Origin of the sequence: Halobaculum rubrum (genome assembly GCF_019880225.1) — an archaeon.
Classification (GTDB): Archaea; Halobacteriota; Halobacteria; order Halobacteriales; family Haloferacaceae; genus Halobaculum; species Halobaculum rubrum.
Window position 1 is genome coordinate 2,569,604 of sequence record NZ_CP082284.1, and the last position, 57,671, is coordinate 2,627,274.

Below are 57,671 nucleotides of genomic sequence, written 5' to 3' on the forward strand. Positions count from 1 at the left end.
CGACGCCGTCCACGCCGCCGGCACGTCCCTCGAGGAACGCCTCGCAACTCGCGCAGTGCATGCCGTCGACCCGGAGATACGCCGTCTCGGCGTCGTCCGGGACAGTCGCGTCGGCGCTCCCGGGCGCACTCTCGTCCGTCCCGCGAACCGCGTCCCGGGCGTCGTCTGCGTCCACGCCGGCGGGGTCCTCGAGCGTCCGCGCGACTTCGAGACAGCCCCGGCAGCAGAAGCTGCCATCCACACCGGCGTCAGTTACGGGCGGGTTCGGGAGTGACAGTCCGCACAGTGTGCAAGCGTCGGGTTCCCCGGAGTCGTCGCTGCCGACGCTGCTAGCGTCGCTGCGAGCGTCGGCGGCGTCGCTCACGGGGACGGCACCTCGGCGTAGTGCGGGAGGTGGACCATCGGAACGGGTACACCGAGCAATCCGAGACCGTGCAGCAGGGGGAGCAACCCGAGCAGTAGGAACGCACCCCCGAGCACGCGGTGGACGCGGCCGCGAACCGACGGCGGGACGGCGCTGAGAACCGTGGCGTACCCCACCATCGCGGGGGCGGTGCCGACGCCGAGGGCGCCGAGCGCGAGCGCGCCCACCGTCGGCGACCCTCGCGCGAACGCATAGAGGTACGCGGGGTACAGCAGCGGGCACGGAAGGAGCGCGTGCAGAGACCCGAGGATCGCGATCTTGGGACCGTCGGCCCACTCCTCGGCACGGCTGCCGGCTACCCGTGCGATCCGTCCGAAGGCAGTCGAGACCCCGGGGATCGGAATCCGGCCGGGGTCCAACGGTCGGCCGCGAACGTAGCCGATCCCGACGACGATGACGACGAGTCCGGCGGCGACGCCGGCGACGCCGCGAACCAGATCGGCACCGGCGAACAGGCTCCCGCCGGCGATCGCGGCGCCGCCGAGCGCGCCGAGAACGGCGCCCACGAGCGCGTACGTCCCGACGCGACCGAGGGTGAGCAGCCCCTGCTGGCGAACGTCGTGCAACGTCACCCGTCCGGACTCGCCGCCGGCGTCTCCGGCGTACGAGGTGACGAGCGGCCCGCACATCCCCAGGCAGTGGGCGCCGCCCAACAGGCCGACGAGAAAGAACGCCCCGAGTTCGACCGCGCCCCCGAGCACAGCGGTCATCTCATCGTCTCACCGAGGGTCGGCGTCCGCGCGTTCGACTGCGCCCTCGTGTGGACCGAAAACTGTGTACAGTGTCCATGCGACGAGGAGAACGCACACGGACGACGCGAGCGCGACGTACAGCCCGCCGTGCACGAGCATCGCGTACGCCCAGACGGGAGCGAGCGCGATCAGCGAGATCGCGACCAGCGTTCGTGGAGTCATATCCGTATACGCCGGTACGCTATCGGAAATATATTCGGGCTAGCCGATTCCCAGCGGCTGGGAAGTAGTTGGCTTTATTAATGACCGGTAGCCTTACCGGCTCGTTATGGTACAGAAGCGAGATGGTTTCGCCGGCCCGACGCGCCGGCGGGTACTGGCCGCCGGCGCCGCGGCAGCCGGCGGGGCGCTGCTCGGCGGCGCAGCGCCCGCGGCGGCTCAGTCGGGCCCCGACTTCGACGGGTGGTTCGACGACGTCCCCAACTACGACGGGGTCGTCGACCGGACGGGCCAGTCGGAGGTCACCGTGGAGGTCGGCGTCGAGAACGGCGACGGACCCTACGGCTTCGGCCCGGCAGCCGTTCGCGTGGACCCGGGAACGACGGTCGTGTGGGAATGGAACGGCCAGGGCGGCTCACACAACGTGATCGCCGAGAACGACCCGTATAGCTACGAGTCCGAGCTGGTCGCCGAAGCCGGTCACACGTTCAGCCACACCTTCGAGGAGGAGGGAATCTCGAAGTACTTCTGTCAGCCGCACCGCGCGCTCGGCATGAAGGGTGCGGTCGTCGTCGGCGGAAGCGGCGGTGGTGGAAGCGGCGGCGGAGGCGGATCGGTGTCCGAGCCCGATTTCGACGGCTGGTTCGACGACGTTTCGAACTACTCGAGCACCGTCGACGAGCGTGGCCAGTCGGAGGTCACCGTGGAGGTCGGCGTCGAGAACGGCGACGGACCCTACGGCTTCGGTCCGGCGTCCGTCCGCGTTGACCCGGGAACGACTGTCACGTGGGAATGGAACGGTCAGGGCGGCTCACACAACGTGATCGCCGAGAACGACCCGTACAGCTACGAGTCCGAGTTGGTCGCCGAGGCCGGCCACACGTTCAGCCACACATTCGAACAGGAGGGCGTCTCGAAGTACTTCTGCCAGCCGCACCGCGCGCTCGGCATGAAGGGTGCGGTCGTCGTCGGCGACGTCAGCGGCGGCGGCGGTAGTGGCGGCGGCGGTGGCGAGAGCGGCGATGGATCGGCCGAGGGTTCCGGCGGATCGCCGTTCGTTCCAACCGATTTCAACGGATGGTTCGCGCTCCTGTTCGGCGGCACCATCGCGATGGCCGTCGCCGGCGTGCTCGGCAACGAGGCGTTGGTCGCCTATCGAGACCACGCGAGCGCGGAGGAGGCCTACGTTCGAGACAGACCGGTCGAAGCGGTCGAGGAAGAGGCGGAGGTCGAACTCGGCGAGGAGTACAACCCGCTCGGGACGGCCGCGCTCGTCGTGGGGTACTTCGTGTTGATCTCGGCGCTGTGGGTCTTCATGTATTTCGTCGAGTACCTCGGCGGTCCGACCATTACTGGGTGAATCTATGCACGTACACCGATTCGAGAAACTCTGGTTCGGCGCATCGCTCGTCCTGATCGTCGCGTTCATCGGGACCATCGTCTACGGCGCGATCGGCCCCGGCGTCGCGATGGTCGGCGACGACGGCGGGACGATAGACGCCGCCACCGTGGCCGACGGGGACTTCGGGCAGACGGACAACTTCCGTTCGCCCGGCGTCTACGAGTCGAGCGACGGCGATGGCGTCGACGTGTACATCGTCGCTCGACAGTACCTGTTCAATCCCGGAACCGCACAACCGATAGAGGTGCCCAGAGGGGAGGAAGTTACCTTCCACGTCACCTCAGCGGACGTAACACACGGGTTCAACCTCGCTGGCACGAACGTCAACACGATGGTCATCCCCGGCCAAGTCGCGCGGTTCGACGTCATGTTCGACGAGACCGGGGAGTACGGGATCGTCTGTCACGAGTACTGCGGGAGCGGACACCACACGATGGCGGGTCAGCTGCACGTCGTGCCGCAGTCGCAGTTCGATACGACCGCGGGAGGTGACAACTGATGGCGACCGGACACCCGGACGACACGAGTACGCTCAGCGAGGACGACTACGTCGAGACCGAGGACGGAACCAGACACCGTAGCGCGTTCGTCGATCGATACCCCGAGGCCGCACGGATCGTGCGTATCTGTCTCGGCATCTCGTTCGCCGCGTTCGGCGTCGGCGCGCTGTTCGGACTGATCCAGGCGCTCCACCGGACGAACGTCCTCCGGGTCATTCCCTCGTCCGACTACTACACGCTCCTGACGGGCCACGGCGTCCTCCTGGCGTTGGTGTTTACAACGTTCGGCATCGCCGGCCTGTTCCAATGGGCCAGTACGCGGAGCCTCGGTATCGAACCGACGAGTTCCAAGCTGACGGCGACGTGGCTCGGGATGATGACGGTCGGCACGCTGCTTGCCGCCGGGACGATCCTCGCGGGCTTGTTCGACTGGATCCCGGCCAGCGCCGACGTGCTGTTCACGTTCTACGCGCCGCTGAAAGCGCACCCGCTGTTCTACGTGGGCGCGGCGCTGCTCATCGTCGGCTCGTGGTTCGCCGGCGCGAGCTACTTCCTGCAGTACCGCGAGTGGCGGTCGGAGAACCCCGACGCGCGCATCCCGCTGCAGTCGTTCATGGTGATGACGACGATGCTGATGTGGTACATCTCGACGCTCGGGGTGGCCGTGGAGGTCGTCGTCTTCCTCATCCCGTGGTCGCTCGGCCTCATTCAGCAGGTCGACCCGCTGCTCACGCGGACGCTGTTCTGGTACTTCGGACACCCGGTCGTGTACTTCTGGCTGCTGCCGGCGTACGTTATCTGGTACACCGTGTTGCCCAAGCTGTCGGGCGGTCGCCTGTTCAGCGACCCGCTCGCTCGTGTGGTGTTCGTGCTGTTCCTCATCCTCTCGACGCCGGTCGGGTTCCACCACCAGTACACCGACCCCGGGATCGCCTCGGGGTACAAGTTCGTCGCGATGACGAACACGTTCTTCCTGCTGTTGCCGTCGCTGTTGACGCTGTTCACGGTCGTCGCCAGTATGGAGCACGGCGCCCGCCAACGCGGCGGCTCGGGCTATCTCGGCTGGTTGAAGGCGCTGCCGTGGGAGAAGCCGGCGTTCGCCGGGATCGCCCTCTCGGGAATCATGTTCGCCGCCGGCGGCTTCTCGGGCATGATCAACGCCGGGATGAACATCAACTACCTCATCCACAACACGCTGTGGGTGCCCGGCCACTTCCATCTCACCGTCGGGACCGCGTTCGCGCTCACGCTGATGGCGGTCTCCTACTGGCTGGTACCACAGGTGACCGGGAAGCGACTCCAGTTGTACGGGGTCGCCTCGCTGCAGCCGTACGTGTGGTTCGTGGGGATGGTGCTGATGTCGAACGCGATGCACCGCGCCGGCCTCGCGGGCATCCCCCGTCGGACGGCCGAGCCGCAGTACGACCAGTTCAGCTTCCAGGCGGTCGCGGGCAGCGTGGGCGAGATGCGCATCCAGATCGCCATCGGCGGCACGCTGCTGTTCATCGGGGCCGCGATGTTCCTCGCGGTCATGCTGGCGACGTGGACGATGGGGAAGTCCAACAGCCAGCTCCGGGTGAACGGGTACCTCCCCGAGCCGATGTCGGGGGCGACGGACTCGCCCCGGGTGCTCGACAATCTGAAGCTGTGGGCCGCCATCGCGATCGTGCTCGTCGCGCTCGCGTACGGCCTCCCGCTGTTCGACATGGTCGCCGACGGCGTGCTCAGTCCGGGGAGCGTCCCGGTGCCGGCGTAGCGCCTCGGCGATCGAACCGCGCGGTTCTCACGCGGGTCTCCCGATTCGATGACTCCCGACGACTCAGACACGGACGACGTGACCGCACCGCCCGACTCGGCCGCGGCCGACTCGTCGCGCTCCGACGAGGATCTCGACCGCCGCCGGCTGATCCGGTGGATAGCCGTGCTCGCGTTCGCAGTCCCCGTGATCGTCGAACTGCTCACCTTCGGGGGACTGATCGAAAACACGCTCTTCCCCGGCGGCGACGGTGATACCGGCGGAACGGCGACTGACGGCACCGAAACGGCGACGGCGACGCCCGGCGAAGACGCCGTCGGCGTCGGCGACGAACTCCTCCCGGACGAACCGACGGTCGAGACTGTCGAGGTCTCGGAGGTCAGAGGCGAGTCGGCCAGCTCACGGACCTACGTGCTCCGCGTGGCCGTCGAGAACACGACCGAGAACTCCGTCGAACTCCGCCTCACGGGTGTCACCCTCCGCGACGGGGCGTCCCTCGAGAGCGTCTCGACGACGGGAGCGATCCCGGCCGGCGGGGCCGGCGAAGTGACCGGTGCCTGGGGACTCCCGACCGACTCGATGCCCGTCGCCGTCGACGTCGTGTTGCTGCGAGACGGCGACGAGTCGACGTCGCGATCGGTCCCGCTGAAGCGGCCACCCATCCGTGGCTGAACGGCCGAGCCCCGCAGCGGTTCGTCCCACGTACGGGACTGAACCATCGATATTTAACTGCGTAGGGGCCGTACCGTGTATAATGTCACGCCTCTATAGAGATTTCAGCCGCTTTCCTATACCGGCGTATCCGGGGGTCGTCTGGTGAGCGGGCCCAACTCCGACGACGTTCGGGCCACCGAGGCCGTCGACGTTCCCGTCGATGGAACGGTTCACTTCGACGCCTCGATCCGGTTCCGTGATCTCGATGCAGGCGCGGCGGCGGTTCTCGGACTCGATCCGGCCCAGGTCGACGACGAGGACATCCTCGCTCGGCTGTCGCGTTCGCCGGCCAGAACGCGGGAAGCCCTCCGGTCCGTTGTGGAGACGGGGCGACCGACGTCGATCGAGTGGGAAGTCAGCGTCACCGGCCCGGGAGGGTGGGCGTGGGCAGTCCCCGCTACGGAGGGCGTTTCGGTACTTCTCGTCGTCGACGATCGGGAACCGAGCGACGAGACAGTCGACCCCGAAACTGAGGAGGACGGCGTCGCGTCGGCGATGGGGTCGTCCTCGGAGGCGGCAAACCGGCTCCTCGCGCACACGGAGGCGTTGGCGCGCACCGGCGGTTGGGAGTACGACATCGAGTCCGAGACGCTCACGTGGACCGCGGGAACCAAACGGATCCACGGCGTCGCCCCCGACTTCGATCCGACCATCGAGCAGGCGCTGTCCTTCTATCACCCGGACGACCGCGAGAGGGTCCGCGAGTCGGTGATGCGGGCCGTCGATGCCGGCGAGTCGTACGAGACGGTGGCTCGAATCTTCACCCCCGACGGGAAACGGTGCTGGGTTCGGACCATCGGTGAACCGGTCGAGCGTGACGGCGAGGTTACCGCGGTTCGCGGCGCGATCCAGGATATCACCGAAACCCGCGAACAGGAGCAGCAGATCGAGTTGCTTCGGCGGGCGATCGATGCCGCACCCCTCGGCGTGACGCTCGCGGACATGCGTCGCGACGAGGAACCGCTCGTGTACGTGAACGACGCGTTCGAGGACCTCACGGGGTACTGCGAGGCCGAGTCGATCGGTCGGAACTGTCGCTTCCTCCAGGGTGACGAGACGGATCCCGAAACGGTCGCGAAGCTCCGGGCGGCCATCGAGGCCGAAGAGTCGGCGACGGTGACGATCCGCAACTACCGCGCCGATGGGACACCCTTCTGGAATCGGCTGACGATCGCCCCCGTCGCCGACTCGGGGGGGACGGTGACCCACTACGTCGGCTTCCAGACGGACGTGACCGAGCGGCGGGACGTGGAGTCCAAACTCCGCGAGTTCGAGCGCGCCGTCGAGCACTCCGGACATGCCATCTACATCACCGACCTCGACGGGACGATCACCTACGTCAATCAAAGCTTCGTGGACCTTACCGGGTACGGGTACGACGAGGCGGTCGGCGAGACGCCGCGGATACTCAACTCCGGTCGGATGGACGACGACTACTTCGAGCACCTGTGGAATACGATCCTCGACGGCGAGACGTTCGAGGAACGTGTCATCGACAAGGACAGCGACGGGCACATCTATCGCGCCCACCAGACGATCGCACCGCTCACTGACGAGCGCGGGACGGTGACGGGCTTCGTCGCCGTTCAGACGGATATCACCGACCGTATCGAGCGTTCCCAGCAGATCGCCGTGTTGGATCGCGTCCTCCGACACAACCTCAGAAACGACATGAACATCGTCCTCGGCCACGCGGAGAAACTCAGCCAACGGCTCGAGGGCGACCTCGCAGGTTCGGCGGAGACGATCGCGTCGACCGGACGCGGTCTCCTCGAGCTGGCCGACAAAGAGCGGATGGTCGTCGAACACCTCTCGATGAACGACGAGACCGATCGCCACGAGGTGCGACCGATGGTGAGATCGCTGGTCGACGAGCTCTCGGAGCGGTATCCGACCGCGGAGTTCACCACCGACTGCCCGACCGATCTCGCGGTGAACGCGACGTCGCAGCTCCCGGAGGCTATCGAGGAGTTCATCGAGAACGCCGTCGAGCACGCCGACGATCCGTCCCCCTCCGTCGAGATCACGGCCGCACCTGTCGTCGATAGCGAGAGTTCGGCCGCCACCGCCGTCGCACCCGGTTCAACCGACGACGCCGACACGGTCCGTATTTCCATCGCCGACCGCGGGCCGGGGATCCCGGCATCGGTACGGGATCTCGTGTCCAGTGATTACGTCCCGGACTCGTTGACACACACCGACGGGATCGGACTGTGGCTTGCGAGTTGGATCGTCACGCAATCGGGCGGGTCGATCGACTTCGAGGACCGCGAGGCGGGCGGAACGGTCGTGCACGTCACGCTCCCGTCGGCGACCGTGCCCGAGTGATCTGGTATGCCCGGGGCGATCGGATCGTGGAACCCGAACCTGAACCCGTCCCGTTCGACTCGGACAGCCGTCACCCACGGAACCCGCCGTTGATGAGGCGGGTCGGATCGCCGTCGTCCGTCGCGTCCCCCCGAACGTGTGAGTGTCCGGCTACCGCAACCGACGGTGTACCCCGTCGAATCGCACCGGCCAGTGCGAGCCATCCCGGCCGGAGCCCGTCGATTCGCCGAGTCTCCGACGGGTGAGGGACATCGAGATCGGTCCCGAACGGCGAAGCGTGTGAAACCGGCGGGACCGTCAGATCGACCGACAGGAGATCGGGTGAAGACCGACAGGAGATCGGGTGAAGACCGACAAGAGACTCTCGCCTGGAACACGGCGCGGCGAAGAGGACTCCGTGACGACCCACGGAGGGACCGCCCGAACCGCCGCCATAGTTATTTGTGAACACACACCAACAGCGGAGTTGTCATGTCCGAGTCGCCGCCGAACATCCGGCCACCCACTCCCGAAGAGATCCGCGACCTCGCCGAACAGCACCACATGTCGCTTTCCGACGACGAGGTCGCCGATTTCGCGGCGATCATCGAGGGTATGCTGGAGGGATACGAGCGAATCGACCAACTGTCGGCCCCGACGCCGGAGGTACAGTACCACACACGTGACCCGGGGTACGAACCCGGCCCGGAGGAGGACCCGCTCAACGCGTTCGTCCGGAAGTGTGCGGTACAGGGCGCCGACGACGGTCCACTGGCCGGCTACGAGGTCGGGCTCAAGGACAGCGTCTCGCTTGCGGGCGTCGAGATGACGCTCGGCTCGAAGCTGTTCGAGGGGTACGTCCCCTCCACGGACGCGACGATCGTCACGCGATTGCTCGATGCGGGGGCGACGATCACGGGGAAGCTCAACATGGAGGACATGGCGTTGTCGGGGAGCGGCGAGCTCTCGGCGACCGGACCAGTCCTCAACCCCCGCGATGACGACTACATCGCCGGCGGCTCCTCGAGCGGAAGTGCGGCTGCTGTCGCGACCGGCGACGTCGACGTGGCCATCGGTGGCGACCAGGGCGGGTCGATCCGGATCCCGGCCGCCTGGAGCGGAATCGTCGGTCACAAGCCCACCCACAGCCTCGTTCCCTACACCGGCGTCGCCGGACTCGGCCGATCGTTCGACCACGTCGGCCCGATGGGATCGACCGTCGAGGAGTGCGCCCTCCTGCTCGACGTACTCGCGGGGGCCGACGGGCTCGATCCGCGACAGGGCGCGGTCCCGACACAACACTACAGCGAGGCACTGGGAGGTGAGCCAGGAGAGATCACCGTCGGTGTGCTCGATGAGGGCTTCGGCCACGAGCAGAGCGAACCCGGCGTCGATGAGACCGTCCGCGACGCGCTCGACGAGTTCGAGGCGGCCGGCGCCGAGGTGACCGAGGTGTCCGTCCCGATGCATCTCGACGGCCTCCCGATCTGGAACGCGATCGGCCTCGAAGAGATCACGGCGACGGTCAACGCCGAATGTGTCGGCCACTACGGGACGGGCTTCTACGACATGCAGTTCGCCGACGCGTTCGGCCGTGCTCGGCGCGCCCAGGCGGACGACTACCTCGCGACGATGAAGCTCACGTTGATCGCCGGACAGTACCTCTCGAACGAGTATCGTGGCCACTACCACGCGAAGGGGCAGAACCTCGCCCGGAAGCTCACCAACGCCTACGACGAGGCGCTCGCGGACGTGGACGTGCTCGCGATGCCGACGACGCCCCAGACCGCACACGAGGTCGACCGTGACATCTCGAGGGTGGAGGCGATCGACCGGGCACTGAACATGCTTCCGAACACGGCGCCGTTCGACAACACCGGTCACCCGGCTATCAGCGTCCCGGCCGGACAGTCCGACGGCCTCCCGGTCGGCGTCATGTTCGTGGGAGACACGTTCGACGACGCGACCGCGCTGGCGAGCGCCCACGCGTTCGAACAGCACGTCGAGGTGACGATCTGATCGGAGCCGGTCGCCGACGACGCCGCAACCGGGCCCGGGGGTCGTGCTCTATCGACCGATGTTACGCGCGCTTCGTCTCGACGTACTCGCGGGCGGCTTCCCGGATGACGTCCTCGGGGCCCTCGACGCACTCGCGTCGGAGGTCGGGATACTGACCGTCGAGCTCGCGGGCGACGTAGCCGTCGATCTCCGCGACTTCGGCGACGGCCATTCCTTCGAGGTGTTCGGAGAGAAGGCTGGCGACGGCGCGACTGACCGCGCAGCTCCGGCTCTCGAAGGCGATCTCCTCGATGCGGTCGTCGGTGATGGTGACGTGGAACTCGCCGTCGTCACCGCAGGTGGTCTCCTCGGATGATTTCACGAACGTCGGGTCGCCGATGTCGCCCCGATTTCGGGGGTTGTGGTAGTGTTCGCTGACGAGGTCGTGGTAGCGCTCGGAGGCGAGATAGTCGCCGAGGTCGTCGCGGGCGGTGTCCACGACCTCGAGGAGACGATCGATGTCCGCGCGGGTGTTGTAGACGTAGACGGAGGCGCGGGCGGAGCCGGGGATGTCGAGTCGGTCGTGGAGGGGCTGGGTGCAGTGGTCGCCGGCGCGGATGGCGATGCCGCGGTCGTTGAGGAGGCTGGAGAGGTCGTGGCCGTGGACGCCGTCGACGTTGAACGAGACGAGTCCCGTGCGTTCCTCGCCGACGCCGGGGCCGTACGTCCGGACGAAGTCCCGCTCGGCGAGTTCACGGAGGAGGTACTGGGCGAGCTCGTTCTCGTGGGCGCGGACGTTCTCCATGCCGAGATCCTCGAGGTACTCGACGGCGGCGCCGAGCGCGATACCCTCCGCGATGGGCGGGGTGCCGGCCTCGAACTTCCACGGGAGTTCGTTCCACGTGGAGTCGGTCAGGGTGACGTTCCGGATCATCTCCCCCCCGAACAGGAACGGGTCGAAGTCCTCGAGGATAGCGCGTTTCCCGTACAGCCCGCCGATTCCCGTGGGACCGGCGAGTTTGTGGCCGCTGAACGCGAAGAAGTCCGCGTCCATCGCCCCGACGTCGACGGGCCGGGTGGGTGCGGACTGGGCGCCGTCGACGACCGCGTACGCGTCGTGGTCGTGGGCGAGGTCGACGAGATCCTCGATGGGATTGATCGTGCCGAGGACGTTCGAGACGTGCGGCGCACACACCACCGCGGTGTCGTCGGTGACGAGGTCGCGGGCGGCGTCCATGTCGAGGTGCCCGTCCGGCGTGACGGGGATGTGGCGGACGGTCGCGCCCGCCCGCTTCGCGATCTGCTGCCAAGTGACCAGCGAGGCGTGGTGGTCCATCTCCGTGGTGACGATCTCGTCGCCGTCGTCGAGGCGCTGGCTGAGTCCGTACGCGACGAGGTTGATGCTCTCGGTGGTGTTCTTCGTGAAGACGATCTCCTCGCGGCCGTCCGCGCCGAGGAAGTCGGCGACGCGATCGTGGGCCTGCTCGTACGCGATCGAGGCCTCGTGACTGAGTTCGTGGATCCCGCGGTGGATGTTCGCGTTGTAGCCCGCGTAGAACTCCTCGAAGACGTCGTACACCTGCCTGGGCGTGTGCGTAGTGGCGGCGTTATCCAGATACGTAAGCGGGTGGCCGTTCACGCGCCGGTCGAGAACGGGGAAGTCCTCGCGTACCGCCGCGGCATCGAAAGTCATGTTACGACCAAGATAGCAGTTCCACATAAACAAAACGGATATGATACTCGTACTCGACAACGCGGTCGACGGCGGCTACATGGCCGACGAGATCGTGCACTTCCTGCCGGACGCCACCGCCTACAACTACCCGAACGAGGACGGCGACCCGAGCCGTGCGGACGTGGACGGCGTCGTTATCGGCGGGAGCGAGGTCGGCGTGTACGACGAACCTGACCAGCCATGGATCACCCAGCAAAAGCGGTTCGCGCGCCGTCTCGTCGAGGACGGCGTCCCGACGCTGGGCATCTGTTTCGGCCACCAGATCCTGAACGCCGCGCTCGGCGGGGAAGTCGTCGACAGCGGGACCACACGCCTTCAGCTCCGTGACGCCGAGTTCGACGCCGACGAGCCACTGTTCGACGGTGTCGAACCGACCGTGCCCGTCCTCCACTCCGACGTGGTGACGGAACTCGGCGCGGGGATGGAGATCGTCGGGCGCGCGGACTACTACGAGCACTTCGCCACCCGACACCGCGACAGCCCAGTGTGGTCCGTCCAGTACCACCCCGAGTTCACGCCCCGGATCGTCGACGAGTACGACGGCTGGGAGGAGACCCACCGCTCGTTCGAGGACTCCACCGCCACCCGTACGCTCGCGAACTTCGCGGACCTCGTGGAGTCGCACGCGAGCGACTGAGTTCGGACTCCGAACTGGGTCACGGTTCTGCGCGCGCGGCGATATCAAAAACGAGGGTCCGGTTCGGTTCGTCGTCCGGGCGTCAGTGATCGGCCGGTCAGACGATCATCAGTCTGATCGCTTGAACGTCTCGCGTCGGGCTTCGAACTCCTCGTCCGTGAGACCGCCACGGGCGTACGCCGAACGGAGCTCTTCCATCGCGGGATCGTGAGCCGCCTGCGTTTCGCGCGTCCGCCGGACGACGAGGTACCCGCCGCCGATGAGTACGAGGAGGAAGCCGAACGGGACGAGCATCCCGACGAACGGCCGCCAGCCACCAGTACCGCCGTACTGCCCCATCAGTCCTCCGTATCCCATCATCCCACCGAATCCCAGTCCCATCGTGACCAACGGCAGGACGATGATCGCCCCGAGGACGAGGAGGACGATAGTCGTGATGTCGGATCGGTTCGATGACGACATCGCTACTCAGTTCTCCGAGGAGGGTTCGAGTTCGTCGGCGACACTGTCGAGGACGCGCTCGAACCGTTCGTGGACCTCGTTCGCGATCGAATCGAGCGCCTCGTTGTCGGCGATACCGACCAGCTGTTGCGGGTCGACCGCACTCACCATGACCTCTCCGTCATCGGTCTCGTAGACGATGACGTTACACGGGAGGAGTGCGCCGAGTTCGATCTCCTCGTTCAGTCCCTCGTATGCCAGCGGGGGATTGCATGCGCCGAGAATTCGGTACCGGCGGAACTCTTCGCCGAGTTTCTCATCGAGCGTCGCCTGAATGTCGATGTCACAGAGGACGCCGAACCCTTCGTCCTCGAGCGCGGCGATCGTCGCGTCGACGACGTCGTCGAACTCGCCGATGACCGAAGTCTGTATTGTGTATTCCATGAAATATCATACTCCGCCCATCGGGTTAACGCTTGGGTGCCGCAACGGCGGGCGTTGGGAGTGATGTATCGGCTGGAACAGTAACTGTTCCAGTCATCCGGTGCGCTCGAGCCGTTCTCGCCGTCGATCGAATTCGTCGTCCGAGAGCTCACCGCGGGCGTAGCGCTCGCGGAGAACCGACAGCGACTGCTCTTCGTTCCCACCGGTTCCTCGGTTGAGGAGCGCATAGACGAGGTAGAGCGGAACGGCGATGAGGAGCCCCATCCAGAGGAGTCCCCAGAGCCCCATCGCTCCGCCGAAGAGGCCCCAGCCGCCGCCCATCATGCCCCCGCCGTAGCTCCCACTACCGTGGGCAGCAGCCGTTCCAGTCGCCGCGACCAGCAGCGGGACGGCGAGGATCGCGAGTCGACGAGCAGTGCGTCCGATGTGAGTGGTGAGTTGCGTCATTGTCTTGCGTTGGTGAATCGCGGTGTTCAGTTGGATCGATCGAAACGGTCAGGGCTGTCAGCAGTGTCCCTGTCCGTACATCCCGCCGTTGTGGCTGTCGTCGGCACCGTCGTGGTATTCCCCGTCAGCCATGCCCCGGGCCATCTCGTCGACGGTCACACCCATGTGCGACTCCATCCACTCGACGCTACCAGGACCCATGTGCTCGATCATCTGTGCCTCCATCCAAGTGGCCCGTTCATCGGCGGGGGCATTGTTCGCGGGCGCGTCGTCCGCGGTCGTGTCGTTGCCGTGTGCGCTGACCACGGGCGCGGCGAACGCGAGTCCGACGATCGCGAGGGCCACGAGCAGCCAGCGGCCGGGTTTGAGGTCGGTCATTGTCTTTCTCCTCGGTTACCCGTATGACCGCTCGGGAGTTATTACGATGGATGTGAACTCGCACAGGAGAACGTTCGAGAACGTGTATAGACCGCTCTAACCGTTTTTCAGGAACAGGATCGTTCATCCGGCTCGAATTCGCCGGATCGGTCTCGATCCCTCTCTCGGGGCGGGGTCACGACCACAGGAACGGGCGTGTGTACGATCCGAAACCGGGGCTTCAATCGGGTCACTGGACGTATTTCACGACACGCGCCGTCCCTGCATCGAGATGGTACAGGTTGTGACGGTGGAACCACGTTTTGCACGGGGTGGACTCGTGGAAACGGTCCACTAGTTCGCCTGTTTCCGCTGTAGGTCGTCGCTCGGATAGATGCGATACGTCCGCCCTTGGCGCTCGCGGTACAGGAGGCCACGCTTCTCGAGAGCGCTCACCGTCTGACTGACCTTGCTCTTCGAGAAGTCCGAGCGATCCCTGAGTTCGATCTGAGTGATGCCGGGCGAGGAGACGACCGGTTCGAGGATCCGGCGCTCGTCGTCCGGCAGGAGGTCCAATACGCGAGAGCGTGGCTGGACCCCCGGATCGAGATCCGCCGCTGATCGGGGAGCCTCGTCCGGCGATTCGGCACTCACAGGGTCGGTTTGATCCGCAACGTCGGTTCGTGAGCGGTCGGGGGCGTCCGTGCCACCGAGTTCGTCACGAATCGCGAGATACCCCCCACCGATGACAGCCGAGGCGAGGAGGGTTACGAGAACGTACCAGAGGGGATTCGTTCCGTGAACCGCGCCCATCGACGTATCCATCATCGATCCCATCCGCTCGAAGGCCCGCTGTTGCTGGTATGCCTGCCAACTGAGCACACCGCCGACGATGAGGACGGCGGCGACCACGCCACCGGCGACTGTATCGGCTCGCCGTCGGTTCATCTCCCCCACCTCGATCCGCCGATACACTTGCTCATGGAGGAGCGTTTGCGAGACATCGGTGTACCAGTTTTGGTTGGCCAACGCAATACATGGGGCTCCCTTGCCGCGAAACACGATATCGGGATGCGGCGGTCAATGATGCTCATGGTCCTGGGACTCTCCCGTCCCTGAGAGCTGTGGGTCCCGATGTGCAAATTCGGAGGGACGGGTCTCGAACGACCGCTTGCATCGATCCGAACAGAAGTAGTACGTCTCGCCCTCGTGCGTGAGACTCGGCCCGCTATCGTCGGTCCGCATCCCACAGACGGGGTCACGGTACTGCCCGGGGGCACCGAGACCACGGCGATACACGTAGAGAAGGAAGCCGGAGAGCGCGAAGGCGATGAGGTTGAGGTAGAACGTATAGTTGAGTTCGAAGTACGTCTGTTCGGTCGCTGTCTCACCACCGGCTAGGTCCGGGACGATGTCGAGCGCGTCGAACAGTAGCTCCATCAGGAAGCCGGTGAACGCCATCGTCACGAAGAAGACGCCGAGGATGTACAGCATGACCTTCCAGCCGTAGTACTTCCGGTAGACGTTCAAGACGGGAACCGTGATGAGGTCGGCGTAGACGAACGCGATGACGCCCGCGAAGCTGATGCCGCCACCCCAGAGCGCGACGGCGAACGGGACGTTTCCCATACTGCCGACGAAACTGAGAACGGCGATAATGACGCCCATAATCGCGTTTTCGGCGGTGACGAGCAGGCCGTCGCCCTGAACGAACAGGGAGTTCCAGACCCACTGCGGGACGAAGACGATGACGAACCCGGAGATGAGAAAGCCCGCGATGACGTCCGTCCAGATCATCGACCACTCCTTGCGATACTGGTTCCCGATCTTGTACCAGCCACCCCATGACAGCAGTTCCTCGCGCCACCCGCCACGACTCGACGTCTCCTGTAGGTACGTCTCCATACACCCCTCCGAGCAGAATGTCAGTGTTTCACCGCCGTCAGTCGTGAGTGTGTACTCGTCGTTGCCCTCCATTCCACAGGTGGGGTCCACAGAGACACCCGATTCGCGGTCGCGCTCGTTGAGCGTCTCCCGGACCTCGTCGAACAGGGTCTCGGGGAGCGTCAGGTGAACGATGACCGCCATGACGGCGATGAGGACGAGACCGCCCAACAGCTCGGCGACGAGGAACTCCCACCCCAGGAGGACGAGGATCATCAGACCGAGTTCGACGATGAGGTTCGTCGAGGCGAACATGAACGCGAGGAAGTTCACCGCGTGCGCACCCTTCTTGAACAGTCCTTTTCCGATGGCGACGGCTCCGAAACTACAGCCACTGCTCGCCGCTCCGAACGCGGTCGCCGTGGCGAGGCCGCTCAGGTCGCCGTCGCCCAGTTCCCGGGCCATTCGCTCCTTGGAGACGTACACCTGGACCAGACTCGTGATCGTGAGTCCCATGACGATCGCCCACGCCGCCGTCCAGAGAAATCCGAGACCGATCCGGAGGGCTTCGAGGACGTCCCCGATCATCGTCGCCTGCATAGTTGTATACTCGGAGGGATCGTCTATTGCAGTTTTCCTTCGAATCCACCCTCTCAAACCGCCGTAGCACTATCGAATTCTACGAACGGACGCCATCGTACTTTTGATATCGAAGCGCCGAACGGGTGAACGGTGAATCCGTGGTGCGTATCGGAGCCAACCGCGGGCCCACCGCGGCGGTCTCATGGTTCCGATATCCTTCGTGCGGTTCGGGATCGTGCGTGAGCGATCCGGTATCACGTTTGAGAGCCGGTAGTGCTATTTTATATAATTCAACTAATATTTGATGGCATGGCTTCGCTGGGCGAGTACGGCCGGGACGACTTCGGACGAGGGAGCTTGAACGACAGACTCGATGTCACCGAACTGCTCGACGACATCGGACTGGACGCCGAGGAGATCGGATGGCGAAAGCAGTTCCTCGGATTCGACACGGAAGACGAGCGACGGCTCAGCCGGTACGAGGACGCGTTCGCGGAGAACGCCGACCGGATCGCGGACGATTTCTACGAGAACCTCACCGATCACGAGCAGACCATCGACGTGATAAGCCGCTCGGATAAGGGGCTCGAGGAGCTCAAACGAACGCAGTCGGCGTACCTCGTGACGCTTGCGGGCGGCGACTACGGCTCGGAGTACTTCACGGACCGCGCGCGGATCGGGAAGATCCACGACATGCTGGAGATGCCGATGAAGCACTACCTCGGCCAGTACGGCGTGTACTACGATCTCATCCTCCCGATCATCGGCGACCGGCTCGCCGACTCGCTCACGGACCGACTGTCGGGGGCGGTGAGTGGGGCGGATCCGAGCGGATCGGACGGCGTCGGCGACGCCGTCGAAGCGGCGATCGAGGAGGAGGTCGACGACGCGATCGAGGACCTCCTCTCCGTTCTCCGGATAATCAACCTCGATATGCAGGTCGTCACGGACACGTACATCCACTCGTACAGCGAGAAGCTCTCCGAGGAGGTCGAGAAGAACCAGCAGCTGATGTCCGAGGTCGAAGGCGAGGTCCGCGGCCCGATCGGCGAACTCCGCGCCTCGGCCGACGACGTCGCCGACAGCGCCGCGACGGTCGGCGACGCATCCGAAGAGCAGTCACAGCGGGTCAACGAGATCTCCTCGGAGGTGGCAAACCTCTCGGCGACGGTCGAGGAGGTGGCATCGACCGCCGACGAGGTGGAACAGACGAGCAGCCGGGCGGAGGCGATGGCCGACGACGGGCGGGCGGCCGCCGACGACGCCGCGGTGGCGATGGACGACATCGGCGAAGCCGTCGACGAGGTGGCCGACGACGTCGAGGCGCTCCAGGACCGTGCTACGGAGATCGAGACGTTCGTCGACGCTATCAACGGGATCGCCGACCAGACGAACCTGCTCGCGTTGAACGCCTCGATCGAGGCGGCGCGGGCGGGCGAAGCCGGGTCGGGCTTCGGCGTCGTCGCCGACGAGATCAAATCGCTCGCGGGCGAGTCACAGCAACACGCGAGCGACATCGAGTCGATGGTCGACGGGATCCAGACTGACACCGAAGACACGGTCGAAAGCCTCTCGGAGACCACCGAGCGGGTTCACGAGGGAAGCGAGCGCGTCGGCGACGCGACCGAGAGTCTCACCGCGATCGCCGAGGCGGTGACGGAGACGGCGGACGGTATCGACCAGGTCGCCAAGGTAACCGACGAACAGGCCGCAGCCGCCGAGGAGATCGCCGCCACGATCGACGACGTTGTCGAGCAGTCCAACCGGGTCACCGACGAGATGCAGGAGTTGGCCGCGGAAAGCGAGCGTCAAGCCGAGATGGTCGAGGAAGTGGACCACGTCGTGCGCCGGCTGGGCGCGGACGACGAGGCCGCAGGTGCGGCCGGCGGGAACGCCGGCGCGGTCACGATGTCGCGGACGGACGGCGGGCGCTCGCTGCCGGCGGGCCTCCCCGAGGGGATGCCCGACTTCGTGATCGATCAGCTCTCCGACGAGCGGCTCCGGGCGATCGCGGCCGGCGAACTGGAGATGGACGACCTACGGTGAGCCGATCGGGCCGACGGTTCGATCTCGACGGCCCGGATGGGGTGGTCCTTGATGTAAGCGTCCGTCGCATTCGGGTTGGATCGTCCGTGCGATCTCTGCGGTCACAGAGGGGATCCAACGGAGCAACCAGAACGGACATCGAGTGAACGAAGTCGGGTACGAACTCGATTTCTGAGCGTGGGCGGCCCTCGTGAGCGATAGTCCTGAGTCAGCGATTTCGACCGGTCAGCGGAGGTGTTTTGTCGTCCACTTCGTATGAGACAGGTATGGGATACCACCTCCACGACCCCGAGGAACTCGACCAGTGGGATGACAGACCGACGGATGTCCGATCGCTCAGTGTCGCGGCAGGGTACGACTATCAGGACTCGAAGCTCGGCCTCCGAGTGTACGAACTTGCACCCGGCGAGCAGTCCGGGCTGAGCTACCACTATCACGACGAACAGGTCGAGGCGTTCTACGTCCTCGAGGGGACACTACACGTCGAAACGCCGGAACGGGAGTACGTTGTCGAACCCGACCAGGTGTTCTTCGTCGATCCCGGGAGCCCCCAGCGGGCGTTCAACCCCGAAACGGCCGATTCATCGACACGGGTTCTGGCTATCGGGGCGCCCTCGGTTGACGACGCACAGTCGTACGAACCGACCGAGGACGACTGAGTCGCCGCCCGAGAGTCGAGGGAGTCGATCCACGCAAGCCGATACGAGGCGGTCTAACACGACCGTATCGGGGTTACAAACCATTATGGTCGTCTCGGTCCGAAACGATAGTATGGAGACACGTCCGCTCGGCAAGACCGGTCACGACAGCACCGTCATGACGTTCGGGGCGATCGCGCTCAACTGGCTCGAACAGGAGGGCGCAAACCAGATGGTCGAGCACGTCCTCGAGTACGGCGTCAACCACTTCGACGTGGCTCCGACGTACGGTGATGCGGAGCTGAAGCTCGGTCCCAAGCTCCGTCAGCACCGCGAGGAGATCTTCCTCGGGTGTAAGACCGGGAAACGCGACTACGAAGGCGCGTGGAAGCGGCTCGAACAGTCGCTCGATCGTCTCGGCGTCGAGAAGATCGACCTCTATCAGGTCCACGGGCTCGAATACGACGAGGAACTCGACGAGATCACTGGTGACGGCGGCGCACTGGAAGCCTTCCGCGAGGCCAAAGCGGAGGGTCTGATCGACCACATTGGCCTGACGAGCCACAGCCGGCCGAATCTCATCCTCGATGCTATCGACCGCATCGACGATCTGGAATCGGTGATGTTCCCGCTCAATCCCGTGGTCGCCGGGAAGGACGACGATACACACGACTACGAGGCCGTCCTCCGGCGGGCCAACGAAGAGAACATCGGCACGCTGGGCATCAAAGCCTTCGCCGCAGGATCGTGGCCCGACACGGACGACGTACCCGAGCGAGACCGTCCCTTCTGTAACTGGTACCGGCCGGTCTGTTCGCCCGACGAGATCCGCGATCGGTTCGACTTCGCGGCCTCGCAGGGGCTAACCAGCGTCGTCAGTGCCGGTGACCCCAAACTGGTAACGATGATCCTCGAAGCTGCCGCCGACTACGACGGCTTAGACGAGGCCGCTCAGCGGTCGCTGATCGAGGCCGCACGGCACGACGACAGTCCAGTCCCCGAACAACTCCACCACTGACACAGGGATGGACGTTCCTCGTACGGTCACCGTTGCGCTCGCCGACCGGCCCGTCGAGGGCTCGCGCTGTCTGGAGGCCGGTGCTGGCGTCGGGTCGACGACCGCGGGTCTGCTTGACGCGGGCGCGAATCGCGTCTACGCGATCACGAACGACCGCGGGCACGCACAGTCGACCCGGGAACGGGTCGGACCCGAACGTGGACAGTCGGCTGCGGCCAACGGGAAGCGATCCGGGGCGGACGACCGACTGGCCGTCCTCGAGGCCGACCTCCGTGCGATCCCGTTACCCGACGAGTCGGTCGACCTGATCACCGCGCACGGGCTCTGTAACGTCCTCGACCCGCCAGCGCTGTCAAGGATCGTCGACGAACTCCACCGCGTGGCAGCCCCCGGATCGCATCTCATCGTCGACGACTACGATCCGCTCCCCGACGACGCCGCGGTCCGTGACCTGTTCGCCGTCGAAAACGCCGCGTCCGAACTGGCGACCGGTCGTTCCGCGCTGACGTTCTATCCGTCGTCGTTCCTCCGGGATCTGTTTGTGGGCGAGGGATGGGCCTTCGATCGCGAGCGAACGCTGCTCGATCCGGTCCCCTGGACCGCGAGTCACCTCTCGGCCCACGCCGACGCCGCCGCCTCGTTCGCCGTCAACTGCCCCGACGACGTCGGGGAGTTGCTTGCCGCGAACGCCGACCGCCTCGCTGCCGAGATCGACACCGAGTCGGCCGGACGGATGTACAGCCTCGCCTTCCGGGTGCCGACCGGACAGTCCCGTCGTAGACAGGGCCGACCGTGAGCTCGAAAACGAGTGCTCCATCCGGCAACCATCGTGTTTAGTTAAGCGAATTCCACCAGACAGCGAAGCTTCCTGACATCCTCCCACGGCTAAAGCCGTGGGGTTCCCCCACTGGGGGTTAAATCCACACGTAGCGGGAGGTTCGCAGGTTCGTCGTCACAGGGGACGATGACCTGCGTTTCGGGCTGTGCCAGTACAGCCCCCGCCTCGGACAGCGGTTTCGAGAACTTGCCCAAGGCTCGTTTGCCGATGTTCAGCGCACCGTTCTTGTCTGCGTTGTCGTCAAGTCCACATTCGGGACATTCGAAGCGTCCCTGCGTCTCACGGACACCTTCGCAGGCACAGCGGTTACACGTCTTCGATGTGTCGTATTCCTCAACTAACTGTACGTCGATGCCCGCGTCGTGGGCCTTGTACTCGATGTAGTTCAGCAGGCGGGCGAACGGCATCTTGTGGGTCTTGTCGTTGACGTACCGCCCTTTGTCGTTGTCCTTGCGAATCCCACCGAGATCGCCCACGACGATAACCGCGTTCCGTTCTTCAGCATCTTCAACGACGGAACGAGCAATCTTATGGAGGCGGTCGTCCACCTTCCGTGCTTCCGCGTCACCGATCCGCTCGACCACCTGCTGTCCCTGTCGAGGTTTCGCCTTCCCGATGGACTTCCGCAGTTGCTTGTAGTGTTCGCGGATGCGACGAACTTCCTCGCCGTAGAACGTGGTTTTGCGGTCGGAAAGGAACGCACAGGTAGCGACCCAGCGTGCGCCCATGTCGATAGCCAGCACGTCGTCGTACTCGTCTTGGACAGTCACAGACCGTTTGACGACGAGGTGGACGTACCAGTCACCGTCACGACGCACCAGCTCGCTGTCCCGAATGTCGCCCTCACGGACAAGTTGTTCGTCTTTTTTCGGGATGTGCGCGGGACACCAGATGGAGTTGCCCTGTCCCCGCTCGGGGTCGTAGACGGGGACTTTCATCCACCACGACGAGAGAACGGTATCCTCGTCGCAGGTCACGTCGAACACGTCGTTGCGGAGGACGACGGGTTGTTCGGTGTCGGGGTTCGGGTCTTTTTGTCGCTGAACTTTCGACGCCTGCCGGTCGGTCGCAGAGTACAGGTCGGCGTTTCCGCCGTGTACCTCGGTCTGGAACGCCTCGTACTCACGGACGAGTAGGTCAGCCTTCCTGTTGGTCAGCGAGTGGAGTTTGACCCGCACCGTGGTTGAGACGCTCCGTTGCATGACTACTCACCTGCTTGGGCGTCGATGTACTCCTCGATGACTTCGCTGGATACGTCGCCCGCACTTGAGACGAAGTACGAGCGTGTCCACAGCGACGGCAGGCCGAAATCAAACTCGTCACGGAGCTGGCGCGAGGAGTAGCCCTTGACTTGTTGCATTATCTTGTTTGGGGCGAGCGTCGGGTCGCCCGTGATGAACAAGTGTACGTGGTCGGGTCGAATCGCCAACTCCAAGATTTCGAGGTCGAGTTCGTCGGCCTTGTCCTCGATGAGTTCTTCGAGGCGATCACGTACCTCTCCCTCAAGCACCGATTTACGGTACTTCGGGCACCAGATGAAGTGGTACTGGAGTTTGTGGACGTTGGTACGTTCCCTGTCGAACCCACGAGGCATCGTCAGTATATAGATACTATTCACCTAAAGATGTTACGCAATCATCTAACCCCACCCGTGCCAACGAGCGTAGACAGGTTCCCAGTTGTCGGCTTCATCCCACCCGTAAACGGGTGGGCTTTCGCCTCGTAACCGCTGTAATCACGTCACCGCGCTCGCGAAGCTCGGCACTTGCGAGGTTACCGTCGGCGAGCGACTGTTCGAGCTCCTCCCACGTCTCCACGTCGTAGGTCGCCTGCCATTCCTCAATCTCCCCGGTGATCGCCGCCAGTTCGTTGCGTAGCTCCTCGCGCGTGTTTGCCTCGATGAGCGTCCGGATCTCCTCGAAGAGTAGTCGCGTGTAGTCCGGCTGATAGCGCGTGGTCTCGCCGGCCTCGACGCGACGTAGCTGGCCCTGATCGACGAGATCCTGGAGTTCCTCGTTGGTCGTACTCCAGACAGCGTCGGCCTGCTCGCTGACCCAGTTGACGGACCGCGGTTCGCGAAGCGTCTCGGCGACCGCCCGAATACGGTCGCGGGCGCTCATCGACTCACTCCACGATTGGACCCCAGCTCGCGAGGGTTCGGACATATTTAGCACCTCTTGGGACAGTGTTCGAGCCCTGCTCGCATATGTTTGTACGCTCTCGTATAATCAAGAGTGCGTTGGGAGCGGATACGTTGTATGCACGCGAACAGAGATACTTCGTCATCACTTCTCGCCGAAACCTCATCATCGCGAACTGTCACGGAGGATCTGGCCCACCGAACCGTTTTGCGGTTGTGGGGGATTGGTGCTACGTATGAGCACCGATACGGCCGGGAATGGTGATCCGCCGGTACCGGAGCGGATTTCGCTCACATCGGCCGAAAACGGCGATGGCTGGGTCGCTCGAGATGAGGATACGGGTATTGTCTCACAAGGGTCGACATGCGCGAGCGCACTCGAAAATCTCGATGAGGCCGTCGCAGGGTATCACGGCACGGGAACTGAACCAACGTCCGAAGACCTCGCTGAGCTTGGAATCGACCCGGATGCGAATACGAGCGATTCGCTCAGCGACTCCGAGCTGTTCGAGTAACCCGTCGAACCTTCTCCGGACACGAAGTCGTGAATGTGATGGTCAATAGCGGGATTTTCGAGTGGGTTCGAACGAACGGCGACCATGCGATCCTTCGGTGGGAACCGCTAGGCGATCACAGTACCGATGCGCGAACCGTCCCCGTGCCGCTGCACGATGAATGTGACACCGGGACACTCCGTGCGATCGCTGAGCAGGCTGGTGCACGAGACTTCACCGAATTCTGCGACTGGATCGATCGAACCTCGTGATCTTGACTGCTGAGCCTTGCTCCGCGTCGAACTACTGACCAGACAATTATCTGAAACAGTACAATTATGTGTCAGAAGTGACGCCCCCGAACCATGAGGCGCCGGGAGTTCTTATCGACGGGAGTAGCAGCTGGGATCGCGGGTCTCTCCGGGTGTGCGACTGTTGGGAACGTCGCAAAGGACGCCTACCGGACGGTGACGAATAGTGCACTGCCGGAGACACTCTCTGAAACGTCGCCAGAAGACAGGGCCCGACGGCTCAGATACTCTGATACGGCTTCGTAACTGGAGAACGATGTCAACAATTACTGGGAGTATGCGTCCGATGAGTTGGGGGCCTTCACCCCGGGCACGGCACGAATCCGTGAGGGAGTTCTGTACACCGGATTCATTGAATACAAAGAAGACGATGAGCCCTCATATCTTCGCTCTGGATCGCTCCATGCGATAGCCGCGTCAAATGGAGCCAAGCAGTGGTCTACGAATGCCGTCGTCCACGATATCGCTGTTCCTGACGGGGATTACCTGTATCTCAGCTCGTCTGTGGCGTCAAGTGAACCACCGGATCGGTGGCAGCGACTCACAAAAGTGCGCAAAGATACCGGTGAGACGATTGAGTTCCTGTATGAAGAACGGAGCTCTGACACGTTCAATGGGCTACTAGTTGTCGGTGGGACACTGGTCGCAAAGCAGCGTGACACCCTACTCGCATTCTCGCTGTCCAACAACGAGCGGCTCTGGAGCCACGGGGACGTCGATGGGTACGCTATCCACAACGGGACTGTCTATCTCGTCTCAGATGGGCTCATAGCCTGTGACCTCGACACTGGCGATCAACTGTGGTCATCGTCGACAGCGACAGACGGCCCACGAGATCCCGACTTCGGCCAGCCTCGGATCCAAGACGAGTTCATTCTCATTCGAGATCGGGATGACAACACCGTGTACGTCTACGATACTGACGGGACTGTTGTGCGGGACTACCGTATCACCGACACCTTGGGCGGGCCCCAATCATCTCCCTGAACACGGTCTATGTGCCGTATCGAAGCGAGGACATGATGGAGGGAAGGATCGCTGGCGTTCTCAAATACAACGTGACAGAAGCTGGGGAGCTACAACAAGACTGGGAGTATGCTGATTCCGTCGATCACCTCCATCGTGGGTTCACGAATGGAGTCGTGATGTGTGACTCTGGCTTGGTAGACAAAGAGGGGGCAACAGCACTCAGTATTCCAGTGCCGGGGTTTGCCGGCGGCGATTCTCGAAATCGGTTTGTGAACCCATCGACAACTCGGGGATACACTGTCGGACTCGTATTCGACAACGCGATCTTCACGTTCGGCGAGACGATCCGAGCGTACGCTCCAGCCTGATAGGTCAACTCCCCAGATATCGCCGATATCCTATTTCGAGACTCCGGGGTCGTAGTGATACCACCCACCGTGGAACCTATCGGTGCGGCCTGTCTGTCCACCGTGCTTGCAGTACAGGTGATCGTTCGGGAACCGCCAGTTCAAGTTCTGTCGGGACGCGCTGATCAGTAACACTATACAATGGTCTCACAGAACTGCGGGGCGAGATGGACCGACGGGAGTATCTGTCTACCATCGTCGGGAGTGCTGGCGTACTACCGCTGGCTGGATGTACAGACGTCGCAAATTCGGTGACGACCACAACTGAACCGCCGCCCGTTCATGAAGAAGCTGAGGACCCGTGGGAGACGTTTGAGCGGACAACAAGTCATGACTCATCACCGGCGTTGGCTATCTCCGGCGAAGGGACTCTTGACGTCGGTGAATACGTCGCTCTGCAAGTCAGTGGGCCCAGTATCGATGTGCAGGTGTCGTATCTGTCCATCCACGTGACTGTGGAGAGCGATACCTGGCTGGATATCTATACGCTCTCGGGGGACGCGTACAGCGTCTACCAGGATCGAACGTTCGCTGACCAGGGTGCCTATGACAACCTCTCAGAAGAGGGAACGACTGAAGCGGAACTCGAGGATCAAATCGCTAGTGGGCCCAATTGGGTGGTCTTTGATAACACAGACGTTTTCGGCGCCAGCGGAGAGGGCTCACTTGAGTTCAGGTTCGAGATGACCGGGGTCAACTAGCAGTCCACACTACTCGGTCGTCGTCGCTCCTGCGTCCTCGTCGGGTGTCCGTTCGGGGGTGAGCTATTGTACTCTCAAATGCTGTTCGGATACTGCGAAGAGAAGGCAAGTCCACAAACGCCCTCCTGCAACCGCCGTTCCCGTTCACTCACGCGGTCTCGATGCCTTCTATGACGTAGCGGTGTGCCTCAATATCTTCAAGCATCGCCCCCCAGCCACCGACGGAAACGGTCCCGTCCGGAGTCTCAAGCGTGAGCACGGCCTCATCAGTGAACGATGCCAGGGCCGGGCCGTCGCCCTTCCCGGGCGTGTAGGTGATGTCGATCACCTCCCCCGTCACTTCTCGGTCAGACCCATCTTGGCGCGATTGGCCATAGATCGTCATGAAGATCTGCTTTCCGGCCTCGAACTCCGAGAGGATCGCTCGGATACACTCTCTGATGTTCGTGTAAGTCCGTGGGGATCGCTCATCGCGGACACTGTAGACGAGCGGCCACGGCTCCCAGAACGCCGTCTGGAAGTACCAGTCGAACATCCGCGACAGTGAGTAATCATTCACAAACAGGCCGTACTCTTGGCTCGGGTGTGGCGTTTCTTCGGGCGTGAAGCACGCGGACATCCGGTCGGCCAAGACGAGAAACGGTGTCGGGAGCCGTCTGTGTCGAGCCTCCGTGACTGCCCCCTCGAGGTCGATGTCCGGTAGCGTCTCGACTCCAGTCAGCGTCACCTTCACGACGACGCCGCGATCAAGAGCAGCGGCGAGGTCATCACGGAACGATTCGAAGCGATCCGGGGTCATCGCGATCTCCAGCTCGTTTCGGGCATCGGTGATGTGGTCGCGAGCCCGGTCGTACACACCTGACACCGGTCGGATCACGCTGACACGATGGTTCTCTACTTTCGGCTCCTCCCACCGGTTTTTGAGTTCTTCCCCGGCAGTGCTCACCGTTTCGGCATAGGTGTCCAAGCGTTCGACGACGTCTTCGGGGTCGCGAGCACGCGCATGCAAACTTCCCTGCTCGTATGTCTCGACGTACCCCTCTCCCTCGAGGTTTCGGAGGACCTCGTAGATCCGGGCCTGCGGCACGTCACTTGCATCGGCGATCTCGGTCGCTGACGCGCTGCCCAACTCCAGCATCGCGACGTATGCCTTCGCCTCATATTGAGTGAGCCCGACGTCCTCGAGCGTCGAGCGAAGGGTCTCCGTATTCATGGAGGACAGTTGTGTAGGTGCAAATTAAAGCGTGGCTCCCTCGGGGAGTCGCTTAGTCTCCATTGCTCGATTGAAGATCGTCTCGCCGCTATCGCTGTCGAACATATGGATTCGGTCGCGGGGGAACCGAAGCCGAATGTCCTGCCCGATCGAGATATCGTACTCGCCGGACACGGAGGCGACCACGTCTCGGTCCTCGACACTGACATGGAGCAAGTTCTCACGCCCCATCGGCTCGACGACATCGACGCTCGCGACGACTGTCGCCGGCCCGGGGTCCGGCGCCAACTCGATGTCCTCGGGACGGATCCCGAGCGTGACGTGCCCGCGATCCCCGAGTTGTGCCGACTGCTCGTCCGTGAGTTCGTACGTGATCTCGCCACGGCGGCCCACGCCAGTCTGGGGATTGTACTCTAATTCGAGGAAGTTCATCGACGGCGACCCGATGAAGCCGGCGACGAACTGATTCGCCGGTTCGTGATAACACTCCAGGGGCGTCCCGAGCTGCTGGAGGGACCCTTCATTCAACACCGCGATGCGATCTCCCATCGTCATCGCCTCGGTCTGGTCGTGGGTCACGTAGACCGTCGCGACGCCGAGTTGCTCGTGCAGTTGCTGGAGTTCGGTCCGCATCTCGGTCCGGAGCTTTGCGTCGAGGTTCGATAACGGCTCGTCCATGAGGAACACTTCAGGCTCCCGAACGATCGCACGGCCGAGTGCAACTCGCTGTTTCTGTCCACCGGAGAGCGCGTCGGGGCGGCGATCGAGCAGCTCCGTGATGCTGAGCATCTCGGCGGTCTCGTTGACGCGGGCGTCGATCTCGTCGTCGGGGAGGCTGCTCGTCATCTCGAGGCCGAACCGCATGTTCTCGGCCACCGTCTTGTGTGGATACAACGCGTAGTTCTGGAACACCATGGCGATGTCCCGGTCCTTCGGCTTCGCTTCGTTGACGACCTGACCACCCACCCGGACTTCGCCGTCGGTGATCGTCTCGAGCCCGGCCAACAGCCGGAGCGTCGTCGATTTCCCGCACCCAGATGGACCAACGAGGACGAGGAACTCACCGTCCCGAACCTGGATGTTGAGATCCTCAACCGCGACGACGTCTCCCTCGTCGGAGTCGAACGTCTTCGTGACCCCGTCGTATTCGACGGCGGGGCGCTGTGAGTGGTCCGCTCGTGCCATTGTTTATCATACGACTACCTTCGCATCGACTTAGTCGTTACTACTGTAGTAGTAGATCATGGGCTATACCCGACGAGCCATGGGATGAACACGGGAGCAACATACCCGAACCACTGGGCTGTCCACGCGATCCCGAGCCAGAGGAGTCCCCATGGCGAGGACACGACGACCGGTCGGATGGGCCATCCCGCACCGGCGTGAGTCATTTCCCGTGGGTGCACGAAATCTGCGACGAGGTGGGCGGCCATTCCGAGCGTCACGAAGTTGATTGCGACCGTAGTCTCCGGTGTCAGGCCGCCGATCCAGTCGAGAAAGACGTACACCGTACTCGGAACCAGGAGCGTGTGGAACATCCAGGAACGGTGAAAGCGTTCGGTCACCGCGTCCACGTCCGGGAGCAATACGCCCACGAGCAACGGAACCGCGATGAGCGGGTGGTATCCGAACGCAACGGCGATGAACGCGAGTGGCACGATACTCGCGATATGGATCTGTCGATCCGTCACGACTCTCCCTCGACGAGTAACTCGCCCTGATACGCCTTGACGACACGAATCGCGCCCCCGCCCGCGGTTTCCTCGTACGCGACCACTTCCAGTACCGCGAGCAGCCCAGGCAGTAACAGCGGCACCGCAATCCCCAGTCCAACACAGATCAGGATCACCAACCCGATGAACAACACATGCAGCGCCGTGAACGCGGGCGTCGCGAGCAAGTGCCGTGCCGCATCCCACAGTGCTTGTCGCGAACTCGGTGCGCCCTCGCGTGTCAACAGCGTCGCCGCACGAAATGTCACCGCGATCATAGCGACACACGCGTAGACGCCGAGAAGTGACCCTATCAGGAGCGGGCCGCTCCGACTCGCGATAGCGGTCCCGGCATACCACACGGTCACGACGGCGACGGCGATCGGCAGCACCGTCAGGAGCGATCCGCGACGAAACTCCGAGCGAAATGTCCGCACAAAGACGTTGATTCGCTCTCGCTCGGTCGTTCGACCCCCTGCCGTCCGCTCGGTCACACCGGTGTGTGTCGCGGCCACGATCGCGATGATCGCGGGACCAAGCGTCACGACCGGGAGCACGGCCACACTGAAGAGCAGACTGAGCGCGATGACGCTCGTCAGGTCCGAGTAGGCTGCCCGACCGAACGCCGCAAGCGCGCCGGCGGGGTCAAGCGTCGGGCGAGAACTCACAGTACGGTCACCGAGCGTCCGGGTACATTAGTGCTTATTCCTACGGTGCTCCGTATCGAGGTCATCGCCGGCGATCGCTTGGAGGCAGGCGAGAGGGGCTGCAGCAGCCCACGCCTGCGGCTCACACGCTTCCCCGTACGTAACGGGGATATCGGTGTTCCCTCGATCGAAGCCGGCGAACAGCTCTGGCAGCCGGTCGTTCCCCCGCGCTCGGGCAGCCGCGATGAGGCCCTCCGCGATCTGACGGGCGCCGTCGGTCCGCCCGTATCGGGCCATCCCAAGAGCGACGAGCGAGTTGTCGTGCGGCCAGACGCTCCCGAGGTGATAGCTCTGTGGATTGTAGGCCTCATGGCTCGAGGCGAACGTCCGAATGCCCCACCCAGTGAACATGTCCGGTGCAAGCAGACGGTCCACGACCGCGTCGGCACGCTCCTCGGGAACGATCCCGCTCCACAAGCAGTGTCCCGGATTTGTCGTGATAGCGGGGATCGCGGTGCCGTCACCGTCGACGCCGACCGCGTAGAACTGTTCGTCAGGGAGCCAGAACTCCAAGTCGAACCGCTCCTTGAGGGTACTCGCAGCCTCCTGTAAATCGTGTGAGCGTGCGTGTTCGTTAGCTTCGCGGGCGATCTCGACACCACGGTCGAGCGCGTCGTATGCGTACCCCTGTACCTCGGCGACCGCAAGCTCCCCGCTCGGGTGGGTGCCATCGGGGTAGACGATGCCGTCATTGCTGTCCTTCCACGAGATATGGCGGAGTTGGCCGTCCTCTTGGTCGTCGTCGACCGGGTATGAGAGGAATCCTCCATCGGCTATTTCACCCGAGATCCACGTGAGAGCGCGGCTCACCGCGGGCCACAACTCCGATAAGAACTCGTCATCGCCCGTTCGTTGCCAGACTTCATGGACGAGCACGACGAACAGCGGTGTCGCATCGATCGTCCCGTAATACGGACGGTGTGGGACCAGCCCACGAGCGGCGAGCTCGCCGTGACGGATCTCATGAAGGATCTTGCCGGGCTCGGCCTCTACTGCTGTGTCGGTCTGTGTCGCTTGGTGAGCAGCCAGATACCGACACGTCCCCTTGGCGATGGTCGTCGACAGCGACAGGGATTGATACGCCGCGATGAGCGAATCGCGACCAAACGCAGTCGCGAACCACGGCACGCCAGCCGAGAGGATCGGACCGTGTTCCGTCTCCTGACGCAGTTCAAGGAGGTTCTCGCGACTCTCTCTCAACACATCGTCCCACGCGTCTTTAGGGTGAGCGAGCGACGTCTCCGTCTGCCACGTCCGATTACGATCGCGAACGTCCTCACGTGCAGCATCGACCGCCGTCGCCGGGGGTTCCGACTGCCCGTCAACGGTCACGGCGATCGGGAGCGAGCGGGTTTCCCGTGCATCGAGTTCGAGATCGATAGCTACCGTTCCGTCTCCACGAGCTGTTCCGTCACCCGTCGACACTGACACCGGGTCGTCTCCTCCTACCTCGATTGAGACGTGCCGGCGAAACTCGATATCTGACGGGGCGTACGTGAACGAGAGTCCACGGTCGCTCGTGGCCGTGTCAACCGTCCGGTCGACGTCGGCGACCATCCCCCGAACCTCGAACAAGTCATCGAAACACGATCCGACCGATATCACGACCTCAGTCTCGATTGCCTCGTCAGTGAGGTTCGATATCGAAATCTGCTCGTAGAGTCCATCCGTCACGAATTGCCTGCGAGACACGTGGAACTTTCGAGACCCCGTCTCGAGCGGTGTGCCGAGGTGGAGCAACCGTTCTCCCGGCCGACGATCAGTGACATCCAGCGTCTCGAGTTCCGGACCGAGCGAGAGCGTGTACCGATCGAGATGGCGAGTATCGCGGTGATAGAACCCATCGTGCTCTCGAGTCGGCTGTCCCTCGCCATCCGTTACGAGGAACGTGGACCCGGAAACGACCGTGCTGTCGCGCTTCATCTGTTTCGCTATTGGAAAGGCCGTTGATAAACGCACCGGCTGTTACTACTGCAGTAGTTCAGTTTGGGAAAGATATTAGTATGAGTACTCATACGTGAGGAACGAGCATGACAGACGATAGCAGGAACAACGGGAGGACGCGGCGACGCGTCATCGCCGGGCTCGGCGCAATCGGTGCGACAGGTGTTCTGGCGGGCTGCACCTCGGATGGCGGCGGCGGCCAGACCGACGACTCGGGGAGCTCGGGCGATGATAGTGGCAGTGGCGAGTCGACGTCCGAGGGGACGCCAACGCCGGTGTCCGCAGACCTCACGCTCTCCGGCTGGGCCGCGAACAACGAGGAGTCGGCGTTGCTGGATGAGTTGGTCAGCAACTTCAACAGCGAACACGACGGGATCAACGTCGAGTACAACGCGATCCAGTCGAAGTACAAACAGAAGCTGCGGACGCAGCTCGGTGCCGGGAACGCCCCCGACGTGTTCTATGTCGATTCGGGGTACTTCTCGTCGTTCGCGGCTGCTGACGTGCTGCTTCCGCTCGATGACATCGCGGCCGCCGACTCGTTCAACACCGAGGACTTCTTCCAGCCAATGTTGGACGCGTTCCGCTACGATGGGACCCTCTACGGGATCCCCAAGGACTTCTCGACGCTGGGCCTGTTCCACAATACCGCGATGTTCGAGGAGGCGGACGTCGGCGTCCCAGAGACGTGGTCTGAGCTGTCCGATGCGCTGTCGGCGCTCAATGACAATGTCTCAGACGAGAGCTTCAAGGCGCCAATGATCGAGTACGCGAACGGTCGGTCGTGGTGGGCCTTCCTCTATCAGAACGGCGGACAGGTGCTTTCCGACGACGGCAGCGAAGCAGTCTTCGCATCCGATTCAGGCGTTGAGGCACTCGAGTTCCTGGTCGGGCTCAAGGAAGACGGCCTGCTGGCAGTCCCGAGCGATCTCGGGTCCGGGTGGCACGGTGCCGCCCTTGCGAGTGGTGAGGTCGCAACTGCAGTGCTTGGTCCGTGGGGGCTCCCCTTCCTCGAGGGCTACGAGAACAACCCCGGCATTAACGAGAACGTTGATGTTGCACATCTCCCGACTCCCAGCGACGGCGAGCGGGCGACGATCGCGTACACTGTCTCCTACAGCGCCTCCGCGAACACGAGTTCGACCGCGGGGTCGAAGGAGCTGATCCGGAATCTGACGAGCGACGACGGGATGGCCCAGTGGGCACGCAAGGGGCTGGCCCTCTCCGCGCGGAAGTCACACAGCGAACTCGACTACTATGACGATCACCCGCGCCGGCGGACGCTGCTCGAGGCCGGCGAGTGGTCGCACCCCTTCTCGTTCGGTCCGAAAACCGAAGCGATCGCCAACCGAATCCGCCCGCAGCTTGAGGCCGCGATGCTCGGCGAGAAATCCCCGTCCGATGCGCTTTCGACGGCCCAAGAGAAGATCAACTCCGAGGTCCTCTAACCGGTATGGCAACGGAGCCCCAACAGTCCACCGCGGAGCGTACCACCGAGCGCCTCCGGAGTGCGCTTCACGACCTGAAGGGGTACGCCGGTATCACCGAAGACCAGAACAACCTGATGGGGTTCGCGTTCATCGCCCCCAATATCGTCGTCTTCTCGCTGTTTCTGTTGGGGCCGGTCCTGTTCGCCTTCTATGTCTCGTTCCAAGAGTGGAGCATCCTCGCCGGCGCGGGTGAGTGGACGGGCCTCGGAAACTACATCGAGGTCCTCGAGCCGCTTCCAATAAGCTACGCCGACGGGAGCCTCCAGTGGCGTCCGGAGGTGTTCACGGAGCCGTCAACCAGCCTCTGGTGGTACTCGCTGAAGAACACGTTCGTCTACGCGATCGGGACCGTGCCGCTGCAGATCTTCGGCGGGCTCGCGGTCGCACTCATGCTCGACAAGCGGGTCCGACTCAAGAAGGCGTACCGCGCCGCCTACTTCATGCCGGTGATGCTGTCGGGTGCCGCCTCCGCGGTCATGTGGCGGTGGTTCCTCGCCGGCGACGGTGTGATCAACGGGATCCTCCCCACGTTCCTTGAACACAACTGGGCAGGAGACCCGGGGACCGCCCTTGGCGGCGTCATGCTGATGGCCATCTGGGGCGGGATCGGCTCGAACATGATCTTCTTTCTCGCAGGACTCCAGAACATCCCCGAAGAGCTGTACGAAGCCGCCCGAATCGACGGCGCGAGCCGCTGGCACCGCTTCCGCCACGTCACGTGGCCCAGCCTCGGCAACACGAACTTCTTCGTGTTCGTGATGGCGATCATCTCGGCGTTTCAGGTGTTCGGCATCGCGCTGGTCTTCTCGCAGGGTGGGCCAGTGTACGCGACAACGACGACAGTGCTGCTCATCTACCAGCGCGCCTTCGAGGAGGGTGCCTTCGGTGAAGGGGCCGCGATGGCGTTCCTGTTGTTCCTCCTGATCTTCGCGTTCAGCTACTATCAGTACCGGTACCGCGAGGAAACGGAGGTGGACTACTGATGGCCCGGTCCGACTACGAATATCCGGGGTACAAACGCAGCGGCGTCAGCTACTGGTCGAAGACGACGATCCTGTATCTGCTCGTCACTGCGGGTGCGCTGTGGATGACACTGCCGTTCTGGTGGACGCTCACGACATCGCTGTCGGCGTCGCCGACGGCCGCCACCGTCTCGTTCATTCCGGCGGAGTTCACCCTGCAGAACTTCATCACCCTCTGGGAGCGGCCGGACATTCTGCTCGTCAGGTGGTTCCTCAACACGATGCTGTTTGCGGGTGCGGTGACCGCGTTCAACCTCACCTTCGACTCGTTGGCGGGGTACGCACTCGCGAAGGTCGACTTCTGGGGTCGTGAGAAGATCTTCCTCGGGTTCATTTCGACGATGATGATCCCAGGGATGGTGACGTTGATCCCGGTGTACCTCCTGCTCGTTGAGTTAGGCTGGGTCAACACCTATCAGGGACTGATCGCCCCGCTCGTCGCCCAGCCATTGGGGATCTTCCTGCTTCGGCAGCACTTCAAGAGCCTGCCGTCGGCCTTGGGGGACGCCGCGAAGATCGACGGCTGTAACGAGTTCCAGACCTTCTATAAGGTGTACCTGCCGCTGGCGAAGCCCGCCTTGGCGACGCTGGGCATCTTCACGTTCATGGGCGCGTGGAACAACTTCCAGTGGCCGCTCATCATCGCGAACGACGCGGAGATGTACACGCTCCCGATCGCGTTGTTCGCGGTCCGGAACCAGTACTTCGCTGAGTGGGGGCTGATGATGGCGGCTGCGTTGATCATCGTCGCACCGGTGATCGTCGCGTTCCTGGCCGCCCAGAACTACTTCATCCAGGGCATGAGCCTTTCCGGAATGAAAGGCTGACAGGGGTCACGAACGGCCCCGCTGCGATCCGTTCTGACCGGTACTCTAGCGGGTCGATAGCGAAACCGGAGTAGTCACTAGAGCCACGACAATCCGGAGTAACGGGCGAGAGATAGAGATCTCCAACGTACGGATCCGAACTGAACGCTGGAGCTGTGTTCGAGCTCTCCGGTGCGATCCGCTCGATATCGGAGAGCTACGGAGTGACCTGCTCGTCGTCGCCCACGAGCACGATCTACTCCGTGGCCCTGCGTTTGACCCTTCGCCGCCGCCGCGCTCCGAATCGAGAGTATCGCGGCCGGGCTCTCGCGGCCGTTGTGTCGGATCGCCACCGCTCTCGATACCGATGAACTCGCTGCTCGAAAGGCAGTCAAGCAACTGCAAGGGACCGGTGAGGTGCCGCTCCTGCTCACAGAAGTCGAAACCGTACTCATTCAGCTTTGCTCCGAAGCAACTCCATCCGGCGTTGTGGCAACGGAGGCGTTCGCCTGTCTCGAAGCACTTGAGGAAGCAGGGAAGACGGTTAACCGCTCACGAGCAGGGATCGCCGCCGCGTGTCTCATCTACGAGTACGATCTGGTTGATCTCGCGTCATCACCAACGCACGAGGAGATCGCCGCGATAGCACGCATGACGCTCATGACGACGTACACATGTCGCGACGAATTGGAGACTGTCTTCGAAACGGAGTGACGTGATGTCCTCGTGACGCGGTTCAATACGAGTGAAGACACGCTGAGTGGCGTCTACGAGGAACTGATCGGTGGCGGATTGAACGAACTGGTTCCATTCACCGACAGGTCGTCAAGCACGACTTCGAGGACTGATGGGTGAAGGTAGTCGTCGAGTTTAGCTGTCGCGAGTGGTTCCATTTGCTCGACGACGTCACGAATCGTCAGCAGTGCTGGATGATCCGTAGCTCCCCGGAGAGTATGGAGTTCTGCTCGGTCAGGAGAATCCCGCATTACAAGACCGACCCCGACCGGCTGGCCCACGACGAGTACCGAACGCAGCTGAGTGTGTACTACCACGTGCTCGCAAGTGTGTACCCCGACCGGCCGATTCAGGCGACTGTCTTCTACACACAGACCGCTACTTCGGTTACTGTCGATCCGGTTTCGATCGACGAGCTCGGTCGGCTATCGAGAGGGCGACACCATTGACAACTCTACAGAAATCAAGGCAGAGTGCCTCGGGGCTTGACCCCGAGGTACTTCACACTACATTGCCCTGAATTCACTCGAACACGCGTCGGGCATACCGGTAGATTGGCGCCGCAAGCCAGTCGCGTTCCGACGCCATGTGCTCGAATGCAGCCTCCGCTTCGGACTGGGTGAGTACCTCACGGTCAGTAAGCGCACGGAGGATCAGCGGTGACACGGCAACGTCGCCGGGTACGAGCGGTCGGAGTTCCGGTAACGCCCGATAAGTATCAGTCGTCCGCGGGGGCGTCGGTACCGTCGGACGGTTCGAGCGAGACCTCGATATCCGCGGCTGCAGCCTTGTACTCGGGTATCTTTGCTCGATCGTCGAGCACATCATTTGTCAGGCGGTTCCCCGCGGCGTCTGCGAAGTGCGGGGTCGTCCACACGGTGCCTTCCTTGATGTCCTCGGTGACACGGGCCTCGAGCTCGATTTCTCCGCGCCGGGACGTGAGCCTCACGTAGTCGCCGTCCTCGATGTCGTAGTGCTCGGCGTCGTTCGGGTGAATGTCGACGAAGTTCTCCGGCTCGACGTGGGTGAGCGTCTCGGAGCGGCGGCTCATCGTCCCCGTGTTGTAGTGTTCGATGATCCGGCCCGTGGTGAGGATAAGCGGGTACTCGTCGTCGGGCGTTTCCTTGGGGGGCTGGTGGCGCACGCCCTCGATCCGTCCGCGGCCGCTTTCGGTGGTGAACCCCTCCTCGTAGAGGAACGGGTCGCCCTCGTCGCCGGGTTCGTAGCAGGGCCAGTGGATGCCCGTCTCGCCGAGGCGGTCGTACGTCATACCGTGGAAGATGGGCGCGACCTGCCGTAGCTCCTCGAACACCTCCTCGGGCCCCTCGAAGTCGAAGCTCCCGTCGCCGAACAGGCGGGTGCCCACGTCACAGAGGATCTCGAGGTCATCTTTCGTGTTCGGGTGGACCTTCTCGACGCCGCGCATCCGCTGGGTTCGGCGGTCCGTGTTGACGACCGTCCCGTCGCGTTCGGCCCACGAGGTGGCCGGCAGAATCACGTCGGCGTACTCGGCGGTCTCGGTCCTGTAGATGTCCTGGACCACCATGAAATCCACCGCAGCCAGCCGCTGTTCGACCATGTTGGTGTCAGGTTCGCTCATCACGGGGTTCTCACCCATGACGTAGAGCCCGTGGATCGTGCTCCCGATCTCGTGGGACTGTTCGACGTTCGTCAGGCCGGGTTCGGACGGGATCTCGAACCCCCAGACCTCCTCGACGTCGGCGCGGACCTCGGGATCGGACACGTCGCGGTAGCCGGGGAGGACGTTCGGCATCGCGCCAACGTCCGAGGCACCCTGCACGTTGTTCTGACCACGCAGCGGATTGACACCGGTGCCCGGGCGGCCGAGATTGCCCGTGATCAGCGCGAGGTTGATCTCGTTTTGGACGTTGTCCACGCCGCAGGTGTGCTGGCTCATCCCCATGCCGGTGAAGATTGCGGCGTTGTTCGCTTTCGCGTACTTCTCGGCGGCAAGTTCGATGTCCTCGAGGGGGACGCCACACTCCTCGGCGGCGGCTTCCTTGTCGAAGTCCGAAAGCGTCTCCGTGAGGTCCTCGAATCCGTCGGTGCGCTCCGCGATGAACTCCTCGTCGACCCAGTCGTTCTCCAGAATCGTCTCGATGACGACGTTGAGGAAGGGGATGTCCGTTCCCGGCTCCACTTGGAGATGCATGTGCCGGTCCGTCTCTCCGATATTGAACGAGCGCGTTGTCTTGTTGGCGTGAGGGTCGACCTGAATGACGGTTGCCCCCTCCAGTACGGCCTGTCGGAAGTACTGGCTGTTGGCAATGGGGTGCTGCTCGCCGGGGTTGGCTCCCTGGATCCAGAACACGTCGGCTGCCTCCTCCAGGTCGGCCATACTGTTGGTCATGGCGCCCTCGCCGAGGCTGTTTTTGAGCGCGTACACCGTGGAGGAGTGGCACATCCGCGTACAGGTGTCGACGCTGTTGGTGCCGTAGTGGCGGGCCAGTTTCTGGACGAGGTAGTTCTCCTCGTTCATGGCCTTCGAACAGCCGTAAAACCCCATCGCCTGCGGGCTGTGTTCGTCGCGGATGCGCTCCATCTCGTCAACGATCAGGTCGTAGGCCTCGCCCCACGACGCCTCACGGAACGTACCGTCGTCGTCGCGGATCAGCGGGTCGGTCAACCGGTCCTCGTGGTTGACTGACTGCGTCGCCGCACCACCCTTGATGCAGACGCTCCCCTCGTTGACCGGTGCGTCGGCCCAGGGTCGGAAGTTGACCTCGCCGTCCTCCTCTCGCGTGATTTGGATACCGCACCCCACACCACAGTACGGACAGATGGTCTTGACCGGCCCCCCGTCCTCGTTAGACATGATGCTCCCCCTTCGGTTTGTGAACCATTATCACTCGAAGCGTATTGGTCCACCCGCATGAATTTACATGATCCGAATCCCGCCGTTCCCCAACTGTAGATCGGCCTCGTGAACTATCTATCAGGACTGTCCTCGTCCCGAAGACACAGCGACTGCAGTCGGGAGACCCGTTCGAGGAAGGCGCAGTCGGGAACCCGATGCGGACTCCGAGCGATAATCCGGCTGCGCATATCACCCACATTCAAGCCCGCCGCTCGTATGGCCGTACAGACAGATGACGCGGCAGGTCCACGCCGACGTATGTCGCTCGGCTGCCGAGCAAACCGCCCTCGAACGCGCTGCAGCGGAAGCCCCGCAGCTCCCCGGTTCGGTTGTCTATCTCGCACCCCCCTCCGGGGACCCTGCGCGTATTCGCCAGACCTGGCGCGAGATCGCCAGCCCGATCCGACTTCGCGTTCGCACCTTCGACGGCCTCGTCACCGACGCGCTCGAGCGCGCCACGTTCCGCACGCGCAACAGCGCGCTCACCGCAGAGGCGCGTCTCCGCCTCGTCGAGAATGCGGTTGACGGGCTCGACGATGCACACCCACTCGTCTCAGCACGGACGACCGCCAGCGCACAGACCTACTCACAGGCGGAGAATCTCCTTTCGCTGTTAGAGTTCGCTGACATCACGGGCGCCGATGCAGTCCGCGACGACGACCGGCTGGCCAGCATCGACGTTCGAACTCGGGATGCATTGGCGGAGCTGTACGCCGCATTCACCGCTGCCCGCGACGACCACGCTGCCGAAACCGGCACGCGACCGTCGATACGCAGCGAGCAGTACCGGACGGTCATCGACCATCCCGAGGCACTCACAGCAGAACTCGATCCGGCGACGACCGTCGTCTTCGGCGGCCACACCGTGTTCTCGGCACTCGAACGCGACCTCGTCGCCGCGATCGCGGACGGAGTCGATCACGCTCGTGCCATCCTGCCGCTTGCGGGCGACCCGAACGCCGACCGACTCGCGGGCGTCGACCGTGCAGTCGAACGCGCGTCGGTCGCGTACGAGGATGCCGGGTTCGAGTTCGGTCGCTCCCCGACGACCAAGCCATCGGAGCTCCTCGTGGAGCGACTCTACCGGTTCGACGACCGAACCCCGTTGCCGACAACGGTCGTCGAAGCGGCGGGTCTCGACTGTCGTCACTATCCCACGGCAGATCATGAACTTCGCGGGGCGTTCCGACAGGTGGCCGACTGGGTCGAGGCCGGCACTTCCTCCTCGGAGATCGCCGTCGTCGTCCCCGACCTCGCCTCCTGCACGGAGCAAGTCGCCGAAGCGGCGGCCCAGTACGGACTCGCCCCGCACATCAGCCGGGAGGTCGGCCTCGCGAACACGGAACTCGGCGAAGTGCTCGTCAACGCCTTCCGCCTCGACGACGATGCGACCGTCCGTGACCTGATCCGACTCGTCGACAGTCCGCTTGTGGACCCAGACTGGCCAGACGAGCCGGTCGATGCTGCAACCGTCCTCACTGCCGGTAGCGCACTCGAGGCGACCGACCTCGACACGCTCACAGCGCACCTCGGCACTGCCGAGCCGGGAATGGCGGACGCGATCGCGTGGCTCCGGAGTCGATGTGCTCGTCTCGCCGACTGCACACCCACGACTGCCGCCGACCGACTGGAGGAACTCCTGATCGACCTCGGCGTTCTCGATGCCGACGCGGGCACCGACTGGACGCTGGTGACCGATCACGAGACTGGCTGGATCGCCGCCCGCGAGCGCGCCGCGGTCCGCGGAGTACGCGACATCGTCGACTCCTTCGAAGGCATCCGGTTCCCGGCGGACGTCCCGTTCGGTGAGCGGCTCCAAACGGCAGTCGACGCGGAGACGGTCGACGTCGACGCCGGCACGACCGATGACGTCCGCGTGTGTACACCGAGTGCGGCCGCACACCTCCGCTTGGAGACGGTGTTCGTCCTCGGCCTGACTGACGACCGCACGCCGAGCAACCCGACGCGCCTCGCGTTCGCCCGCAGCGTCAACGACGCACACCCGGACTTCGCCGAGAGTGACGCCGTTCAGCAGACCCGCCACGCGATCGGTAGCCAACTCGCGAACGCTGACACAGTCGTCCTCTCGCGACCGCTGTACACTACAGACGGCGACGAGACCGTTCCAGCGGACATCCTGACTGAACTGGAACGAGTCACCGCTGAGGAGGCTATCCCGACCGAACAGGTCCGCGACAGCGATGTCGCTCCCCGTTCGCGCGAGGATATCCAGCGTCGCCTCGCGAGTGTACTCGATGACCACTCAATCGCTCACGACGGCGTGGTAACGGCCGCAGAGACGGAAGCCGTTGCTGCCGTCGCCGAGGCGGACGCGTTCGCGAACGCAGCGGCCGACCCGACCGAGCGGTTGCGCGCCGGCGTCGCGTGTGCAGCGGGTCGTCGAAGTCCACGGACAACAAGGTACGACGGGCACCTCTCCCCGGAGACGGTCGCACAGTTCGCCGCGGCGTCGACGCCGCTCAGTCCGTCTCGTGTGGACCGATACGTGACGTGCGGATTCAAGTTCTACGCGCGGACCGTCCTGGGATTCGAGGAGCCCGACTCGGAACCGTTGGAACTCGACGCGCTCGACAGCGGGCGGCTCGTCCACAACGTGTTCGCGCGCTTCATCGGGTCGCTGCAGTCCAACCTCGGCGAACCGGTGACGGTGGAGACGAGCCAGAAGTATCACACCGCGATGTACGAGGCGGCGGTGACCGAGATCGAGCGGCCGTACGTCCAAGCGCACGACACGGCGTTCCACGACGGGTGGCTGCAACGACTGTTCGCGGGGCTCGATCCGGCGCGGCCGAACGAATACGACGGCCCCGACGGCTACGAGGGTCTGTTAGTTCGGGCGCTTCGGAGTCTCGCCGAGGAGACGGATCGGTTCACCGCCCGCCCGGCGTACGTCGAGGCCGACGTTGGGGTCGAAGCCGACGGTCCCATCGATGGGCCGACTGCGGCGACAGGCCGCGACGACGACCCGGTGACGCTACTGGCTAGTGAAGCGGTCGACCTCGTTCCCGACGCACCGTTTCGCTTCCGCGGGAAGGTCGACCGCGTGGACATCGTGCCCGACGCGACGCCGACGCAGATCACGGCGATCGACTACAAGACGGGCTCACATCCGTCGGTGTCCGACGTTCGCAACGGCGTCAGCTTCCAGCTGCCGCTGTATCTCCGCCTGTTGGAGACCGCACTCGACGATGTCGAGACCGTGGGCGCGGCGTACTACGACCTCGATATTCCAACGGGTGCGGGTGTGTCGAAGTCGCCGTTTACGAGTCGCCTGTACACGAGCTATGGCGGCGGCACCCCGCTCCAACGGCAACGGACGACCGGCCTGTTCGACTATCACCGCGACCCTGACTCCGAACCGGCCGAGGGCCTCGATATGAGCGGCAGCGAGAGCGAAGCCGACCTCGATCCTGACGACCGATTCGATGACTTCCTCCACGGGACACTCGATGACCGACTCACGACGATCACGACGGCAATGACCGAGGGCGTGTACCATCCGACGCTGTTGGGCGCCGAAGCGGCCAAGTGCGACTACTGTGCGTACGCGGACGTCTGTGACGTGCGCCATCACCAGCGCGTCGACCGCGTCGACGACCACGGCCTCGAAACGGCCTACGTTCCGGATGCCGCCCGCCCGACGGGGGGAGCGCGATGATCGACGACGAACGCCTCGAACCGGAACAGCTCGCCGCGAAGAACGCACTCGACCGGAACGTCTCGTTGCGTGCCGGTGCAGGGACGGGAAAGACGACCACGCTCACCGCGCGATACGTCGCGATCGTCGAGCGCGAACTCGCGACCGTCCGCGAGCGACTCGCCGACGGCACCGACACCCGTGGCGAAGCCCTCGATCACGCCGCATCGATCCCGGAGCATATCCTGACGACGACGTTCACCGACCGCGCCGCCGCGGACCTCACCGGAACGGTCCGCGAGGAGATCGACGCGAAGCTCTCGGCGGCCGAAGACGAGTTGACGTTCGCGCTGTGGCGTGCCGTCGGTGACGCGCTCGATGACGCGTACGTCCAAACGCTCCACAGTCTCTGTCGACGCGTCCTGGAGGAGCGTGCCATCGGCGGGCTCGACACACCGCGAGTCGCGTCCGACCACCCGTTGGCGAAGTACGGCCTGACATACGCTGACCTCGACGTCGGCTTCGATGTCGTCGAAGGGGACGAGGCAGAGGAACTCGCCCGCGAGGCGGCCGCGGCGACGCTTCGTGAAGAAGAGACCGATGCGATCCGCACGCTCGCACGTCGCTACGACCGCGACACCGTCGAGGACGTCTGTTACGACCTACTGACCGCCTCTCCCCGCTCACAACCGTACGGCTGGTTGGAGTGGATGAACCGCATCGGGAGCGCGGAGGAGTACGTCGGAGAGATACTCTCGTTGCAAGCCGACCCCGAACGGCTCCGTGCGGTCTGGGCGGAGATCGCCGAACCGATCGGCGTTGTCGCCTCGCTCGCCGAGGAGGCTGCCGGCCGCCCGACGAACAACGTGGTCGGCCCGCTCCTCGAGGCGCTGGAATCGACGGGGATCGACTCGCGAGCTGCGTTCGACGCCGCACCACTCACCGATCAGCTCGCGACCTGTTACGCTGTGGCCGACGCGGTGCGGACCGGTGACGGCGACCGCTACAACGCCGACTGGCTGTTCCCGAGCGCCTACGAGATCGATGGGGCATCCGAATCGGACGAACACAGACTGTACGACGCTGTATGGGCGATCGCGACGGCAGTGCCCGACGGGTGGGCGACGACTGACCTCGACGTGGACGCCGAGCACGCCTCCTACGAGTACGTCGACGCGTTCGCGACGGTCGCGACGACGGCCTTCGAGCGCTACGCCGAGGCGAAACGTCGCGACAACGTCGTCGACTTCGGCGACCTGATCGCGCTGGCCAACCACTTCCTCGGTCAACTCGACGCCGATGCTCGCCGCGAGTTCGGCTTCTTCCCCGACGGCGCGGCGGACGGCCCGAACGGCTACGTGATGGTCGACGAGTTCCAGGACACCAACGCCGACCAGTGGCGCGTCGTCCGTGCGTTGGCCGCACCCGATCCCCACGAAGTAGACACGACGAACCTGTTCGTCGTCGGCGACGACAAACAGAGCATCTACCGCTTCCGCGGGGCGGACGTGTCCGTGTTCGACGAGGCGGACAAGACGCTCACAGAAGCAAACGACCGCGCGGGTGTCGCGGCCGATCAGGCACCGCTCACGACTAACTTCCGAACGCTGCCCGAGCCGTTGCACGCGATCAACGGGCTGTTCGACCGCGTGTTCCCACGGGGCGACGGCGGCGATGATGCCCCGACCGCCGACTGGGCCACGACGGATGGGGACGGCACCGTCGCCGCGTTCGAGGCGATGAGTGAGCCGCTGGCGAGTGCACGGCGGTCGACGACCGGGTCCGGCGACCGCATCGACCCGATCGTCGAGTACATGCCGGTCCCTGTCGACGGCGACCAGCAGACCGACCTGCTGGCTGACGGCCACCAACTCCGTGCGGAACGGCGCGACGACGGGAACGCCCTAGAGGCCAAGGCGGTCGCGACCCGCGTCGCACAGCTGTTGAGTGACGAGACGACGGTGTTCGAGACAGTCGACAACGATCACCCGGGGTACGATCGGCTCGCGCACGACGACGAGGACGTCCCCGTCGAGCGGATCCGCGACGTCGCCCCCGACGACGTTGCCATCCTGTTGAGTTCCCGCGGCGGACTCGACGAGTACGAGCGCGAGCTCCGCGAGTTGGGCGTGCCCTACACCGTGATCAAGGGTGCCGGCCTGTTCGACTCGCCCGAGGTCACGACGCTGGTGAACCTTTTGCGCGTCCTGGTCGACCCGACGAACGACCGTGCGCTGTACGGGCTGCTTCGGTCGCCGATGTTCGGTCGGACGGACGACGCGATCGCCAGGCTCGCGGCCGCCCGCGGCGACGATGAGTCGCTGTGGGGGGCGCTACGGACTGCTCACCACGAGGAGTGGGAGTCGATCGCCGAGGACCTCCGCCGGTTCCGTGCGTACGCGGGCGCGGCAGAACAGGACGAGTACAACCGCGTCGCGACATGGAGCGAACTCCTCACACGGGTTCTCGACGAGACGGGATTCCTCGCGGCTGTCGGCGCGGACGAGCGCGGTGACAAGGCCGTTGCCAACGTCGACGAGTTCCGCTCCCGACTGCGGGCGTTCAGCGAGGACGGCGTCCACAGCCTCGCGGAGCTGCTCGACCGGATCGAGCGGCGTGCCGACGGCGACGCTCGTGACGCCGAGGCGAACGTCGTCGAGTTCGACCACGGCGACGCCGGTGGGGGTGGAGTCGATCTCCTCACTATCCACGAGTCGAAGGGCATGGAGTACGAGGTCGTCGTCGTCCCGAAGCTCGGGCGGAACTTCCAGAGCGCGAGCGGCGCCCGGCTCGCGGAATCGGTCGAGTTCGAACTCGTCGACGGGGACGGCGACCGCGTTCCGTTGTTCGGGATCAAGGGACCCGACCCGGACGACCCGTACGATGATACTGCCACGGTCGCTCGCGACATCGCACAGCAACGCCGGCGGTTTGAGGAACGGGCCGAGCAGAAACGCCTGCTGTACGTCGCGGCGACGCGGGCGCGTGACCACCTGCTCCTCTCGGGTCAGCACAAGGGGGGAGACGACGACTACCCTGCCGGGTTCGAACCGCCGGACCCCGGGAACGCGAAGACGTGGCGCGACTGGGTGCAGGCGGTGTTGTTCGACGGTGTCGGTTGTCCGGGAGCGGACGACGCCGCGGCGGTCGTCGAGGGGCTCCGACGCGACGGCGTGTACGAGCGAGCGCTTCCATACGACCTGCGGGGCGAGCAGGCCGTCGGGACGGTCACTGTTCGCCTCCCGCCTGCGGACGCGACGTACGAGCCGCCCGCTTCGACTGCGGATCTCGGACTCGACGAGTTCGTCGACGGTGTGACGACTCCCGGGCCGACAGTGCTGGAGCTGTCACCGAGTACCTGTACGGGGCTTAGTCAGGGCGAAAAGACGTTGCAGCGGCACGGTGGCCGGATCGTCGCGGTCGACACGGGCGACGCTGTCCATCGTACGGGAGACGGCGGTGAGTCTGAAGGAACGTCGACACCGGGCGATCTCCCGGCGACCGCGTACGGGGAACTCCTCCACCGGCTGTGTGAGGTACAGCCACCGGATGATCGTGTCCACGAGTTCGCACGGGACGTCCTCGCCGAACACGGCGAGCCGGTACCCGCTGATGAGAAGCGTATCGAGGAAGCGATCGACGCCGCGACTCGCACTGCCGGTCGGGCGCGTGCACGGGTCGACGAGGTGCTCAATGCGGTTGACGGGGACGTCCTCGCCCGCTACGACGAGTACCGCCTCGACGTTGCGATCGACGGCGGCGAACTCGAGGTCGACCGCGTCGATCTCGCTGGAGAGATCGACCACCTCGCCGTGACCGACGACACGTACCACGTGTTCGACTACAAGACTGACCGGGCCGGAGCCGAAGACGGCGACGCCTTCGTCGAAAAGCGGATGCAACACCACGAGCCACAGCTGCGTGCCTACGCTGCGGCACTTTCGGCTGCTGACCCGACTCGGGACGTGGTCGTTCGGCTGGTGTTTACCGATCTCGACTGTCGGATCGCGAGGATGGCCGAAACGGACGACGCAGTCTACCGGCTCCTCGATATGCTCGGTGTCCACCTTCGTGAACGTCTGTTAGAGTGAGTGGCTCACGAATGGACGAAAAGACATCATTCTTATTACTCTCGGTTGCTTAACGGTAGCAACGGTTTAGTATGTCTGATACTTCCCGCGACACGCGGACGGCGGAGATCGAGTTGGTCGCGTCAGGCATCCCCGAGTTAGACGATCTGCTCAACGGCGGATACGTCAGGGGCCGAACATATCTTCTCCAGGGCGTTTCGGGAACGGGGAAATCGCTTCTCGGACAGCACTTCCTCCGAACGGGACTCGATGCCGGCGAGACGGTCGTCTACATCCACGGTGAGGAGTCCAAACAGGACATTCTCGTCAACGCGGCACAGTTGGGTGTCGACATCCGGGACGCCGAGTTCCTCGACATCGGGCCCGGGACGGACTTCTTCGCCGAGGACAAGTCGTACAACCTGGTCGAGGCAACCGAGGTCGAATCCGAGCGGTTCACACAGGATATCAAACAGGTGATCGAGGACGTCGACCCGGCACGGATCCTGATCGATCCGATCACCCAACTGCAGTACGTGGAACAGGACCAGTACCAGTACCGGAAGCGGTTGCAATCGCTCATCCGGTTCCTTCGGGACCGCCGGGTGACGACGGTCGCAACGCGAACACTCAACAGGGAGAGTACCCCCGGGACCACGCACGACGACTTCGAATCGCTCAGCGACGGCGTCATCGACCTGTATCTCGACGAGCACGAACGTCGGATCGCCGTCCCGAAACATCGTGGCCTCGGACAGGTGGACGGCACCCACGGGCTCGAGATCCACGAGGACGGGATGGCAGTCTACCCACAGATCATTCCGAAACACGACAAGCGAACGTTCGATCCGGAACTCATCCCGACCGGCCACGACGCCCTCGACGATCTCCTCGGCGGCGGGATCGAACGCGGAACCGTCTCGTTTATCAGCGGTCCGACCGGCATCGGCAAATCGGTCACCGGCGCACAGATACTCTCGGGCATCGCCGAAGACGGGGGGACCGCGCTCGGATACCTGTTCGAGGAGTCCATCGATCAGTTCGTGCATCGTTCGAAGGCCCTCGGACTCCCGATCGACGAGATGCGGGCGCAGGGGTCGCTGCGGCTGACGGAGACCGAACCCCTCGTGCGCTCGGCCGAGGAGTTCGGACAACACGTCCTCGACCAGGCCGACGAGTACGCCCCGGACGCGGTGTTCATCGACGGGTTATCGGGCTACAAGATCTCGCTCCAGGGCGACGATCAACGGCTCGGTCGTCGTCTTCACGGGCTCACCCGGGTGCTCAAGAACCGCGGCATCGCGGTCATCGTCACCGACGAGGCGGACCGCCTCACCGGCATTCCGAAAGCCACCAGTACGAACACGAGCTACATCGCTGACAACATCGTGTTTCTCTCCTACGTGGAGGTCGACGGCGAACTCGACCGGGCGATCGGGGTCATCAAAAAGCGACTGGGGGATTTCGACAACCGATTCCACCGGTTCTCCATCGTGTCCGGCGAGGGGTTGGTCCTCGAGGGGCCGTTCGACAACGTTCGGGGGATCATGCAGGGGACTTCGACGTCTCGCGTCGGGGACGCGCACACCCGCACGACCGATCAGCCATGACCGACCGAGCAAGCGGTCGGGACGGGAGGCGACACACCATACAACTCCTGGTTCGCGGAGACAGCGATCGGGAAGCCCTGGAAGAATTTCTCGACAGACGGTACGACGTCGTCGAGGATGACACGCTCCACCCCGTCGATTGTTACGTCGTCGGTGAGCGGATGGTGCCGCGGTATCGTGACGCGTTGCGGGAGCACAAGAGATCGGCCCATCCGACCTTCACGCCCGTACTGTTGATCCAACAACAGGGATCGAAGGGAACGGTTCCGCTCCCGGCCGAGCAGAACGGCGACGGACCGCCGCTTATCGACGAGGTGATGTCGGCACCCGTCGACCGGCTGACCCTGTTTCGTCGGGTGGAGAACTTGTTGGCCAGGCGCGAACAGTCGGTCGAGTTGTCGGACCGCTATGCGGACATCCAAACTCGATTTCAACGGCTGTTCAATTCGACGAACGACGCGCTCTTCGTCGTTGCCGCCTCCGGAACCGAGATCGTCGAGTGTAATCCGGCCGCGAGTGACCTCGTGGGATACGCACGCGACGAATTGCTGTCGGCGTCCCTCATCGAGACGATCCCCGCCGACGGCCGCGAACAGTTTCGGTCTTTCCTCCGGGACGTACGGGACGCCGGCGAGGGCTCGACCGACGATCTCACGTGTCAAACGAAGGACGGCGAAGATCGCCAGTTGGAGGTGTCGGCTGCGACACTGGAGGATTCCGAACGGTCACCGATAATCATCTCCGCCCGGGACGTGACCGAACGGAAAGCGTACGAGCGGGAGCTCAAACTGAAATCGAGGGCGATGGACGAGGCACCGGTCGGGATCACCATTTCGGATCCCGATCGAGAGGACAACCCGATGGTCTACGTGAACGAGGGGTTCGAAGCACTGACGGGGTACTCGGAGTCGGAAGCACTGGGTCGCAACTGTCGGTTCCTCCAAGGTGAGGAGACGCGAGAGGAGCCCGTCGCCGAAATGCGGAAGGCGGTTGCCGAGGCACAGCCAGTGTCCGTCGTACTCAGGAACTACCGGAAAGACGGGAGCCAATTCTGGAACCGCGTCAGTATCGCGCCGGTGAGAGACGAGGCCGGAACCGTCACGAGCTACATCGGGTTCCAGGAGGACGTCTCCGATCGCAAAGAGCGCGAGCAGGACTTACAACTGTTCAGGAAAGCCGTCGAGAATGCGGGGCACGCTGTCTTCATCACCGACGCGGAGGGGACGATCAAGTATGTGAACCCGGTGTTCGAGGAGCGGACCGGCTATACACGCGCGGAAGCGGTCGGTCGAACGCCCGGGATCCTCAACTCGGGCAAACAGGACGACGAGTTCTACGGCCGGATGTGGCGAACGATTCTCGCAGGTGATCAGTGGGAGGCCCAGATCATCAATCGCCGCAAGAGTGGGGAGCTGTACCACGTCGACCAGATGATCTCGCCGATAACGAACGACGTCGGCGAGATCACGCATTTCGTCACGATCGAATCCGACGTGACGAACCGGCGGCTGCGCAAACAGCAACTCGAGGTTCTCAATCGCGTGTTGCGCCACAACCTCCGGAACGGAACGAACGTCATCGAGGGCAACGCGACAATGCTCCGGAACGCGGTCGACGACGAGGAGCTTCAGACACGGGTGGAAGCGATCGTTGAACGGGCGGCGGCACTGTCGAGTTTGAGTGATCAAGCCGCGACCGTAAGCTCACTGTTCGACAGCGAATCGCCCACCGACGCCGTCTGCGACGTGACACAGCTCGTGACTGAGGTCGTCGACCAGGTTTCGGACACGTATCCGGACGCCACACTCACGACCGGCGAACTGGATCCCGTCCACGCTCGGGCGGACAGTCGGTTGAAGACGGCACTATCGGAACTGTTAACGAACGCTATCATCCACAACGACCGAGCCACTCCCGAGGTTACGGTTACCGCCGGTCCGTCGAACGGAGAGCGAACCGGAGACTGGGTCGAGATCGTGATCTCGGACACGGGGCCGGGGATCCCGGATAACGAACAGAAGACGATGGATTCGGGCGAGGAAACTCCGCTGCAACACGGGACGGGGCTCGGGCTGTGGATCGTCTACTGGACCGTCTCACTGTTCGGGGGAGAAGTATCGCTCGAGGACAACTCGCCGCGTGGAACGCGCGTCGTATTGAATCTCCCGCGGGCATCCGTCGACCCCTCCGAACAGGTCGCGTCCGACGAGTACCACTGAACCAATGGAAGATACTACCACGTCAGAACAGCGGAACGAGAGTCGACTCGAGCGGTATCGGACGCTCGTCGAGGAGTCGAACGACATCGCCACGATCGTCGACACGGACGGAACGATGACGTACGTGAGCCCCGCCGTCACACGAGTCCTCGGCTACGACCCGGAGGAATTGGTCGGGAACACCGGATACGACTACGTGCATCCTGACGACCGGGAGCGAAACGCCGACGCCGTCGAAGCCGTCGTGGAGACCCCCGATGAACAGCAGATCGTTGAGGTCAGATTCAAACGCGCCGATGGCACCTGGTGCTGGATCGAGGCAACGATGCGGAATCGACTCGAAGACGACGTCATCGGGGGTATTCTACTCAATAGTCGGGTGATCTCCGAGCGGAAAGAACGGGAACGAGAGCTCCGCGAACTCGCCCGAGAGTACGAGGCGCTTCTGAACAACGCGGAGGACGCGATCTTCTTTTTGGATGTCGACACTTCGAGCGAGGGTACGTTCGAGTTCGACCGCCTCAGTCCGGCATACGAGCGGCAGACCGGACTCACGACCGAACGAGTTCGGGGACGGACGCCACGCGAAGTGTTCGGTGAGAAACGGGGAGCGGAACTGGAAGCGAACTATCACCGCTGTGTGAAAGCTGGTGAGCCGATCTCGTATCAGGAAGAGCTCGCGATCGACGAAGAGGCACGCATCTGGCAGACGAGCCTCGCGCCCGTTACCACTGACGGTGAAATATCCCGGCTCGTGGGAATCACCCGGAACGTCACAGACCGTGTCGATCGGGAGCGACAGCTCCGTCGTCAAAACGACCGCCTCGACGAGTTCGCGAGCGTCATCTCTCACGACCTTCGAAATCCGCTCACCGTCGCACAGGGCCGTGCGGCACTCCTCGATGAACAAACGGAGAGCGAACATCTCGATCCACTCCGACGAGCGCTCGACCGAATGGAGGCGATCGTCATGGATACGCTGACGCTCGCTCGGCAAGGCGACACCATAGACGAAACTGAGGCGGTCAGTTTGACCGATCTCGTCGGGAGGTGCTGGGGGATGGTAGACACAAAAGCGGCGACCCTTGAGATAGTCGATGAAGTGACCTTCCAGGGTGACCGCGACCGGTTACAACACGTGTTCGAGAACTTGCTGCGAAACGCTATCGAACATGGGGGCACGGACGTGACCGTTCGTGTCGGATGCGTCGATGAGGAGACCATCTACGTCGAAGACGACGGGGCCGGGATTCCAGCGGACAGGCGCGACGAGGTCTTCGAACCCGGCCATTCCTCGACGAGTGGCGGCACCGGGTTCGGACTACCCATCGTGAAACGGATCGTGGAGGCTCACCGGTGGACGGTGACGCTGACAGACGGACCCGATGGCGGGGCACGGTTCGAGTTCGAGCTGCCACAGTAGTACGCTCTCCCGACTGAAGACGCGGAGATCCAACGGCACCGCACCGCCGGGTCGAGACAGTAGCGGTTGCAGTCGACGTTCTCCGTCCGAGGGTGAAATCCGGTGGTGAGGTCATGAGCGTGGACATCGAGGTGTGCAAGCCGTGGTGTTGGGTGACATCTCGCCGCGGTAAACGACGGGGTTCACCGCCTGTTCCCCGTACCAAGCTGGTTCCATGTGGAAGCATACGAACTAACGAACTCACGGGCTGTTGTATCTACGTTACTAAGATAGTACTGAAATCAGACATACCCATATTCATCTCATAAAGCGTATATTTTGCGTCGATCCGGTTTCTGTGTCGTTCCTGTCTACGATCGAGGACGGCCTTGCGGCAGGCCCGCTGAAGTGGAACTACGGTATCACCACACGAGACCCCGTCATCCGCACCGTAAATTCCGTGAAGCTCCACGAGGAGTTGTTCCATGGTCACCTTCATTTTCGTCGCTTCGCTTCCTCCACGCCGTAAACCGTTCGAGTATTGAGCGACGGCGGTGTACAGCCAGTACAGTTGATCGTCGACCTGAATCGCCGTTTCGTCAACCGGACGGTGATTCGGACTCCGACCTGATTCCTCCTGTAGATCGGCCGGTTGTACTCGGGTATGAACGATGGATCGAATCGAGTATCACCGAATACATCAAGAAACGAAACTAAGATCGAAACGGACAGTTCGGACAGTGTAGCGAGGATCTGACAGTATCAACAGTTGAGACGTCGTTTTTCGATCGCCAAACGCTACATCGAGTTCGTCTGAGCTGATCCCGTTCGGTTCGTTTTTGCCGATATGTGATGACACATAACAGTATGTCGACTACAAAGTTACTGCGCCGGCTGACTCCGTCAGATCTCGGTGATCCGCTCGTATTCATCCGAGAGGGCCGCCGCGTCCTCGGGGAGCAGGGCCACGAGGAGATAGCCCGTGTAGTCGGTGAGATAGTCGACGAGCGTCGCGATGCGCCCCGAATCGATCGCCTCGAGGGAGTCGAGGAGTATGAACGGGACGTCCTCGTATACCTCGTGGGCTAGATAGCCGGCGAGCGCGAACACCAGTCCGGTCACCTCGCGTTCGCTTTCGGAGAGGTGATCGACGGTGTCCTCGTAGGCCGCGCCCGACTCGGACGTCCGGACGACGTGGAGTTCGAAGACTCGCTTCGTCTCCTTCCGACGCCCTTCCCGGACCTCGCGCTCGATGCGTTCGAGCCAGATCCGGTCGAGGTTGTCGTAATCGAGTTTCTCGAGAACCGTGTCCATGTGGTCGTTGAATTGCTCGACGGCGTTACGCTCGATACGCTCGATTTTCGTCCGCAAACGCTCGACTTCGGCGTCCACCGTTTCGATCTGCGCTTCGACGTCGTCTTTGTTACCGATCGTCTCTTCGACGTCCGCGATGTCGCTCTCGACGCGGTCCAGATCTGTCTCGAGTGTACCGAGCTCGTATTCGAGCCGGTTCGCCTCTCTGTGGAGGTCGAGTATCTCGCTGTACTCCTCGCTTTCCAGGGCTTCGACCTCGGCTTCGACCGCTTCGACGTCCTCGGTCAGCTCGTCGCGTCGGGCCTGCAGGTTCTCGATCCGCTCTTCGGTCCGCTCGAGTTCGGTTGTGACCTCGGAGAGCCGGCGTTCGATGCGGTCCCGTTCGCGCTGTGCCCGCTCGAACTCACGTTTGTCCGTCTGCAGGTCGCTGATCTCGGTCTCGAGATCGTTCACCTCGCCGACTTTCGACTGGCTGAGTTCTCGCAGACGGCTGAGCGTCGTTTCGAGCTGTTCCTGTTCGACGGTGCTGCCACAGGTCCAGCAGGTGACTTCGTCGTCTTCGAGGAGCCTGTCCGTGACGCTCTCGGTCTCTTGATCGACGAGGTCGGCGAGGGCACTCGAGCCGGCGTCCTCAAGCATCTCCTCGTTGAACCCGATGACGCTCTGGAGCTCGTTCACCTCGGCTTCCCGTTGCTGTTTCCGTTGGCGGAGCCGCCGAACGTCCGATTCGATCTCATCGATATCACGCGTCGGTGTTTCGGGCAACCCGTCCCGTTCGGTCGATAGCTCTCGGCGCTCCTGTTGGAGCGCCTCGAGACTCTCTCGTTCGGTCTCGAGGTCGTATCGGACGTCGTCGAGCGTGGAGCGCATCGTCCGCAGTTCCTCGAGTCGTTCCTCGAGTTCGGATTTCTCCTCGCGTGTTTTCTCGACGGTGGCGTCTGCCCCGTCCAGTGCTTCCTCTTTCGCCTCGAGTTCGGCCCGTTTCTCCTCGATCTGCTGTTCCAGTTGGGTTCGCCGCTGTTCGAGATCGGGGAGATCACCTTTCGCGTCCTCGATCTCGGCGAGTTTTCGGTCGAGGGATTCCCGCTCTCGGACGAGTTGGTCGATACTGGTCCGGATCTCTTCCGTATCGACCGGTCGCATGATCAGGTCTCGCAAGTCCTGCCCCGTCGCGACGGCACGGCGGGCCTCGTTGGATTCGAGCAGGAACGCGAACAGATCGGCGAGCGTCGGATCGTCCAAGTACGGCTCACCGTCGGTGACGATGCCGCCCGAACTCCGTCGGAGGGAGCGGGTATACGTGTCGTCTCCGAGCGAGAGTGTTCCCTCCGCCGCCTCGGCATCGCCTTTCATCGCGACGTTCTCGCTCCCGAGCGTCGCCATGAGGGCCTGCAGGAACGATGTCCGGTTGGTGGCGTTCCGACCCACGAGAATGGAGACCCCCGGTGAGAACTCGACTGACGCCTCCCGGATGCCGCCGATGTTTTTCACAGTTAGGGAGGCCGGCGCATAGTCCGCGTGTTCTACATTCATAACTGCTTGTCCAGATTCGAATAGTATAATCTTTGTTCACCGGGGCGGGGGTTACGGGTCGCAGTCGCAGCCCCCCCGCTCCAGGAGTTCGCCGATCTCGTACCGGCTTCCACAGTCCTCACACAGGACGCTGATGTCGACGAACACTCGAGGCTCGCCCAGCGTGATGTGGTCCCCCTTCTCGAGCTGATCGAGTTTCCCCTCGGTAACCGTCAGTGTCCGACCACGGATACGTTGCATGTTCTCGGCTTCGACGTCCGTGCGCGGCCGATCGTCGGTGGTGTGCTCGGCCCCCCGATACTCCGTGAGATACGTTCGAATAGCCTGATAGGTGACGAAGTCGCGTTCGATGCGTTCGATCCCGACGTCCTCACGTTCGAGGCGTCGTCGGGTTCGCGTCCGGTCGGCAACGCTGATATCGGCATCCGTGAGGAGCCGATAGGTGTTTTCGACCTCGCCAGGGAGTGGTTGCATGCCCGCATCCGTCATCGCCTGCTCCAGCAACCGCCGGTTGAAGTGGTCGGCGAGATCTCGGAGGCTCATCCGCTCGTCGGTGTCGGTTGTCCATCTCCGTTCCAGTTCGGCCCCGATCGATCCGAGATCGTACTCCTCGATCAATCGAACAACCTTGATCCGTCGGCCGGAGCTCCCAGTATCACCCATGAGACGACGTAACCCGTACGTGATCAATAACCGTATCGGTCGAGTGACGGCCCGCTGCCGTTCGGTTCCGTGTTTCAGGCCCGTTGATCCGTTCGGGAACGCCGCAACGGTACCGTTCAGCGAAGTGAGATCGGGGGAGGTGGGCGGCACCAACGAGATCCCGATCCGGTTCCGTCTCGCTGTGCCTCCATCTCGAAATAACAAACATAATTTTGTTATAGTATTGTGGTCAGCGGCCGCCAGTCCGGCTTGTCGATGGGGAAGAGCGTGAACGGCGACCGACTGGACCCGAGTACGAGAGAAAGCGTGGTATTTGCTTGCGAACAAGTGACTCGTCAGCCGATGCTTACGGCGTCGGATCCGTTGGATTTGAGACGGATGCAGATGACGAATCTGGCAGTTTGCGCTGAACTCGCCGAGTCTGTCGAGGTTGATCGGATGCCAATTCGGATCCGCTTCGATGACACGGAGAAAGAGGATCGGGGGGATACCCGGCTCAGTATTGGGATGGCTTTGTAGTGTGAGTTCCAGAGATCGCAAGAATCGAAGCGAGAGAGTCGATCGGTGACTCGCTGCCCATCCGCGAATCGCGGATATCTGTTTTTGACGACAGCAAAATCCGTGGTGGGCCCTGTACCGAACGTAGTACAGGATCTCCACTCTTCAGAAAGATACCATAGCAAACAGGGCCGAATATGTCGCTGTCCTATTATTAAATCGACTACTATTCAATAAAATAGTTGATATTCGAATTTGAACGGGGCGGTCATTCCGATTTCTCGACTTGGATGTCTAGTTCGATCGTGTTGGCGACGCTGGCGACATCGAGCGGTACCGAATCGGCGAACTCGGAGGTTTCCATCCGGTTTGTCGGCACAGCCGCAGAGATCGCTCCGATAACGTCTCCGTTCTTCGCAGTTACCGCGGACCCCACTGCTCCCAGTCCCGACATGTATTCCTCATCGTTACACGCGTATCCTCGGTCCGAGATATCCTCCAACGCATCGAACAGGTCCGACTCCTCGACGATCGTGTTCGAGGTGTACTCCGGCATTCCATGCTGCGCAACGATTTCGGATACCCGTTCGTCGGGCATCTCCGCCAACATGGCCTTCCCGGCGGCGATGACGTGGAGGTGGGTTTGGTCCCCGACTCGGTCCGGAGGCTGAATACTGCCGTGACTTCCGGTCTGTGCGATACAAACGCCCATCCCGAACTCCTCGACGTAGATCTGGACCCGGGCGTTGATCCTCTGTGCCAACTCCTCTATCTTGTTAGTAGCATGTCTGAAGAAGACGTTTTCCCGACGACGGCGTTCCCCGACTCGCAAAAATTTGAAGCTCGGAGCGTAGACGCCGTCCGTCTTCGTGACCAGTTGATTCTCGAGGAGGGTAGCGAGGTGTGGATGGACCGTTCCGGGCGTCAACCCCACGTGTTCGGAGATCTCGGTCAATGTTGCTCCCTGGAGTTCGTGAGTCGAGTCGAGTATCGCACAGCACTTGTCTACCGCCGCGATCGTGCGTGAATCGTTCGTGTCGGGGGCGTCTGACATACTATCCTCTGCGAGGCACCGTCACTTATTCTTTTGCACATCGCAAAACCGGAGTGGGAGTGTCGAACGCGGTGAACCGCCGCGGAGTCGGGCGACGAGCGGCCCCGTGGGTCAGTTGATCGAATCGACGACATCGGTCGGGTCGGGCGATCCGTCGACAACCGCGTGACGGCGACATCGAGGAGATCCCGACGACTCCGGTGTTCAGTCGACGGCCGACGACACGGGTGTCAGAACGGACGGAGTCACTCGGTCGGGTCCCCGTGGGACTCCCGGAGTTCGACCTTGCGAATCTTGCCCGTGGAGGTCTCCGGGAGGTCGTCGACGAACTCGACGGCAGTCGGACACTTGAAGTGCGCGAGGTTGTCGCGGGCGAACTCGATGACCCCCTCCTCGGAGAGGTCGGCGCCGGCGTCGTGCACGACGATCGCTTTGGGCGTCTCGCCCCACTTCTCGTGGGGGACTCCGATCACGGCGACGCGTTCGATGTCTGGGTGGTCGTAGAGGGCGTCCTCGACCTCGACGCTGGAAATGTTCTCGCCGCCGCTGATGATGACGTCCTTCTTGCGGTCCTTGATCGAGATCATCCCACGTTCGTCGATAGTGGCGAAGTCCCCGGTGTGGAACCACCCCTCGACCCGGCCGCTGAAGGCCTCTCGGGTCCGCTCGGGCTTGTTCCAGTAGCGGTCCATGACTTGGTTCCCGCGGACGATGATCTCTCCCATCGTCCTATCGTCGGGAGGGACGTCCTCGCCGTCCTCGTCGACGAGGCGCAGTTCCGTCCCGAGCATGGCGTTGCCCTGGCGAGACTTGACCGCGAAGCGACCCTCGCTCTCGATCCGACGCGGCGAGTTGCTCGTCGTGATCAGCGGGCCGGTCTCGGTCAGTCCGTAGACGTGCAAAATATTCCAGCCGAGTTCGTCCTCGACGGTCCGGATCGTGGCCTCCGGCGGCGGGCTGGCCGCGGTCGCGATCCTGACCGGTTTGTCGCCGGTCGCCGCGATGTCGTGGCTCTGGTAGTGGTCGATCATCTCCTCGAGGA

48 protein-coding genes and 2 pseudogenes (2 of these 50 running past the window's edge) are annotated in these 57,671 nt (G+C 63.3%); 27 read left to right on the top strand and 23 right to left on the bottom strand.

The window, feature by feature from the left end; genetic code table 11:
• The 3 genes in view from K6T25_RS13180 to K6T25_RS13190 are tightly spaced (at most 9 nt apart) and all read right to left on the bottom strand, a layout consistent with a single transcriptional unit that may run on beyond the window.
• Window positions 1-364 carry the 5' portion of a heavy metal translocating P-type ATPase gene (locus tag K6T25_RS13180; protein WP_222914843.1) on the bottom strand. It extends 2,309 nt beyond the left edge of the window, so the window shows 364 of its 2,673 coding nt (coding positions 1-364); its start codon is at window positions 362-364; the stop codon falls past the left edge of the window.
• A complete protein-coding gene (locus K6T25_RS13185) occupies window positions 361-1,134 on the bottom strand; it encodes a sulfite exporter TauE/SafE family protein (RefSeq protein WP_222914845.1) in 774 nt (257 codons plus the stop codon). The genes K6T25_RS13180 and K6T25_RS13185 overlap by 4 nt, the downstream gene beginning before the upstream one ends.
• Window positions 1,135-1,143: 9 nt before the next feature.
• Complete coding sequence (locus K6T25_RS13190; RefSeq protein ID WP_222914848.1) at window positions 1,144-1,338, bottom strand: DUF8131 family protein; 195 nt, start codon at window positions 1,336-1,338, stop codon at window positions 1,144-1,146.
• A gap of 106 nt (window positions 1,339-1,444) precedes the next feature.
• Between K6T25_RS13190 and K6T25_RS13195 the strand changes: the two genes are divergently transcribed.
• The 6 genes from K6T25_RS13195 to K6T25_RS13220 all read left to right on the top strand — a co-directional run bounded on the left by K6T25_RS13195 (window position 1,445) and on the right by K6T25_RS13220 (window position 10,033).
• On the top strand, window positions 1,445-2,695 hold the full coding sequence (locus K6T25_RS13195) for a halocyanin domain-containing protein (RefSeq protein ID WP_222914850.1): 1,251 nt from the start codon (window positions 1,445-1,447) through the stop codon (window positions 2,693-2,695).
• A 4-nt stretch (window positions 2,696-2,699) separates the two neighbouring features.
• The gene (locus tag K6T25_RS13200; protein ID WP_222914852.1) at window positions 2,700-3,236 is read left to right on the top strand and encodes a cytochrome c oxidase subunit II; all 537 of its coding nucleotides are present in this window, start codon (window positions 2,700-2,702) and stop codon (window positions 3,234-3,236) included.
• A complete protein-coding gene (locus K6T25_RS13205) occupies window positions 3,236-4,993 on the top strand; it encodes a b(o/a)3-type cytochrome-c oxidase subunit 1 (protein WP_222914854.1) in 1,758 nt (585 codons plus the stop codon). Before K6T25_RS13200 ends, K6T25_RS13205 begins: the two co-directional genes overlap by 1 nt.
• 48 nt (window positions 4,994-5,041) lie before the next feature.
• Entirely contained in the window at window positions 5,042-5,665 is a 624-nt protein-coding gene (locus tag K6T25_RS13210) for a hypothetical protein (RefSeq protein ID WP_222914856.1), read from the top strand.
• A gap of 144 nt (window positions 5,666-5,809) precedes the next feature.
• Window positions 5,810-8,035 (top strand): PAS domain S-box protein, encoded by a 2,226-nt coding sequence (locus K6T25_RS13215; protein WP_222914858.1) that lies wholly within the window; start codon window positions 5,810-5,812, stop codon window positions 8,033-8,035.
• A gap of 471 nt (window positions 8,036-8,506) precedes the next feature.
• Window positions 8,507-10,033 (top strand): amidase, encoded by a 1,527-nt coding sequence (locus K6T25_RS13220; protein ID WP_222914860.1) that lies wholly within the window; start codon window positions 8,507-8,509, stop codon window positions 10,031-10,033.
• Between the two features lie 61 nt (window positions 10,034-10,094).
• Here K6T25_RS13220 and K6T25_RS13225 read toward each other — a convergent pair whose 3' ends face one another.
• The gene (locus K6T25_RS13225) at window positions 10,095-11,705 is read right to left on the bottom strand and encodes a SufS family cysteine desulfurase (RefSeq protein WP_222914862.1); all 1,611 of its coding nucleotides are present in this window, start codon (window positions 11,703-11,705) and stop codon (window positions 10,095-10,097) included.
• Window positions 11,706-11,745: 40 nt separating this feature from the next.
• Here K6T25_RS13225 and K6T25_RS13230 point away from each other — a divergent pair, with 40 nt between their 5' ends.
• Entirely contained in the window at window positions 11,746-12,384 is a 639-nt protein-coding gene (locus K6T25_RS13230; RefSeq protein ID WP_222914863.1) for a type 1 glutamine amidotransferase, read from the top strand.
• 108 nt (window positions 12,385-12,492) lie between these two features.
• Here the strand turns inward: K6T25_RS13230 and K6T25_RS13235 are convergent, their stop codons facing one another.
• The 6 genes from K6T25_RS13235 to K6T25_RS13260 all read right to left on the bottom strand — a co-directional run bounded on the left by K6T25_RS13235 (window position 12,493) and on the right by K6T25_RS13260 (window position 16,557).
• Complete coding sequence (locus tag K6T25_RS13235; protein ID WP_222914866.1) at window positions 12,493-12,846, bottom strand: SHOCT domain-containing protein; 354 nt, start codon at window positions 12,844-12,846, stop codon at window positions 12,493-12,495.
• A 6-nt stretch (window positions 12,847-12,852) separates the two neighbouring features.
• On the bottom strand, window positions 12,853-13,269 hold the full coding sequence (locus K6T25_RS13240; protein WP_222914868.1) for a DUF302 domain-containing protein: 417 nt from the start codon (window positions 13,267-13,269) through the stop codon (window positions 12,853-12,855).
• A gap of 93 nt (window positions 13,270-13,362) precedes the next feature.
• Window positions 13,363-13,716, bottom strand: coding sequence for an SHOCT domain-containing protein (locus K6T25_RS13245; protein ID WP_222914870.1), 354 nt, complete (start codon window positions 13,714-13,716; stop codon window positions 13,363-13,365).
• Between the two features lie 57 nt (window positions 13,717-13,773).
• Entirely contained in the window at window positions 13,774-14,094 is a 321-nt protein-coding gene (locus K6T25_RS13250; protein WP_222914871.1) for a hypothetical protein, read from the bottom strand.
• A gap of 333 nt (window positions 14,095-14,427) precedes the next feature.
• On the bottom strand, window positions 14,428-15,021 hold the full coding sequence (locus K6T25_RS13255) for a helix-turn-helix transcriptional regulator (RefSeq protein WP_222914874.1): 594 nt from the start codon (window positions 15,019-15,021) through the stop codon (window positions 14,428-14,430).
• A 132-nt stretch (window positions 15,022-15,153) separates the two neighbouring features.
• Window positions 15,154-16,557 carry a permease gene (locus K6T25_RS13260; protein WP_222914876.1) on the bottom strand — a complete coding sequence of 468 codons (1,404 nt, stop codon included), beginning with the start codon at window positions 16,555-16,557 and terminating at the stop codon, window positions 15,154-15,156.
• 339 nt (window positions 16,558-16,896) lie between these two features.
• On the opposite strand from K6T25_RS13260, the gene K6T25_RS13265 reads away from it, so the two are divergent.
• The 4 genes from K6T25_RS13265 to K6T25_RS13280 all read left to right on the top strand — a co-directional run bounded on the left by K6T25_RS13265 (window position 16,897) and on the right by K6T25_RS13280 (window position 21,037).
• Window positions 16,897-18,585 (top strand): globin-coupled sensor protein, encoded by a 1,689-nt coding sequence (locus tag K6T25_RS13265; RefSeq protein WP_222914878.1) that lies wholly within the window; start codon window positions 16,897-16,899, stop codon window positions 18,583-18,585.
• Window positions 18,586-18,851: 266 nt separating this feature from the next.
• Window positions 18,852-19,244: a cupin domain-containing protein gene (locus K6T25_RS13270; protein ID WP_222914880.1), complete on the top strand. Its 393-nt coding sequence runs from the start codon at window positions 18,852-18,854 to the stop codon at window positions 19,242-19,244.
• Window positions 19,245-19,356: 112 nt separating this feature from the next.
• Complete coding sequence (locus K6T25_RS13275) at window positions 19,357-20,241, top strand: aldo/keto reductase (protein ID WP_222914882.1); 885 nt, start codon at window positions 19,357-19,359, stop codon at window positions 20,239-20,241.
• Between the two features lie 7 nt (window positions 20,242-20,248).
• Window positions 20,249-21,037, top strand: a complete 789-nt coding sequence (locus K6T25_RS13280) for a class I SAM-dependent methyltransferase (protein WP_222914884.1) — start codon at window positions 20,249-20,251, stop codon at window positions 21,035-21,037.
• Between the two features lie 89 nt (window positions 21,038-21,126).
• Here K6T25_RS13280 and K6T25_RS13285 read toward each other — a convergent pair whose 3' ends face one another.
• From K6T25_RS13285 to K6T25_RS13295, 3 genes and pseudogenes are all read right to left on the bottom strand, one after another.
• Complete coding sequence (locus tag K6T25_RS13285; RefSeq protein ID WP_222914886.1) at window positions 21,127-22,281, bottom strand: RNA-guided endonuclease InsQ/TnpB family protein; 1,155 nt, start codon at window positions 22,279-22,281, stop codon at window positions 21,127-21,129.
• A gap of 2 nt (window positions 22,282-22,283) precedes the next feature.
• Window positions 22,284-22,673, bottom strand: a complete 390-nt coding sequence (tnpA, locus tag K6T25_RS13290) for an IS200/IS605 family transposase (protein WP_222914888.1) — start codon at window positions 22,671-22,673, stop codon at window positions 22,284-22,286.
• Window positions 22,674-22,812: 139 nt separating this feature from the next.
• Window positions 22,813-23,244 (bottom strand): annotated as a pseudogene (locus tag K6T25_RS13295) (DUF7342 family protein); the annotation flags it as partial.
• A gap of 211 nt (window positions 23,245-23,455) precedes the next feature.
• On the opposite strand from K6T25_RS13295, the gene K6T25_RS13300 reads away from it, so the two are divergent.
• The 5 genes from K6T25_RS13300 (at window position 23,456) to K6T25_RS13320 (ending at window position 26,101) form a co-directional block, all read left to right on the top strand.
• A complete protein-coding gene (locus tag K6T25_RS13300; RefSeq protein ID WP_222914889.1) occupies window positions 23,456-23,734 on the top strand; it encodes a type II toxin-antitoxin system HicB family antitoxin in 279 nt (92 codons plus the stop codon).
• A 38-nt stretch (window positions 23,735-23,772) separates the two neighbouring features.
• Window positions 23,773-23,985 (top strand): type II toxin-antitoxin system HicA family toxin, encoded by a 213-nt coding sequence (locus K6T25_RS13305; protein ID WP_222918046.1) that lies wholly within the window; start codon window positions 23,773-23,775, stop codon window positions 23,983-23,985.
• Window positions 23,986-24,315: 330 nt separating this feature from the next.
• Complete coding sequence (locus K6T25_RS13310; RefSeq protein WP_222914891.1) at window positions 24,316-25,011, top strand: outer membrane protein assembly factor BamB family protein; 696 nt, start codon at window positions 24,316-24,318, stop codon at window positions 25,009-25,011.
• A 35-nt stretch (window positions 25,012-25,046) separates the two neighbouring features.
• Entirely contained in the window at window positions 25,047-25,361 is a 315-nt protein-coding gene (locus K6T25_RS13315) for a hypothetical protein (protein ID WP_222914893.1), read from the top strand.
• 206 nt (window positions 25,362-25,567) lie between these two features.
• Window positions 25,568-26,101, top strand: a complete 534-nt coding sequence (locus K6T25_RS13320) for a hypothetical protein (RefSeq protein WP_222914895.1) — start codon at window positions 25,568-25,570, stop codon at window positions 26,099-26,101.
• A 148-nt stretch (window positions 26,102-26,249) separates the two neighbouring features.
• Here K6T25_RS13320 and K6T25_RS13325 read toward each other — a convergent pair whose 3' ends face one another.
• From K6T25_RS13325 to K6T25_RS13345, 5 genes are all read right to left on the bottom strand, one after another.
• Window positions 26,250-27,314 (bottom strand): TrmB family transcriptional regulator, encoded by a 1,065-nt coding sequence (locus K6T25_RS13325; RefSeq protein ID WP_222914897.1) that lies wholly within the window; start codon window positions 27,312-27,314, stop codon window positions 26,250-26,252.
• A 24-nt stretch (window positions 27,315-27,338) separates the two neighbouring features.
• Complete coding sequence (locus K6T25_RS13330; RefSeq protein WP_222914899.1) at window positions 27,339-28,499, bottom strand: ABC transporter ATP-binding protein; 1,161 nt, start codon at window positions 28,497-28,499, stop codon at window positions 27,339-27,341.
• A 56-nt stretch (window positions 28,500-28,555) separates the two neighbouring features.
• Window positions 28,556-29,005, bottom strand: a complete 450-nt coding sequence (locus tag K6T25_RS13335; protein ID WP_222914900.1) for a hypothetical protein — start codon at window positions 29,003-29,005, stop codon at window positions 28,556-28,558.
• Window positions 29,002-29,589, bottom strand: a complete 588-nt coding sequence (locus K6T25_RS13340) for a hypothetical protein (protein WP_222914902.1) — start codon at window positions 29,587-29,589, stop codon at window positions 29,002-29,004. Before K6T25_RS13340 ends, K6T25_RS13335 begins: the two co-directional genes overlap by 4 nt.
• 132 nt (window positions 29,590-29,721) lie before the next feature.
• Window positions 29,722-31,656: an amylo-alpha-1,6-glucosidase gene (locus tag K6T25_RS13345; RefSeq protein WP_222914904.1), complete on the bottom strand. Its 1,935-nt coding sequence runs from the start codon at window positions 31,654-31,656 to the stop codon at window positions 29,722-29,724.
• Window positions 31,657-31,763: 107 nt separating this feature from the next.
• Here K6T25_RS13345 and K6T25_RS13350 point away from each other — a divergent pair, with 107 nt between their 5' ends.
• From K6T25_RS13350 to K6T25_RS13370, 5 genes are all read left to right on the top strand, one after another.
• The gene (locus K6T25_RS13350) at window positions 31,764-33,125 is read left to right on the top strand and encodes an ABC transporter substrate-binding protein (RefSeq protein WP_222914906.1); all 1,362 of its coding nucleotides are present in this window, start codon (window positions 31,764-31,766) and stop codon (window positions 33,123-33,125) included.
• Between the two features lie 5 nt (window positions 33,126-33,130).
• The gene (locus K6T25_RS13355) at window positions 33,131-34,150 is read left to right on the top strand and encodes a carbohydrate ABC transporter permease (protein WP_222914908.1); all 1,020 of its coding nucleotides are present in this window, start codon (window positions 33,131-33,133) and stop codon (window positions 34,148-34,150) included.
• Window positions 34,150-35,016, top strand: a complete 867-nt coding sequence (locus tag K6T25_RS13360) for a carbohydrate ABC transporter permease (RefSeq protein ID WP_222914910.1) — start codon at window positions 34,150-34,152, stop codon at window positions 35,014-35,016. The genes K6T25_RS13355 and K6T25_RS13360 overlap by 1 nt, the downstream gene beginning before the upstream one ends.
• 396 nt (window positions 35,017-35,412) lie before the next feature.
• The gene (locus K6T25_RS13365; RefSeq protein ID WP_222914912.1) at window positions 35,413-35,709 is read left to right on the top strand and encodes a transcription initiation factor IIB family protein; all 297 of its coding nucleotides are present in this window, start codon (window positions 35,413-35,415) and stop codon (window positions 35,707-35,709) included.
• A gap of 137 nt (window positions 35,710-35,846) precedes the next feature.
• Window positions 35,847-36,179: a hypothetical protein gene (locus tag K6T25_RS13370; protein WP_222914914.1), complete on the top strand. Its 333-nt coding sequence runs from the start codon at window positions 35,847-35,849 to the stop codon at window positions 36,177-36,179.
• A gap of 269 nt (window positions 36,180-36,448) precedes the next feature.
• Here the strand turns inward: K6T25_RS13370 and fdhF are convergent, their stop codons facing one another.
• A complete protein-coding gene (gene fdhF / locus K6T25_RS13375) occupies window positions 36,449-38,566 on the bottom strand; it encodes a formate dehydrogenase subunit alpha (protein WP_222914917.1) in 2,118 nt (705 codons plus the stop codon).
• A gap of 274 nt (window positions 38,567-38,840) precedes the next feature.
• Here fdhF and K6T25_RS13380 point away from each other — a divergent pair, with 274 nt between their 5' ends.
• From K6T25_RS13380 to K6T25_RS13400, 6 genes and pseudogenes are all read left to right on the top strand, one after another.
• A complete protein-coding gene (locus K6T25_RS13380; RefSeq protein WP_222914918.1) occupies window positions 38,841-42,287 on the top strand; it encodes a PD-(D/E)XK nuclease family protein in 3,447 nt (1,148 codons plus the stop codon).
• Complete coding sequence (locus tag K6T25_RS13385; RefSeq protein WP_222914920.1) at window positions 42,284-46,357, top strand: UvrD-helicase domain-containing protein; 4,074 nt, start codon at window positions 42,284-42,286, stop codon at window positions 46,355-46,357. The genes K6T25_RS13380 and K6T25_RS13385 overlap by 4 nt, the downstream gene beginning before the upstream one ends.
• Window positions 46,358-46,428: 71 nt before the next feature.
• Window positions 46,429-47,946: an ATPase domain-containing protein gene (locus K6T25_RS13390; RefSeq protein WP_222914922.1), complete on the top strand. Its 1,518-nt coding sequence runs from the start codon at window positions 46,429-46,431 to the stop codon at window positions 47,944-47,946.
• A 317-nt stretch (window positions 47,947-48,263) separates the two neighbouring features.
• Window positions 48,264-48,671: pseudogene (locus K6T25_RS15815) on the top strand (PAS domain-containing protein); the annotation flags it as partial.
• 78 nt (window positions 48,672-48,749) lie between these two features.
• Complete coding sequence (locus K6T25_RS13395) at window positions 48,750-50,165, top strand: PAS domain-containing protein (RefSeq protein ID WP_240009218.1); 1,416 nt, start codon at window positions 48,750-48,752, stop codon at window positions 50,163-50,165.
• A 4-nt stretch (window positions 50,166-50,169) separates the two neighbouring features.
• On the top strand, window positions 50,170-51,588 hold the full coding sequence (locus K6T25_RS13400; RefSeq protein WP_222914926.1) for a PAS domain S-box protein: 1,419 nt from the start codon (window positions 50,170-50,172) through the stop codon (window positions 51,586-51,588).
• 882 nt (window positions 51,589-52,470) lie between these two features.
• On the opposite strand, the gene K6T25_RS13405 is transcribed toward K6T25_RS13400, so the two are convergent.
• From K6T25_RS13405 to K6T25_RS13420, 4 genes are all read right to left on the bottom strand, one after another.
• Window positions 52,471-54,414 carry an archaea-specific SMC-related protein gene (locus K6T25_RS13405; protein WP_222914928.1) on the bottom strand — a complete coding sequence of 648 codons (1,944 nt, stop codon included), beginning with the start codon at window positions 54,412-54,414 and terminating at the stop codon, window positions 52,471-52,473.
• A 51-nt stretch (window positions 54,415-54,465) separates the two neighbouring features.
• Window positions 54,466-55,077, bottom strand: a complete 612-nt coding sequence (gene rdfA / locus K6T25_RS13410) for a rod-determining factor RdfA (protein WP_222914930.1) — start codon at window positions 55,075-55,077, stop codon at window positions 54,466-54,468.
• A 766-nt stretch (window positions 55,078-55,843) separates the two neighbouring features.
• Window positions 55,844-56,629: an IclR family transcriptional regulator gene (locus tag K6T25_RS13415; RefSeq protein WP_222914932.1), complete on the bottom strand. Its 786-nt coding sequence runs from the start codon at window positions 56,627-56,629 to the stop codon at window positions 55,844-55,846.
• A gap of 245 nt (window positions 56,630-56,874) precedes the next feature.
• Window positions 56,875-57,671, bottom strand: partial view of a long-chain-fatty-acid--CoA ligase gene (locus K6T25_RS13420; RefSeq protein WP_222914933.1) — the 3' portion only. It continues 784 nt past the right edge of the window; the window shows 797 of its 1,581 coding nt (coding positions 785-1,581); its start codon lies off the right edge, out of view — the gene reads right to left on this strand; it ends in the stop codon at window positions 56,875-56,877.

Bases quoted from the DNA above. Each gene is read 5' to 3' on its own strand.
- K6T25_RS13345 (WP_222914904.1), bottom strand. From the start codon at position 31,656: ATGAAGCGCGACAGCACGGTCGTTTCCGGGTCCACGTTCCTCGTAACG.
- K6T25_RS13220 (WP_222914860.1), top strand. From the start codon at position 8,507: ATGTCCGAGTCGCCGCCGAACATCCGGCCACCCACTCCCGAAGAGATC.
- K6T25_RS13190 (WP_222914848.1), bottom strand. From the start codon at position 1,338: ATGACTCCACGAACGCTGGTCGCGATCTCGCTGATCGCGCTCGCTCCC.
- K6T25_RS13250 (WP_222914871.1), bottom strand. From the start codon at position 14,094: ATGACCGACCTCAAACCCGGCCGCTGGCTGCTCGTGGCCCTCGCGATC.
- K6T25_RS13385 (WP_222914920.1), top strand. From the start codon at position 42,284: ATGATCGACGACGAACGCCTCGAACCGGAACAGCTCGCCGCGAAGAAC.
- K6T25_RS13300 (WP_222914889.1), top strand. From the start codon at position 23,456: ATGAGCACCGATACGGCCGGGAATGGTGATCCGCCGGTACCGGAGCGG.
- K6T25_RS13225 (WP_222914862.1), bottom strand. From the start codon at position 11,705: ATGACTTTCGATGCCGCGGCGGTACGCGAGGACTTCCCCGTTCTCGAC.
- fdhF (WP_222914917.1), bottom strand. From the start codon at position 38,566: ATGTCTAACGAGGACGGGGGGCCGGTCAAGACCATCTGTCCGTACTGT.
- K6T25_RS13270 (WP_222914880.1), top strand. From the start codon at position 18,852: ATGGGATACCACCTCCACGACCCCGAGGAACTCGACCAGTGGGATGAC.
- K6T25_RS13360 (WP_222914910.1), top strand. From the start codon at position 34,150: ATGGCCCGGTCCGACTACGAATATCCGGGGTACAAACGCAGCGGCGTC.
- K6T25_RS13255 (WP_222914874.1), bottom strand. From the start codon at position 15,021: ATGAACCGACGGCGAGCCGATACAGTCGCCGGTGGCGTGGTCGCCGCC.
- K6T25_RS13235 (WP_222914866.1), bottom strand. From the start codon at position 12,846: ATGTCGTCATCGAACCGATCCGACATCACGACTATCGTCCTCCTCGTC.
- K6T25_RS13315 (WP_222914893.1), top strand. From the start codon at position 25,047: ATGGAGGGAAGGATCGCTGGCGTTCTCAAATACAACGTGACAGAAGCT.
- K6T25_RS13195 (WP_222914850.1), top strand. From the start codon at position 1,445: ATGGTACAGAAGCGAGATGGTTTCGCCGGCCCGACGCGCCGGCGGGTA.
- K6T25_RS13240 (WP_222914868.1), bottom strand. From the start codon at position 13,269: ATGGAATACACAATACAGACTTCGGTCATCGGCGAGTTCGACGACGTC.
- K6T25_RS13245 (WP_222914870.1), bottom strand. From the start codon at position 13,716: ATGACGCAACTCACCACTCACATCGGACGCACTGCTCGTCGACTCGCG.
- K6T25_RS13305 (WP_222918046.1), top strand. From the start codon at position 23,773: ATGGTCAATAGCGGGATTTTCGAGTGGGTTCGAACGAACGGCGACCAT.
- K6T25_RS13415 (WP_222914932.1), bottom strand. From the start codon at position 56,629: ATGTCAGACGCCCCCGACACGAACGATTCACGCACGATCGCGGCGGTA.
- K6T25_RS13260 (WP_222914876.1), bottom strand. From the start codon at position 16,557: ATGCAGGCGACGATGATCGGGGACGTCCTCGAAGCCCTCCGGATCGGT.
- K6T25_RS13400 (WP_222914926.1), top strand. From the start codon at position 50,170: ATGGAAGATACTACCACGTCAGAACAGCGGAACGAGAGTCGACTCGAG.
- K6T25_RS13330 (WP_222914899.1), bottom strand. From the start codon at position 28,499: ATGGCACGAGCGGACCACTCACAGCGCCCCGCCGTCGAATACGACGGG.
- K6T25_RS13275 (WP_222914882.1), top strand. From the start codon at position 19,357: ATGGAGACACGTCCGCTCGGCAAGACCGGTCACGACAGCACCGTCATG.
- tnpA (WP_222914888.1), bottom strand. From the start codon at position 22,673: ATGCCTCGTGGGTTCGACAGGGAACGTACCAACGTCCACAAACTCCAG.
- K6T25_RS13355 (WP_222914908.1), top strand. From the start codon at position 33,131: ATGGCAACGGAGCCCCAACAGTCCACCGCGGAGCGTACCACCGAGCGC.
- K6T25_RS13285 (WP_222914886.1), bottom strand. From the start codon at position 22,281: ATGCAACGGAGCGTCTCAACCACGGTGCGGGTCAAACTCCACTCGCTG.
- K6T25_RS13320 (WP_222914895.1), top strand. From the start codon at position 25,568: ATGGACCGACGGGAGTATCTGTCTACCATCGTCGGGAGTGCTGGCGTA.
- K6T25_RS13185 (WP_222914845.1), bottom strand. From the start codon at position 1,134: ATGACCGCTGTGCTCGGGGGCGCGGTCGAACTCGGGGCGTTCTTTCTC.
- K6T25_RS13230 (WP_222914863.1), top strand. From the start codon at position 11,746: ATGATACTCGTACTCGACAACGCGGTCGACGGCGGCTACATGGCCGAC.
- K6T25_RS13200 (WP_222914852.1), top strand. From the start codon at position 2,700: ATGCACGTACACCGATTCGAGAAACTCTGGTTCGGCGCATCGCTCGTC.
- K6T25_RS13350 (WP_222914906.1), top strand. From the start codon at position 31,764: ATGACAGACGATAGCAGGAACAACGGGAGGACGCGGCGACGCGTCATC.
- K6T25_RS13205 (WP_222914854.1), top strand. From the start codon at position 3,236: ATGGCGACCGGACACCCGGACGACACGAGTACGCTCAGCGAGGACGAC.
- rdfA (WP_222914930.1), bottom strand. From the start codon at position 55,077: ATGGGTGATACTGGGAGCTCCGGCCGACGGATCAAGGTTGTTCGATTG.
- K6T25_RS13405 (WP_222914928.1), bottom strand. From the start codon at position 54,414: ATGAATGTAGAACACGCGGACTATGCGCCGGCCTCCCTAACTGTGAAA.
- K6T25_RS13390 (WP_222914922.1), top strand. From the start codon at position 46,429: ATGTCTGATACTTCCCGCGACACGCGGACGGCGGAGATCGAGTTGGTC.
- K6T25_RS13210 (WP_222914856.1), top strand. From the start codon at position 5,042: ATGACTCCCGACGACTCAGACACGGACGACGTGACCGCACCGCCCGAC.
- K6T25_RS13395 (WP_240009218.1), top strand. From the start codon at position 48,750: ATGGACGAGGCACCGGTCGGGATCACCATTTCGGATCCCGATCGAGAG.
- K6T25_RS13280 (WP_222914884.1), top strand. From the start codon at position 20,249: ATGGACGTTCCTCGTACGGTCACCGTTGCGCTCGCCGACCGGCCCGTC.
- K6T25_RS13325 (WP_222914897.1), bottom strand. From the start codon at position 27,314: ATGAATACGGAGACCCTTCGCTCGACGCTCGAGGACGTCGGGCTCACT.
- K6T25_RS13380 (WP_222914918.1), top strand. From the start codon at position 38,841: ATGACGCGGCAGGTCCACGCCGACGTATGTCGCTCGGCTGCCGAGCAA.